Origin of the sequence: Castellaniella hirudinis, from assembly GCF_042651965.1 — a bacterium.
Lineage (GTDB): Bacteria > Pseudomonadota > Gammaproteobacteria > Burkholderiales > Burkholderiaceae_B > Castellaniella > Castellaniella hirudinis.
The window spans coordinates 283,081-340,751 of record NZ_JBHSDY010000007.1; the positions used below are offsets into that span (position 1 = coordinate 283,081).

The following is a 57,671-nucleotide window of genomic DNA, read 5'->3' on the forward strand; positions in this document are numbered from 1 at the left end:
CCTGGGCGCCCCTGCTGGCGGGAAAAGGCGTGGACATCATGCCGCTGCAGCCCGCCAACTGCGGGTTCCATGCGGACTGGAGCGCGCATTTCCAGGAACACCACGCGGGCGAGCCGCTGAAATCGATCGCCGCCCGTGTCCTCGACACCGCCGCACCGGACGCCGCTGCGCCGGACACCCACGCCCCCTGGCAGCGCGGCGAAATCATGCTGACCCGGGACGGCCTGGAAGGCGGGCTGGTCTACGCCCTGTCCGCAGGCTTGCGCCAGGCGCTGGACCGCACCGGCGAAGCCGTGCTGGCCCTCGATCTGCTGCCCGACCGCGAGGCCGCCTGGGTGGCCGGGCAAGTCCTGTATCCACGCGGCGCCAAGTCCTGGTCCAGCCATCTGCGCTCGCGCCTGAACCTGCACGGAGCCAAGGCCGGCTTGCTGCGGGAATGCCTGGGCAAGGAGGACTACGCGGATCCCGCCCGGCTGGCGGCGGCGATCAAGCAACTGCCCGTGCGGCTGAACGGCATGCGTCCCATGGACGAGGCCATCAGCACGGCAGGCGGCGTCCGCTCGCAGGCCATGGACGAACGGCTGATGCTGCGCGCCTTGCCAGGCGTCTTCTGCGCGGGCGAAATGCTGGACTGGGACGCCCCCACCGGCGGCTACCTGCTGACCGCCTGCTTTGCCGCAGGCCGCGCCGCAGCCCGGGGAGCGCTGGCTTGGCTGCATTGACGCCGCCCTTGACGACGCCCGCCATCCTGGTGATGGACGCCTGCGTCATGATGTCCGGCCTGCAACGCCGCCTGATGCTGGCGCTGGGCGCATGCGGCCTCTTTCAACCCGCCTGGAGCGAACGCATCGGCGATGAATGGATGCGCAATGCCCGACGCCTGTGGGACATCCCGGCGGAAAACCTGCAAGCCGACTGGGACGCCATGCAGTCCGCCTTTCCCGGCGCCATGGCGCACGAGGTCGATGAGTACAAGCAGGGGCTGCGCTACAGCGACCCCAAGGACTGGCACGTCATCGCCGTCGCCCGGGAAATGCGCGAACGGCATCCCGACAGCCCCGTGGAAATCCTGACGCTGAACCTGAAGGACTTCAACCGCTCCGAACTGCGCCGCCTGGGCTTGTCCGCGCTGACCCCGGATCGCAAACTGGCCGCCTGGTGGCCGATGCACGAAACCCAAATCCACCAGGCCATCGCCGACATCGATGCGGTCGCCCCGCCCCCGGGCCGCCCCCGCGTGCCCATGCGCGAACGCCTGGGCCGCGAACGCATGCTGCTGCTGCGCCGTTTGATGTCGGACTGATTGCCCGAGGCGCCCCGGGCGCGGCGGCTTATCCACGGGCACAGTCCGGACGAAAACAAGCATGCGGGGCTTTCGAATAATCCATTTTATAAAAACTCACAAAAACCAGCGACAAACACCCTGTTTGAATTCCAAATAATAATAAATGTTAATTCCAAAAAGACGTTCTCCAATGAAACGCCCGGAGAAATATTAAATTGTGTCAACAAACGTCAAAATGCCGTTTGAATGACTGATATTCTGGAAAACACAAATAAATTGTTGATATAGTCCCTTTGTTTTAAAAAATTACACTTGTCCAAATAAAGAAAAATGCTTGACTGGACAGTGACAGGGCAGACAAAGGGATTGCAGATGCCGGCCAACATTCTCGGTAAAAAATCGGGTCACACGGAAACCGTCGACGCCAATGTGATACACATTGCGGCGCCATCGATCATTCAACTGAAGATCGCACCGGAGCAGGTCCGGTCGTTCGTGCGCGAAGGGCAGGACCTGAAGATGACCCTGCTCGACGGCAAGGTCATCGTCATCCAGAATTTCTTCGTCAAGGACGCGGACAATACCCGCAGCGACCTGGTGCTGGAAGACGACGCCGGCGTGTTCTGGTGGGGGCAGTACCCCGAACACTGGGATGAGTTCCACTTCACCGAAATCGACAACGACGTCGTCGCTGCGATTCGCCCTGGCTGTGGGCGGGCCTGGGGCTGCTGGGCATCGGCGCCGCGGCAGGCGGCGGGGGTGGTGGGGGCGGCGGCGGTGATGGCGGCGGCCTTGGCCAGCCCGCACCGCCCGTCGCCGACCATGACGCCAAGATCGGCAAGGCCGGCGAAACCCTCACCGGCGATGTGCTGCTCAACGACCGCGACCCCGGCGGCAATCCGCTGCGCGTCACCGGCATCCGCGTCGATATCGACGGCGACGGCAAGCCCGAGAGCTTCACGCCGGGCAACACCCCGATCGTGATCGCGGGCATGGGCCGGCTTGTGCTGCGCCCCGACGGCAGCTATGAATTCACCCCAGACGCGGGCTGGAACGGCAAAGTGCCGCCCATCGACTACACGATCGACAACGGTAAGGGCGGCTCGGACGAGGCGACCCTGAATCTGACGGTCCAGCCCCTGGTGGAAACGAACGAGGACGCCACCGTCACGATCGATCCGAAGGACAACAAGCTGATCGAGGGCGGCAATCCGGTCATCACCGAAGTCGTCGACAAAGACGGCGTGTCCCAGCCGATCACCCCGGGCGACAGCGTCACCGTGCCGCACGGCACCGTCACGATGGAGCCGGACGGCACCCTGACCTTCACCCCCGACGGCGACTGGCACGGGGACACCACCATCGAATACACCGTCACGACCGTCGACGGCACCGAAACAGGCACGACCCACGTGACGGTCAAGCCGGTGGACGACGTCACGGACGATGCCACGACGACTCACGAGGACACGCCGGTCGACATCGACGTGCTGAACAACGACAGCTTCGAGGGCGACCACCCCAGGGTCACCCACGTCGAGGGCGTCCGCATCATCAACGAGGACGGCACCCCGGTCACTGAAGCCGACGGCATCACCCCCATCACCGTCACCGTGCCCAACGGCACCGTCACCCTGAACCCCGACGGCACCCTGAAGTTCACGCCCAACGAGAACTGGCACGGGGACACCAGCTTCGAATACACCGCCAAGACCGATACCGGCGTGCCGGAGACCGCCACCGTCACCGTCACGGTCAATTCCGTCAACGACGCGCCCTCCGGCGCGGACAAGACGCTGACACTGCCCGAGGACGGCAGCCACACCTTCACCGCAGCCGATTTCGGCTTCAGCGACCCGGTCGAGAACGACGCGCTGAAAACCATCATCATCGACACCCTGCCGGGAGCCGGATCGTTGACGCTGGGCGGCGTGCCGGTCGTAGCCGGGCAGCAGATCCCCGTCGCTGACATCGGATCGCTGGTCTACACCCCCGCCCCCGACGCGCACGGCGCAAACCACGCCAGCTTCGACTTCCAGGTGCAAGACGACGGCGGCACGGCCAACGGCGGCCTGGACACCTCGGCGACGAAAACCATCACCATCGACGTCACCTCCGTCGCGGACGTGACGGACGACACGGCGATCACCCCCGCCGGCATCCCCGTCGTCATCGATGCGCTGGCCAACGACAGCTTCGAGGGCGCCAACAAGACCATCACGCACATCAACGGCACGGCGATCAGCACCGGCGATACGATCACCGTCACGGGCGGCAGCGTCACGCTGAAGGCAGACGGCACACTGGAATTCACCCCGGACAGCGGCGTGGCCGGCGACGTCAATTTCACCTACACCGCCAAGACGGACACCGGCGTCGAGGAAACCGCCACCGTCACCGTCACGGTGATCGGCGTGGACATCGTCGACAACACAAGCCCCGGCGCCCCGGGCACCGGCGACAACGTCCTGGCCAGTATCGACGATCTGGAACACGTGAAGATCAATGGCCAGATTCCCCCAGGCGGCGAGTTGGTCAGCCTGACAGTGACGGACGGCACGACGACCGTCACCATCGACCCGGCCACTGTGACCCCCAATGCCGACGGCGGCTTCACCACGACCACGGACCTGAGCGGCCTGCAGGACGGCAATCTGACCGTCACGATGGAAGCCAAGAACAGCAGCGGCGACTCCGCCACGGTCACCGACACCATTCTGAAGGACACCGTCACACCGGTGGCCATCAACCCGATCACCGTGGTTGACGGCACGGTGCCCACCATCACCGGCACGGGCGAACCGGGCGCCAAGATCATCCTGACCATCGACGGCGTCGAGTCCGGCGAAATCGCGGTGGGCGGCGACGGCACATGGGTCCACATCCCATCCGATCCGCTGGACGCCTCCAAGGAAATCGTGATCTCGGCCGACGCCGAAGACCCCGTCGGCAACACGAACAGCACCGGCCGCAAGATCGCCGGCCTGGCGCCCGAAGACCTGGAGCCGGGCGACGACGCCCACGTGCTGGTGCACGAGTCGGGCCTGCCGAACGGCTCGGACAAGGACGCCGACACCGAGTCGGCCACGGCCACCCTGAAGATCGGCACGAGCGAAGGCGACATCGATCATCTCGTGATCGGCGGCAGCCTGTCGGGCAGCACGATCAGCGGCGGCGCCACCATCACTCTGGCGCAATTGCAGAACATCGGCACGACGCCGATCGCCCCCATCACCACGACCTATGGCACCCTGACCATCACGGGCTACGACGCGACCACCGGTACGGTCACCTACACTTACACGCTGGACGCCAACAAGACGCACACCACCGCCGGCCCGGACATCCTCCGCGAGGACATCCCGATCGCCGTCAAGGACAATAACGGCGACACGCGCATCAGCAAGATCGTGGCGGGCGTGGTGGATGACGTGCCGGAGGCGAACGATGACTCCGCCGTCACCCTGAGCGAAGGCGGCGCCACCGTCGGCCACGACGCGGGCACGGATACCTGGAGCGCGGGCTCCGCCAACCTGCTGGACAACGACACCCAGGGCGCGGACGGCGCGCGCGTCCACCAGATCACCTACGTCGGCCGCGACGGCACCGAAAAGACAGCCACGATCGCCGACGGCGGCAGCCAGACGGTGGACACCCAATACGGCCAGCTCACCGTCCACAGCGACGGCACCTGGAAATACACCTCGGTCGATTCGGCCAACCACGACAAGACCGGGGGGCACGACACCACGCTGGACGACAGCTTCAGCTACACCCTGATCGACGGCGACGGCGACATCAGCAACAAGGCCACCCAACCTATCACCGTGACGGATACGGTGCCGGAAGTCGGCACGCCCGCCACCAACACCGGGATCGACGAAGCCCACCTGGCTGCGGGCAGCGAGCCCGGCCTGGGTCCGCTGACGGTGAGCGGCAGCCTGGCCGTCACGCCGGGCGAGGACGCCATCGACACCACCTTCACGGACGGCGCCGCCGGGACCGACACAACGGTCGGCAAGCTGCTGGACAAGGCATGGACCTCGGGCGGCATCCCCCTGGAATACGAGTTGAGCAACGACGGCCACACGCTCATCGCTTACAAGGGCACAGGCCGTACCGAGGCCGACAAAATCTTCACGGCCAACATCACCGATCCCACGAACAGCAGCGCGGGCTACGAATTCACCCTGAACGGCCCCCTGGATCATAAGGGCGCGACCGATCTGGACCTGGAACTCGGCTTCACTGTCACCGACAGCGACGGCGATACCGACACCGGCGACTTCACCGTCAAAGTCACGGACGACGAACCGAAGACAGCGACCGCCGAAACTGTCGACGAAGACGGCGACAAGACCTTCACGACCTCCGCCGACGCCAACCCGGAAAACACCACAATCTCCCAGGATGGCACCGACCTGACCGGGACGGACAACGGCAAGGGCGGCAAGGACTACTCCACCGACCACGGTACCGTCACCGTCAACGCCGACGGCACCATCACCTACACGCCCGACACAAACTACAGCGGCGAGGAAAAGTTCACCTACCATACGGACGATGGCTCCGGCACGCCCAAGAGCACCGAGGTGACCATGACGGTCAACCCCGTGTCCGATGCGCCTGATCTGGGGGATGACACGAAGGACCTCGATACCTTGGAAGACACCTCGGTGGCGCTGGGGCTGAAAACACCGGTCATCCAAGACGACGGAACCGGCACGGGCAACAACCCGACCCCCGAACGCCTGAGCGAGATCACGCTGACGATCAGCGGCGATGGTGCGACCGGCGTCACGCTGAGTACCGGCGGGACCACGCTGACCCCAGCGGGCGGCAAGATCACCATCGTCCTGACCGACGACCCGAATTACCACGTCGTCGGCGTACCGGCCGCAGACACGGCTAACGGCATCTATCATCTGACCACAGCCGAATACGAAGCGCTGGTGGCGAACCCCGCCCCTGAAAGCGGCAAGAACTTCACCGTCACCGTCAGCGCGACCAGCCACGAGGTGGACGCCAGCGGCAATATTCTTCCAGGCGTACCCGGCGCCACTAGCATCCAGGCCATCGACGTCGATGTGCAGGCCGTGACCGACGGCGCAACGCTGCAAATCGACGGCGGAAACAGCTACGACGTGACGGTGGCCGAAGAAGGCACCACCATCGATCTGGGCGCTCTGCTGACTCCCACCTTGGGCGATTCGGACGGCAACACCGGCGCCGACACGGACGGCAGCGAAACGTACTGGTACACCATCTCCGGCCTGCCGGAGGGTACGGTCGTCACTATCGATGGCGTCGCCACCACCATCAGCGCGACGACGCTCACCGCAAGCTCCGCAGTCAAGACATCCGCCACACCGCCGTCCATCACCATCACGCCGCCCAAGGATTACAGCGGCGACCTCACAGGCATCAAGATCACGCTGAACGCGAAGGACACCGACGGCGATTCGACCGGCACGATCAACACCTCCAGCAGCGAGGTCACCCTGAACCTGTACGTCACCCCAGTCGCGGGCGACGTCAGCGCCACGGGCGTGACCACGCCGGAAGACACGGCCGTCGCCTTCCTGAAGAACGTCACCGTAACCGACGGCGGCGATGGCACGGAAGTCATCGATTCCATCTCGTTCGATCTTCCGAGCGGCTGGACGACAGACTTCCCCTCGGGAAATCTGAGCACCGATGGCTGGGAAGTCACGAATACAGGCTCCTCTTACACGATCACGTTCAACAATGACGGCAGCGGCGGCATAGTATTGACCGAAGCCCAGCGCGAAGCCGTTCTCGACGACTTCAAGGTCACACCGCCCGCGCACAGCAGCAAAGACGCGACGATCACGCTGTCGATCACAACGACTGACAGCGGCACAGTCAACGGCAGTACCATCAGCGACACAGCCACGGTCGAACGCGACGTCAAAATCACCGTCACGCCCGTCGCGGAAACCACGGACACCGACACTGCAGGCCCCGCCGGCAACGACGTGACCATGACAGGGGGCCATGACTACACGACCCCCGGCGAAGAAGACGCATGGTTCAAGCTGGGCCAGGAAGGCGGCTTCGACCTGAAGACCGGCTGGAGCAACGAAGACCCGGGGGAAAAGACCTACGCCAGCCTGACCCCGGTGCTGAAGGCCGGCGACGGCGACCTGCCAAATGCCATCGGCTCGCAATTCAAATGGACGGACACGGACGGGGAGCACATCGCCACCTACACGGGCGATCCCATCCTCGTCCCCGTCGATGCGCTCTCGACTCTTGAGTTCAAGGCCGCCCCCAATTTCTCGGGCATCTTCGAGATCGAGGTCAAGGCGCACACAGTCGATCCGGGCGACGATGCCGATGACGCCGAGGTCTCCCATACCTCGGACGAGGTCGCGTGGCTGAAGAACGTGCTCATCGCCCCCAAGGCCGACGAAGTGACCCTGGCCATGAGCCCCGCCAGCGGCAAGGAAGACAGCGAGATCCCGCTGTCGATCCGGCCCACCAGCTCGGACTCCGGAGAAACCTTCGACGTCACGATCTCCGGCATCCCGGACGGCGCGGTCATCACGTATGACGGCGCCGCGCTGACCGTGACCGGCGGCAAAGTGACGATCGTGAACTTCGACAGCGGCAAAGCGCTGACCATCCGGCCGCCCGAGAACAGCAACGACAACTTCACGCTGAAGGTCTCGGCGGAATCGGTCGATACCCTGATCGTGGATGGCGATCCCAATTCGCCCTACACCAGCAGGAACCCCACCACCGAACTCGACCTCGCCGTCACCGTCACCGGGGTGGCAGACGCGGCCACGGTGGACATCACATCGTCGATTCCCGACTACACCGAAGCCGGCGTCGATGGCGGCACGACCCCCGTCAAACTCGGTGATCTGGCCACCATCGAACTGACCGACAAGGACGACGGCTCGGAAACCCTGACCATCCGCGTCAGCGGTCTGCCCGAGGGTTTTTCGCCCGACATGGGCACATTGCTGGATCCCGCCGCCACCGGGGCGGCCCGCGTCTGGGTGCTGACGGAAGCGCAGTTCGCCGCCGCCACGCTGAAGGTGCCCGCCAACTACAGCGGCACGATCACGTTCAAGATCGCCGCCGTCACGACGGAAAACGACGGCAACTCGCTGACGGGCGAGCCCAAGGACGTGACGATCAAGATCACCCCGTCTCCCGAGGCGACGACCACCGCCAGCGCCACGCTGGAGGAGGACGTGCTCAGCAACATCGGGCTGGAGATCGTCCACCAGAACGGCGACACGGACGAGACGCTGACCAGTGTGCGGATCGCCGTGACTCAGGCCGAGGGCGGACCCTTCACCCTGTACCTGGGCGATGGCCCGGGCGCCAAGACGCTGGCCCAGGCGCTGGTTGACGGCGACATCTCAACGGTCACCGACAGCGGCGTGACGTATTACGTGCTGACCGGCGCGCAGGCGGGCCAACTGGCCGCCCAGGGCGACGCCCATCGCGACGGCAACCTGAGCGGCTTCGACTTCCAGTTCAAGATCACGGACGATCACTACGGCAACACCCCGTCCGGCGCATCGACCACCAGCGATTGGCAGGATGCCCATTTCGGCCTGACGGCCACGCCGGTCACCGATGCCCCCAAGGCCAGCATCACGGACATCACCGGAACGCTGGGCTCCACGACCGCAGCCGAGGAGGTCGCCGGCGACGACGCCACCAATGAAACCGTCACGCTGACGGCGGCCGACACCGTCACCGTCCACCTGCAAGTCACGTCCCCCGACACGGACGGCAGCGAACACCTGATCCGCGTCGTCATCGATGGCGTGCCCGACGGCGTGACCGTGAAGGGCGGCGAATTCATCGGCGGCGGCCAATGGCTGCTGGTGTATGACGGCGCCGACGCAAAACCCATCCCCGGGGGCGGTGTGCAAGTGCCGGTCGAATTCGTGGTCAACGGCTTCGCGGGCGGCCTCATCAACCATGAGATCACCCTGACCGCGCAGGTCCAGGATCGGGGCAATACGGCCACGACGACGGCTGTCGAAGAAGACTCCGTCACCTGGCGATTGACGACGGACTTTGGCAAGGGCGGATCCGACGATCCGGCGACGATCATCACCTGGGAATACAACGACGCCCCGGCGACGGAAGACGCGGCCTTCAGCCTGTCGGACATCATCACGGCGGGGGTCACCGTGAATGATCCATCCGCCAGCAACGTCTTCACCGTCACCCTGGAGAATCTGCCCGAGGGCACGCAGGTCGACGGCATGATCCGCACCACCATCACGGATGCCGGCGGCACCCGCGAGGTCTGGTCGAAATCGGTCATCGGCCCTGCCGGTGCCACGCAAGGCGACATTGATGCGCTGCTGAAAACCCTGATGGACGGCATCAAGATCACGCCGCCGGAAAACTCCAACGAGAATAATGCGGCGGGCGACTTCAAGTTCGACGCCAAGCTGACCACGTCGATCGCGGGCGGCAGCAACAGCAATGTGGAAAACATCACGGCCGACGGCGCCGACACCGGCACCGGCGACAAGCCGCTGGTGGTGCCCGTCGATCCGGTCACGGACAATGCCGTCATCGACATCCGGCTCGACACCAGCATCGAAACGGATGAGCTGAACGAATCCGACAGCAGCATCCCCATCACCCTGACCGTCAGCAACGCCGCCGACGGCGCGGCCGGCAGCATCGTGGACGGCACGCTGTACCTGCAGATTTCCGCGGACAAGGCTGATCTGCAAGGCGGCGCCTTGACCATCGGCGGCGTGACATACACGCTGGAAACCGTTTCAGGCGTCTCCGGCGTTCCCAACGGTCAGTACTACGTCGTCCATGGCGTGGCCATGGGCAGCACCTTGCAGGCGGTGTACACCCCGGGCGTCAAAATGACCGGCGGCACGGTCACGGTCGATGCCTGGGTGCGCAACGAGGAAACCGGCAGCACGCCCGTGACCTCCAAGGGCGCCGCCGACCTGGTCGTCAACATCAGCAACGATGGCGTGACTGTCACCCACAACGAGTCCTCCGGCAACGAAGTCGCCATCGGCGCGACGGGCGACAAGTCCGTCAAACTGGATATCGCCGCCGTCCTGAACGACAACGACGGTTCGGAAAAGATCATCTCCGTCCTGCTGTCGAACCTGCCCGACGGCTTCCTGGTGTTCACCGGCGCCGATCCCGGCTCGGCCGCCCAGGCGGCCAACGCGGGCGGCGACGGCACGCACAATACCTGGGTCATCCCCCTGAATCCGGACGGATCCCTGCCCGCCTATATCGGCATCCTGCCGCCGCCCCATTGGAGCGGTACGCTGGCTGACCTGAAACTCGTCGTGGAGTCGGGTGAAACAGCGCTTTCCGGCACCAAGATCGAAACGACCGATCTGGCCGATGTCACGATCATCCCGGTCGCCGACGGAGTGGACCTGGCGCCGACGAATTCCTTCGGCGCCGAGAACACCCTCATCAAGCTGAACCTGAACGCCACGATGCAGGACCCCAACGATGCCACGGTCAAGAACGCAGACGGCACTGTTGTCATCGCGGCAGATGGCAGCGCCGAAACCACGACGCTGAGGCTGACCGGCCTGGGCGAGCACGCCTCGTTCTACGTGGGTGACACGCTGCTGGACGCCAGCCAGATCACCTACGACGCCGGCACCGACACCTACACGCTGACCGGCCTGAGCCAGGCGGACCTGAACACGCTGGGCTTGATGCAGGCGGCGTCCGCCCTGACGGACCAGAATGCGGGCATGGCCGGCGTGCAGATCACGGCGGAAGCCTGGACGGTCGAAAGCGGCAACGCGGCGGAATCCACGCACGTCACCAAGGACATCACGCTCAACCTCTCGGAGCAATACAGCACCCCCGGCGACGATTCCCTGATCTGGACCGGGAACGCCATCGACGGCCGCTCCGGCACGGACACCGTCCACCTGCGCGCGGGCGAAGACCTGACGGGCGCAGATCTCGCCGCCAAGCTGAGCCACATCGAGATCCTCGACCTGGGCATCGGCGGCGCGAACGCGATCACCGGCCTGACCCCGGATCAAGTGAAGGCTATCCTGGGTTCTGGCGGCGAACTGACGATCAAGGGCACTTCGGACGATTCCGTCGCGCTGGATGGCGCCTGGATCAACAACGGCGGCATCTGGACAGGCACGCTGGCGGACGGCGCGACCACCATCACCGTGAAGGTCGAAGGCGGCATGACGGTCGACACAGCGTCCGTCAATGCGGGCTTCGCCCCCATGGCCCTGTCCCTCGACTTCCCCGACGCCCCGGCGGACGGCAGCGACGATCCCTCGGCCTTCCTGTTTGCGCCCGAGGGCGGCTTGCCGGCACTCGACGGGATGCTGACGGCAACGCCCGACGAAACGCCGGACCTGCTGGACGACTGGCTGCCGGGCCAGGCGCCCGGCAGCGACACTGCGCCTGCATCAGGCACGGACACGGCCGCCGACAGTGCTTCGACCTACACGGACTACGTACCCGAAGCGTCCCTTCCCGAAGACGAGCTGGAGCATAGCCTGGCCAACGCACACGCCTTGGCTTGACGATGGCGCGCACGCAGATCCTCCGCGCCGCCGCGGCTGCCGCCGCCTGCCTGACGGCGGGCGCGCATGCGCAGCCCCCGGCGGACACGCCACCGATGCTGGCGCCGCCGTCGATTCTGTCCGAATCGGCGGTCGGGGCGGCATACGCGACCCCGCCAAACCCCTCGGGGGCCTCCGGCTCCCCTCTGAGCATGCGGGCGGCCGTGGACCAGGCCGTCAACTGGCACCCGCTGCTGCGCAACGCGCGCGGTCAATTGCTGCAAGCCACCCAGGGCATTGAAACCGCCCGTTCCGGCTATTACCCCAATGTGTCGGCGGGCGTGAACGCCCGCAACAGCAACCACACCATCGGCGACACCGACAGCCGTCACGAACGGCGCGCCGAAATCCAGATCTCGCAGGTGCTGTACGACTTCGGCAAGGTCGGCAGTGAAGTCGATCAGGCCACGGCGGCCAGCGGCGCGGCGCGCGCCCAGGTGCTGCAGACCTTCGATCAGGTGATTCTCAACACCGCCGCCGCCTGGATCGAAGTCAGCCGCAACGAGGCGCTGCTCAAGGTGGCCCGGGAACAGGCCGAGGTGCTCGCCACCCTGTCCCAGCGCGTCCAGGAACGGGACGAAAAAGGCGCCGGCACGTCGTCGGACACGGCCCAGGCCCGGGCGCGCGTGGACGCGGCGCGGGCCGCCCTGCTGACGGCGCAGTCGCAGGTGCGGCTCTGGCGCACCACGCTGATGTACTGGACAGGCTCGGCCACGCCGCCCGGGATCACCGGGGCGCCTGCGCCCGCTCTGGCAGGCGCCTGTCGGGCAGGCGCCGCCGCCTTGACGGTGGGCGGCGCCGAAGCCACCCTGCAGTCCTCGGCGGCAGTTCAGCTCGCCCAGGCGCAACTGGAAGTGGCGCGCGCCGGCCTGGCGCTGGCCGACGCGCAGATGAAGCCGACACTGTCGCTCACCGGTTCGACGGGGCGGCGGTTGGGCGGCAGCGACGGCCGGGATGACGGGCGCAATCTGGACGCCTCGATCATGCTGAATTTCTCGGTGCCCCTGTACCAGGGCGGACGGCTGCAGTCGGGCCGCCAGGCGGCCGGCTACGGCGTGGGCGCGGCCCGGGCCGCACTGGACCAGGCCCGGCTCAACACGAGCCAGGGCTGGGAAAGCGCCACGCTGCAATGGCTGAAGTTTTCCGGGCGCCTGGACGTGCAGGCGGCGCGCCAGAAGAACATGGACATCACCCGCACCCTGTACCGCGACCAGTATCTGCAACTGGGCACCCGGTCTCTGCTGGATCTGCTCAACGCCGAGCAGGAATACTATGCCTCCCTGAACGACCAGATCGAAAGCGAGCACGAGATGGTCCGCCTGGACGCGGAATGCCTGTACTACACGGGCCGCCTGCGCGACGCCTTCGAGACGGGCGGCGCAGTGGCGCGGACCGTGGCCGCACCGGATACGCTGCAATGACCGGACCGCTGTCCTTGCCCCGTGCGACGCCGTCGCCCGCCGATCCCGGCTCCGACCGCCTGCCGCAGCCGCTGGCCGGCTGGCTCGATGCCGTGCTGGCCGTGGCAGGGCACTACCGCCTGGACGTCTCGCGCGAACGCCTGCGCGTCGCCCTCAGTTGGAACGATCCCCGCGCGCTGCAACGCGGCGTGCGCGAGGCCGCCCGCCAGGCGGGCCTGCGCCTGCGCTGGGTCGAACCGCGGCTCGACGGCCTGAGCGCCTGGCGCCTGCCGCTGGCCGTGCAATTGCGCGACGGCCAGGTGGCCGTGATCGTGGCGGTCGCGCCCGACGGCCTGCGCCTGAGCCTCAGCGGCGACCAGGGGCTTGAAAGCACGATCCCGGCGGACGAACTGCGCGCGGCCGTGACCGCCATGGCGGTGATGCGGCCGGTGGGCGCCACGCCGGATTCACGGGTCGACGACTATTTCAAGCCGGTCGAACAGCACTGGCTGCGCAGCATCGTGTTCGCCGACCTGCGGCCCTACGTGCACGTGATGATCGCCTCGCTGGTCGCCAATCTGATGGCGCTGGCGGGCATCCTCTTTTCGATGCAGGTGTACGACCGCGTCATCCCGGCGCAGTCTCAACCCACGCTGTACGTGCTGTTTTCCGGCGTGATGCTGGCCCTGGCCTTTGCCTGGTTCATGCAGAACGCCCGCCGCCACATCATCGACGTGGTCGGCAAACGGTCCGACCTGCGGGTGTCCGACCGCGTCTTCGGTCACGCCCTGCGCATCCGCAACACGGCCCGCCCCAAGGCGACGGGCACCTTCGTGGGACAGATCCGCGAACTGGAGCCGGTGCGCGACATGCTGACTTCGACGACGGTGGCGGCCATCGCCGACCTGCCGTTCTTCCTGGTGTTCTGCTTCATCTTCTGGACCATCGCCGGCAGCCTCGTCTGGATTCCCCTGGCGGCCTTCGCGCTGCTGATGCTGCCCAGCCTGCTGGCCCAGAAACGCCTGCGGGCGCTGGCCCAGGAAAGCATGCGCGAGTCGTCGCTGCGCAGTTCCATGCTGGTCGAGGCCGTGCAAGGCATCGAAGACATCAAGCTGCTGCAGGCCGAACCCAGCTTCCAGAACCGCTGGAACCATTACAACGCCGTCGACGCCGACTCGAATCTGCGCATGCGCGAACTGCTGCACCGGCTGGGCAACTGGATTCAGACCGTGCAGGGCGGCGCCTTCGCCGTCGTGGTGTTCTTCGGCGCCCCCATGGTCATGGCGGGCGAGATCAGCACCGGCGTGCTGGTCGCCGCGTCGATCCTGTCCTCGCGCATGCTGGCGCCCCTGGCGGGCGTGGCCCAGGTGCTGAACCGCTGGCAGCAGGCCCGTGTCGCCACCGAGGCGCTCGATGGGCTCATGCAACTGCCGGTGGATCACGCCGGCGCCGGCACGCGGGTGCAGCGCCCCGTGCTGGAAGGCCGCTACGCACTGCGCCAGGCGCTGTTCAGCTACGACGGCACCGTGCCGGCGCTGCGGGTGGGCGCGCTGTCCATCCAGCCGGGCGAGCGCATCGCCGTGCTGGGGCGCAACGGTTCGGGGAAATCGACCCTGCTGCAGGCCCTGTCGGGTCTGCTCGAACCGCAGATGGGGGCGATCCTGCTGGACGGCGTGGCGCTGGGCCACATCGACCCCGCCGACGTCCGCCGCGACGTGTCCCTGCTGACGCAGCACGCGCGCCTGTTCCACGGCACGCTGCGGGACAATCTGCGCCTGGGCGCGCCCCACGCCGCCGACGCGGACCTGGCCGCCGCGCTGCAGCAGGCCGGCGCCTGGTCCTTCGTGCAGCGCCTGCCGATGGGGCTGGATTACCCCGTGCAGGAAGGCGGGCTGGGCCTGTCCGGCGGACAGCGCCAGAGCCTGCTGCTGGCGCGGCTGCTGCTGCGCGACCCCCGCGTCCTGCTGCTGGACGAACCCACGGCTTCGCTCGATGACGCCACCGAACGCGAGGTCATCGGGCAATTGCGCGACCTGTCCCAGGGCCGCACCCTGGTGGTCGCCACCCACCGGCCGGCGCTGCTGGACATCGTGGACCGGATCATCGTCCTGAGCAGCGGCGCCGTCGCGCTGGACGGCCCGCGCGACGAAGTGCTGGCGACCCTGCGCCGCAAGCCGGACGCCGCCGCAGCGCCGCCCATGGACGCGCAGGCGAGCGCAACGGCGGTCCAGGAGTCGAGGTCATGACGGCGCCCGCCCCCCACACCGGCGGCCAGGCCGCCCTGCCGCCCCTGATCGTGCAGCCCGGCGCCGAACTGGCGCGGCTCGACGAGATCGACGACTTTCACGCCAGCGGCGCGATCCGGGTGACCTGGATCGTGGCCGCGTTCCTGGCAATTGTCTTCGCCTGGGCCTGGACCTTCTCCATCGACGAGGTCTCGACCGGCACCGGCAAGGTCATCCCCAGTTCCCGCGAGCAGGAAATCAAGTCGCTGGAAGGCGGCATCCTGTCGCAATTGAACGTGCAGGTGGGCGATCTCGTCGAAAAGGAGCAGGAACTGGCCCGGCTCGATCCCACGCGGGGCGAATCGCTGGTCGGCGAAACAGCAGCCCAGTATCGGGCGGCATTGGCCAGCCAGGCGCGCCTGCGCGCCGAGGTCGATGACCTGGAAACCATCGTGTTCCCGCCCGAACTGGATGAATATCTGCAATTGCGTGAAGAGCAGCTCGCGCTGTTCCGTTCGCGCCGGGACGGGCTGAAGAAGACGCTGAAGGGGCTGGACGACGCCCTGGGCCTGGTGCGCCGGGAAGTCGGCATCACCAGTTCCCTGGTGAAAACGGGCGCAGCCAGCACGGTGGAGTTGATCCGCCTGCAGCGCCAGCAGGCCGACCTGGAACTGAAGATCACCGAGACCCGCTCCCACTACATCGTGCAAAGCCGCCAGGAACTGGCCCAGGTCGGCGCGCAGGTCAAGTCCCTGTCCTCGGTCGTGCGCGGGCGCGAAGACACGCTCAACCGCACGCTGCTGCGCTCGCCGGTGCGGGGCATCGTCAAGCGCGTGGACGTCACCACCCTGGGCGGCGTGGTGCCGCCCAACGGCGCGGTCATGACCATCGTGCCGCTGGATTCCCAGTTGCTGGTCGAGGCGCGCATCTCACCCCGGGACATCGCCTTCATCCACCCTGACCAGGAGGCGCTGGTGAAGGTGACGGCCTACGACTACGCCATCTACGGCGGGCTGCCGGGCCGCGTCGTGACGATCTCCCCCGACACGGTGCGCGACGAAGTCCGGCCCGAGATCGTGTACTACCCGGTCTACGTGCGCACGGAATCGAACGCGCTGGTCAACCAGGCGGGACGGGAATTCCCCATCGTGCCGGGGATGATCACCACGGCGGACATCCGTACGGGCGACAAGACCGTCTGGGATTATTTGACGAAACCGTTCAACAAGGCGCGCGAGGCGCTGCGTGAACGCTGACACAGGAAATCTTATGAAGACCACAGACCGAGCCCTTTTCGCCGTCACGCGCGCCATCGCCGCGGCCGCCGCCCTGTCGGCCGCCGCCTGGGCGCACGCCGCCCCGCACGACCCGGCCAGCAACCCCGAGAAGCTGAATTACTCGAACATCAAAATGGACACCCCCGACTACGACGTGCCCTTCCAGCGCGAAGGCAGGTTTTCCGACCCGTCGGTGCTGCGGCAAATCGCCCCCGGCCTGCCCGTCGCCGACGTCACCCGCATCCTGGGCCAGCCGCTGGACCGCACCTCCGGGTCCAAGGGCGAGGAGTGGGACTACCACCTGAGATTGCGCATGCCGGAATCTGAAAACTACCTAGTGTGCCAGTACAAAGTGGTGATCGACAGCGCGCAAAAGGTCAAGGAAAGCGTGTGGCGCCGCCACCAGTGCCTGGACATCGTCGAGGGCACGGCGCCCCGGTGAACCGGGGCTTCCGTGGCCTGGAAGGACCATTTCGAGGATAACCTCGAAATGGTTCTCCGCCCGTCATCAAACGTGTGTGGCGGAGCAGACTACCCGCGCACCTGGACCAGCAGATCGTCCAGCCAGGACAGCATGGTGTCGATTTCTTCGGTCGTGACGTTCAGGGCCGGCATGAAGCGCAGCAGGTTGCCGCGCGGGGCATTCAGCAGCAGACCTTCCGGCGCGCGGTCGCGTGCAGCCTGGACCAGCGCCGGGCCGTCGTCTCGGTCCATCACCAGCGCGCGCAGCAGGCCCTGGCCGCGTTCGCCGTGCATGCCCCACTTGTCCGACAGCGCCGTCAGGCCGGCCGACAGGTGCTGCCCCCGGGCGTTGACTTCGTCCAGGAAGCCCGGCGCCGTCATCACGTCGAAGATCGCCGCGCCCACCGCCGTCATCAGCGGGTTGCCGTTGTACGTGCCGCCCTGGTCGCCGTGCTCGAAGCAGCAGACGGCCTCGCGCGCGCACAGCGCCGACAGCGGCACGCCGCCGCCGATGCCCTTGCCCAGCGTCATGATGTCGGGCTCGATGCCGGCGTGCTGGTAAGCGTACAGCCGGCCGGTGCGGCCCATGCCGGTCTGCACCTCGTCCACGATCAGCAGCAGGCCTTTTTCACGGGTCAGCGCGCGCAGCGCCTGCAGGAATTCGCGGGTGGCGGGGATGACGCCGGCCTCGCCCTGGACCGGCTCCAGCATCACGGCGACCGTCTGATCGTCGATCAGGGCGCGCACCGAATCCAGGTCGTTCAGGTCCGCCTTGGGAAAGCCGTCGACCTGCGGCGCAAACTTCTTGTCCCAGCCGGGCTTGCCCGAGGCCGACATGGTGGCCAGGGTGCGGCCGTGGAAGCTGTGATCGAACGTGATGATCTTGTAGGCGCCCTGGCGGTGCAGCTGGCCCCACTTGCGGGCGAGCTTGATCGCGCCCTCGTTGGCCTCGGCCCCGCTGTTGGCAAAGAACACGCGATCGAAGCAGGATGATTCCACGAGGCGGCGGGCCAGGTCGATGGACGGCTGGTTGTAGAAGGCCGGCGACGGATTGATCAGCCACTGCGACTGGCGGGCCAGCGCATCGATCATGGCGGGGTGATTGTGGCCCAGGCAGTTCACCGCCCAGCCCTGAATGAAGTCCAGATAGCGTTTGCCATTGTGGTCTTCCAGCCAGGAACCCTGGCCTCGGACGAACACCAGCTCCGGACGCGAGGTGATTTCCATCAGGGCGTTCAGCCCGGCGCGATCGATCGACATGAGTGCGTTTTCCTGAAAAATAGGTTCCCTGCAGTATGCATACCGCAAACCGCTATTCTAAGACGGACGCAGGGTTTCCCGGACCCTGGCGGCCCACCGCCCCCCAAACAGATTCACCACCAGTCCGATCAGCACCACACCGCCGCCCAGCCACTGCCAAAAACCCAGTTTTTCGCCCAGGAACCAGTCGGCGCACAGCAGCCCCACCACCGGCACCAGCAGGCTGAGCGGCGCGACCCGGGCGACCGGGTGACGGGCCAGCAGCCGCCCCCACAAGACATAGCCGATCAGGGTCGCCACCCCGGACAGGTAGGCCACCGCCGCGGCCGCGCGCCAACTCATGTGGGCCAGGCTGTCCACCATCCGATCCGGCCCCTCGAACAGGGCCGACAGCAACAGGAACGGAATGGGCGGCAACAGAGCGCCCCACACCACCATCGACAGCATGCGCACCGAGCCCGCGCCTTTCAGCACCACATTGCCTGCGGCCCAACTGACGGCCGCCGCCAAAGTCAGCAGAAAACCGATCATCGGCACCGTCGTCTCGCCGCCCGCGCCCAGATCCAGCAAGGCCAGCCCGGCGGCGGCCAGGCCGATGCCCAGCACGTGGTGCGGACGGATGGCCTCGTGCAGCACCAGGGCGGCAATCAGCACCGTGAAAAAAGCCTGCGCCTGCAGCACCAGGGACGCCAGGCCGGCCGGCATGCCCAGGGAGATCGCCAGGAACAGGAAGACGAACTGCCCCAGGCAGATGGTCACCCCGTAACCGACGACATAACGCCAGTGCACTTTCGGCCGGGGCACGAAGAACACCGCGGGAAAGGCCACGAACAGAAAGCGCAGACCGCCCAGCAGCAGCGGCGGGATCTCGTCCACGCCGACCTTGATGACCACGAAATTGGCGCCCCACACCACGATGACGACCAGCGCGGCCAGAATGTCTTTCAAGGGCATGGGATCTCCTGCGGGATGCGGCGGGATACGCGCACGCATGCGCGCGGGCTCCCGTGAATCCTGCATGCTACGGCATTTCAAGCCCGCACGAACGGGGCAAAGCAGCGGGCACACGTCGCCTGAACAGCGCCGCGCCGCCGGTGATCCGGCATTCCCGTTTTAGAATGTCCCTCTTTCCCCGTCATCGGCAGATTTTCATGCGCCCGGCCATCCACAGCCTGTACAGCTACCCCATCAAATCCTGCGCCGGCATCGCCCACCAGCGCGTCCGCGTCACCGGATCCGGTCTGGATTTCGACCGGCACTGGGTCATCGTCAATGCCCAAGGCATCTTCATGACCCAGCGCCAGCACCCTCGCATGGTGCTGATCCGCCCCGAACCCGCCGTGGACGGCCTGTGGCTGCGCGCGCCCGGCCAGGCCGACTGCTTCGTGCCGCCCCCGCCCGCGCAGTCCGAGGCTGTTTCGGTCGCCATCTGGGGCACGGACACCCTGGGCGCCGACCAGGGCGACGAGGCCGCCGCATGGCTGAGCGCCTTCATCGGCGAGCCCTGCCGCCTGCTGCACCTGCATCCCCAGGCGCACCGCCTGGCCAGCCTGCCGCACGTCACCCGCTGGATCCAGACCCACCCCGACTGGCCCGATTCGTTCCTGCCGGTCGAGCGGCACGCCTTCGCCTTTGCCGACGGCTTTCCTTTCCTGATCACCAACCAGCGCTCATTGGAAGAACTGAACGGCCAACTGGCCGGGCAGGACGTCGCGCCGGTGGACATGATCCGCTTTCGCCCCAACATCGTGCTCCAGGGCCTGGAGCCTTACGACGAGGACCACCTGGCCGGGTTCCGCACGGGCGACGCCGGCTTCGCCTTCGTCAAGGCCTGCGCCCGTTGCCCCATCCCCAACGTCGATCCGCAGACCGGCGGCACGGCGGCCGAACCAGGCCGGACCCTGGCGCGGCACCGGCAGTTCGAGCAAGGCGTGCTGTTCGGCATGAACGCCGTCGCCGCCCTGCCGGCGGGCGAAACCTGGCTTCAGGTGGGCGACGCCATCGAGCCGGAATACGATTTTTGATTTTTTGCCGCCGAGCCGCGAGGCGGGCTTCAGTACAAATCCAGTTGCACCGGCTGCGGCCGCTCGTCCGCGACCGCCGGCTCCAGCTTGCTAACGCGCACGCCCAGCAGCCGCAGGCGCCGCTCCAAAGGCACCCGCTTCAGACACTGCCCGGCGGCCCGGTGAATGGCCTCGGCGTCCCCGACCGCCGCGTCCAGCGTCAGGTCGCGGGTCACCACCTGGAAATCGTCGAAGCGCAGCTTGATGCCCACGGTCGCCCCGCGCACCCCCTTGCGCGCCAGGTCTTGCGCCAGGCGCTCGCATAGATCGCGGAATATCTGCGACAGCAGCGGCCGATCCCGGCGTACGTGCAGATCCCGCTCGAACGTCGTTTCCCGGCTGATCGACTTGGGTTCGGACTGCGTCACCACCGGCCGGTCGTCGATGCCGTGCGCCACGTCCAGCAGCCATTGCGCCGTGCCCAGCCCGAAATGCCGCTGCAACAAGGCCGGCGCGGTCTGCGCCAGCTGGCCGACGGTCTCGATGCCCAGTTCCTGCAGCTTGCGCGTGGCCTTGGGGCCGATGCCGTTGACTTTGGAGGCCGGCAGCGGCCAGATGCGCCGCTCCAGATCGCCCGGTCCGATCAAGGTGATGCCGTCGGGCTTGTCCAGGTCGGACGCGATCTTGGACAACAGCTTGTTCGGAGAGATGCCGATGGAACAACTCAACCCGGTGGCCCCGCGCACTGCCTGCTTCAAGGCGCGGGCCAGCTCGGCGGAGTCCTGTGGCAGATCCGTCAGATCGATGTAGATCTCGTCGATGCCGCGATCCTCGATGCAGGGCGCGATCGACGCCACGGCGGCCTTGAACAGCCGGGAATAGTGGCGATACGCCGGGAAATCCACCGGCAGCAGCACCGCGTCGGGCGCCAGGCGCGCGGCCTTCATCATACCCATGGCCGAATGCACGCCCAACGCGCGCGCCTCGTAGGTGGCCGTCGTGATCACCCCGCGCCCGACATAGTCCCGCAAGTGGAGATATTCCCCATCCTCGGGCCGTGAACCGCCCCCGCCGATCACCACCGGCAGGCCGCGCAATTCCGGATGGCGCAGCAATTCCACGGACGCGTAGAACGCGTCCATGTCCAGATGCGCGATACGGCGGACGGAGGGTTCGGCGGACATGAGCTTGGCGTGAGTCTGGGTCAATCTGTCTGGAGCGAAGTCACCCTGCTATACTAGCCGTCCTAAAAGATATATTTTAAATGAATCTATAACCATGCCCTTACTAAGGGCATTCCCCGCACGCGAGGATCCCATGGAAGCCGCAACCCTGAAACGTTCTTCCCAGAAAACCGCCACCCTGCGCCTGGTCGGCCTGCGCAGCCCATCCTGCGCCGACACGGTGGACCGCGCCCTGGCCGCAGTCCCCGGCGTCTCCCAGGTCACGGTGTCCCTGGCCGACGAAAAGGCCACCATCACCTTCGACACCGCCCAGGTCTCCGTCCAGCGCCTGCAAGTCGCCGTCCAGGACGCCGGCTACGAGGCCCTGAAACCAGCCCACGGCGAAGACGGCAACTGCTGCGGAGGGTGTGGGGGATGATTCCGGACGGCGGACAGCCCCTGCGGGCTGTCTGCCGCCGGAATCATCCGAGCCACCTGCAAGCGGCAATCACACCTCGCCCGCCAACTCCGTCCCCGCACGGGGCGCGCGCCGGTACGAGTAGTGCATGAACACCAGCGACACGCAGACCGTGCCGTAAAGCAGCATGAAGGCACTGGAATAGATCCCCGTCATGTCCAGCAGCGCGCCGAACAGGATCGGCAGGATGAACCCGCCCAGGCCGCCGGCCAGTCCCACCACCCCGGACACCGCGCCGATGTTGTCCGAATAATCGTCGCTGATGAACTTGAAGACCGAGGCCTTGCCGATCGCCATCGCCACCCCGACCACGAACAGCAGGATCGTGAACGCGGTCGAATTCAAACCGATGTTCAGCGACACCGGTCCCTGCAGCGTCTGAATCGTCATCTGCGTCTGCGGGTAGGACAACAAAAAGAAGCACACCCAGCAGACCCACATCACCCACCACGTCACCGCGTAGGCGCCGAACCGGTCGGAAAACCAGCCGCCCAACGCGCGCAACACACCACCTGGCAGCGAGAACACCATCGCCAGGAACGCCGCCAGCGTCAGGTCAAAGCCATATTCGGCCACATAGTATTTGGTGATCCACAGCGCCAGCGCCACATAGCCGCCGAAGACCACCGAGTAATACTGGCAGTAGCGCCACACGCGCGGGTCCTTCAGCACGCTCATCTGCTCGCGCAGGCCGGTCGCGGAGGACACGCGGTGCGCCGGGTCCGAATGGCTGAACAGCCAGAACAGCACGGCGGTGCCCAGCATCAGGGCCGCGTAGGCCCGGGGCAGCATCGTCCAGCCGAATGCGCCGATGACGAGCGGCGCCACGAACATGTTCAAGGCAGACCCGGAATTGCCGGCGCCAAACACCCCCATGGCGAAACCTCGGCGCTCCGGCGCGAACCAGCGCGCCACGTAAGGCGTGCCCACCGAAAACGTCCCGCCCGCCAGGCCGACGAACAGCGCCAGGATCAGGAACTGGGCATAGGTGGTCGCATACGACATCAGATACAGCGGCGGCACGCAGACCAGCAGCACCAGCGCAAACACCGGCCGGCCGCCGAAGCGATCCGTCAGCATGCCCAGCGGCACGCGCACCAGGGAGCCGGTCAGCACCGGTGTCGCGATCAGCAGGCCAAACTGTGTCTCGCTCAGGCTCAACTCGGTCTTGAGCGGCACGCCCAGGACGGAAAACATCGTCCACACGGCAAAACAGACGGTAAAGGCGAACGTGCTGGAAAACAGCACGGACAGGGCCCGGCGCGAAGCGGGCGCAGACACGGTATTCGATGACATGGATGATCTCCCGTTGCAGGGCGCAGAGCCCTTGAGATCATCATACCCACACACGCCGCAAGGCCATATGACCCAGGTCAGACCCATGTGCAAACAAAACGCCCCGGTGCGGCAGCCCGTTCAGGGCCGCCGCACCGGGGCGCATTCGTCAGACGGAGCCAGGCAGGCTTAGGCCACCGTCAGCGTCACGTCCACATTGTTGCGCGTGGCATTGGAGTACGGGCACACCCCGTGGGCCTTTTGCACCAGGCCTTCCAGCGTGGCGCGATCCACGCCGGGGGCGGAAATCTTCAGTTCCACCGCAATGCCGAAACCAGCGGGGATGAGGCCGATGCCCACGGCGCCGGACACTTCGGTCGTGTCGGGCAAAGCCACGCCGTCCTTGCCGGCGACCAGCTTCAGCGCGCCCAGGAAGCAGGCCGAATAACCCGCCGCGAACAGTTGCTCGGGGTTGGTGCCGTCGCCGCCGCCGCCGCCCAATTCCTTCGGCGTGGACAGCTTGATGGCCAGGCGGCCGTCGGACGACTTGGCGCTGCCTTCGCGACCGCCCGTGGCCGAGGCATGGGCCGTGTAGAGAACGTTTTCGACTGTCATGCTTGGACTCCTTGTGGTGCGATTCCAGGGAGGCTGCCGGCACCACGATCGGCGGCATCCCGTAAACGGGCCGGTCAGTCCGGCGCCGCGCGGTTTTCAGGGCTTGCGGACGCGGCCAGCAAATGCGCCCGCAATTCTTCCAATTCGGCCTTGAGCACCCGGGCGTGACCGGGCGAACAGCCTGTCGCGCACAGCACGCTCTTGGGGACATCGCCGGCGCGGCGCCACAGATCGCGTCCGGCCTGGGTCAGCGTCACCCGCACCTGGCGCTGGTCATCCGCCGCGCGATCGCGGCGCAACAAGCCCATGGCCTGCAAGCGCTTGAGCAAAGGCGTCAGCGTGGCCGAATCCAGATAAAGGCGTTCGCCCAGCGCCGTGACCGTCTGGCCGTCGGCTTCCCACAGCACCAGCATCACCAGATATTGCGGATAGGTCAGACCCAGATCCGCCAGATGCCGCCGATAGATCTTGCCCATGGCCAGTTGCGCCGAATACAACGCGAAACAGAGCTGCGCATCCAGCGTCAGGCTGGAGGGCAGTGTTTCAGCGGCAGGGGCGGCAGAGCGATTCATGGATTCATTTTATATAGCGCGCTATTTAATAGCAAGCGATATTTTTATCCGGCAATTCCAGAAGAACCCGGCACGGCAGCGAGCGCCGGCGCAATGGCCCGCCGCCCGCTGCGCGGCTGTGCCGCCGCGTCAGGCGGTCTCGGCCTGAAACACCGGATAGTCCGTGTAGCCCTGCGCCCCACCGCCATAGAACGTCGCGGGGTCCGGCTCGTTCAGCGCCAGGTTTTCGCGGATGCGCATCGGCAGGTCCGGATTGGCCAGCGCGATCCGGCCCACCGACACCATATCGGCCAGCCCCGCATCCAGGTCGGACGACAGGGTCCCCCGATCGCGGCCCGGCCGGTTGACGATCAGCACGGACGACCACGTGCGGCGGATGTCCCGCAGCAAGGCCTCGTCCGGCCCCTGGACCACGTGCAGATAGGCCAGGCCCAGCGGCGCCAGGCGCGCCACCAGATGCCGATACAGGTCCGCGCTCTCCGGGCCCTCATCGATGCCGCCCAGCGTCCCGCCGGGCGACAGGCGCATCCCCGTATGGCCGGCGCCGATCCGGTCCGCCACCGCCGCCGCGACCTCCACGGCGAAACGCGCGCGGTTCTCGATGGAGCCGCCATACGCGTCCGTGCGCGCATTGGCATTGGGCGCCAGGAACTGCTGGATCAGATAACCATTGGCGCCATGGATCTCGACCCCGTCCGCCCCGGCGTCCATCGCCCGTGCGGCAGCGGCGGCATAGTCCTCGATCGTCTGTTCGATATCAGACAAGGCCATGGCGCGCGGCGCCGGCACGTCGTGCATGCCCGACGGCGTGTACATGCGGGCGTCCGCCGCGATCGCCGAAGGCGCCAGCGCCTGCCGGTGGTGCGGCGTGTTGTCCGGGTGGGACATCCGCCCGGCATGCATCAACTGGATGAACAGATGCCCGCCTGCCTCGCGCACCGCCCGGGTCACCCGGCGCCAGCCCTCGACATGGGCGTCTTCATGCAGCCCCGGGGAATTCAGATAACCCTGGCCGTCGGCGCTGGGCTGCGTGCCTTCCGCGATCAGCAGACCCATGGCCGCTCGCTGGGCGTAATACTCGGGCGCCAGATCGCCCGGCGTGCCATCGTCGCCCGCGCGGCTGCGCGTCATCGGCGCCTGCGCCAGGCGATTGCGCAGGGTCAGATCGCCCAGCCGGATTGGATTCCATAATGTCGTCATTTCAAATGCTCCTGATTGAATGAAAGCGAACGGACGGACTCGCCGCACCGGTGAACTCGCTCTGTCATCACATTAAGTCGTTTCATAAAGAGCCGATAGACCATAAAATACCGACAGATCGTCTTGAAAATGGAACGGACATGGATCTTTCCTCGCTGAGCGACTTCGACCTTGTCGCCACGCACGGCGGCTTTGGCAAGGCCAGCCGCAGCAGCGGCCGCGCAAAAGCCACGCTGTCACGGCGCATCATGGATCTGGAGCAGAGTCTCGGGGTCCGCCTGATCGAGCGCGGCGCGCGCGCCCTGCGACTCACCGAAGAAGGCGCCGTCCTGTACGAACGCACGCACACGCTGCTGGCCGACCTGGCCGAGGCAGGCGCCTCCGTGTCCGGCGGGCACACCGCGCCGCGCGGCACGCTGCGCATCAGTGCGCCCGTACTGTTCTCCCACACATTGATGGGCACGCTGTCCACCGAATACGCCGGACGCTATCCCGACGTGCGGCTCGACATCCGCGCAGAAGACCGCCGCGTCGATCTGGTCGAAGACGGCTACGACATCGCCATCCGCGTCAACCCGCACCCCGACTCGACCCTGGTCGGACGCTGCTTCGCCCGCGACCGGATGCTCCTCGTCGCACCCGCCGGGCTGCGGCGTCCGCGCCGGACACGCGGCGCGGCGGACATCCCCGACATCCCCGCCGTCACCCTGAACAACACGTCAGACCAAGGCCCCTGGGTCTTCCTGGACGGCAAGACCTCACGCACGGTCAACCCCGTGCCACGCCTGGTCCTGTCCTCGCTGATCATGGTCAGGGACGCCGTGCGCGCCGGCGCCGGCGCGGCCCTGATCCCTCAGTCCATGGTCCGTCCCGGCCCCGCCTCCGAGGGCCTGGCAATCTGGGGCCCGCTGCCCGACCGTCAGGTCGAACTCTGGGCCCTGCACCGCTCACGCCGCCTGGTCAACGCCAAGGTCTCGACCTTCATCGACTTTCTCTGCGCCCGGTTCCCCGACCGCTGGCTCTGAACCCAGAAAATCCAGCACATCGCGCGTGACCCGCGCCGCCTTGTCCACAATCAGGAAATGCCCCGCCTGCGGATATTCGAGGTAGCGGGCCCCCGGAATCATGCGCGCGGATGCCCGACCGGCCAGCGCCGGCGGGACGCTCGTGTCCTCCGCGCCATGGATCACCAGCGTGGGGATCGTGAAGGCTCGCATATCCTGGCGAAAATCGGTTCCGGCCCAGGATCTTGCCGTCTCGACGACCGCCCTGGGACTGGCGCGCAAGGCCATGTCCAGATACCAATGGCGGCGCGCCTCGTTCACCGTTTCGTCTTCATCCGGCCGAAACACCGTCTTGGAATAAGCGCCCAGAAAACCGATCCGATCCTGCTCCAGCGCCTGGAACAAGCCGTCGAACACCTCGCCCGGCACGCCCTCGGGACGATCCGGCGCCTGGGCCAGACCCGGCGTCACCGCCGCCAGCAGCACGACCCGGGACACCCGCGCCGCACCATACGTCGACAGGTAGCGCGCCACCTCGCCGCCGCCCATCGAAAACCCCACCAGCGCGGCCTCGTGCAGATCAAGCGCTCTTATCAGGGCGTCCAGGTCGGCGGCCAGCGTGTCATAGTCATATCCGCCCCAGGGACGGTCCGAGCGGCCGAATCCCCGCCGGTCATAGGTGATGACCCGATAGCCGGCGGCAGCCAGATGCAGCGCCTGATATTCCCAGCTCGCCGCGTCCAGAGGCCATCCATGCAGCAGCACCACAGGGCGCCCCGTCCCCCAGTCCTCGTAATGCAGCCGCACTTGGTCTTTCGTCGTGATGAATGCCATGCCTGTTCTCCTGTTCAGCAATCCGGGCCATGCTAGGACCCCGGACGCACGCCGCATAGCCACGAAACCGGGACAGCCTGATCCGTCCCTGCGCCGTGGGACACGCGGGTGGCATCATCCTTACAATCAGGAAAATCCTCAGGAAACCACTATGACCGATTGCATCGACTGCGTCGTCATCGGCGCCGGTGTCGTCGGGCTGGCGGTCGCGCGCGCTTGCGCCCAGGCCGGGCTGGAGACCCTGGTGCTCGAAGCCGAATCCGCCATCGGCACCGGCACCAGCGCGCGCAACAGCGAAGTCATCCACGCCGGCCTTTACTACCCGCGCGGCTCGCTCAAGGCCCGGCTGTGCGTCCAGGGCCGCCGGATGCTGTACGACTATTGCGCATCCCACGGCATCCATCACCGACGCTGCGGCAAACTCATCGTCGCCACCCACGAAGCGCAATTCGGCGCCCTGGAACGCATCAGCACGGCGGCCGCCGCCAATGGCGTGCACGACCTGCGCCGACTGGATGCCGGCCAAGCGCAAGCACGCGAGCCCGCACTGCGCTGCATTGCCGCGCTGGAATCGCCGTCCACCGGCATCATCGACAGCCACGGCCTGATGCTCGCCCTGCAAGGCGACCTGGAATCCGCCGGCGGCCTGCTGGCCTTGCGATCCCCCGTCCTGTCAGGCCGGGTCCTGCCGTCCGACGAAGGCATCCTGCTGCGCGTCGGCGGCGACGAACCCATGGAACTCATCGCCCGCCGCGTCATCAACTGCGCCGGCCTGTACGCCCAAGCCGTCGCCGCCGCCCTCGACGGCCTGCCGCCCGACAGCATCCCCGCCGGCCGCTACGCCAAAGGCAACTACTACGCCCTGTCGGGCAAGGCCCCGTTTTCCCGCCTGATCTATCCCGTCCCCGAACCCGGCGGCCTGGGCGTGCACCTGACCCTGGACCTGGGCGGACAGGCCCGCTTCGGCCCCGACGTCGAATGGATCGACGCCATCGACTACACCGTCGACCCCGCCCGCGCCGACGGCTTCTACGCCGCCATCCGCCGCTACTGGCCCGACCTGCGCGACGACGCCCTGCATCCCGACTACGCCGGCATCCGCCCTAAACTGATCGTACCCGCCGGCCAGGACGCCGATTTCCTGATCCAGGACACGCGCGCGCACGGCGTCCCCGGCCTGGTCAACCTGTACGGCATCGAATCCCCAGGCCTGACCGCCAGCCTGGCCCTTGCCGACGAAGTGATGACGCGGCTGGAGAATCCCTGACCCGATGCGCGCGGATCGACTGGTCCGCCGGCACAGCGCACAACACGATGCATAATCATGGCATCGCCTTCAACCCTTGTTCACAGGAATCCGACATGATCCGCGAAATGGCCCACATCACCGTGAAACCCGGCACCCAGACCGACTTCGAAGCCGGCGTCCGCCAGGCGCTGCCGCTCTTTCACCGCGCCCGCGGCTGCACCCGCGTCGAACTGCACCACATCGTCGAAAAACCCGAGCAATACGTGCTGATGGTGTACTGGGAGACCCTGGACGACCACATGGTGCATTTCCGCCAGTCCGAGGATTTCCAGGCCTGGCGCGGACTGGTGGGCGGATTCTTCGAGAAAGCGCCGGAGGTGGTGCATTCGGAGGTGGTGGTGGAGGAATAAGGGACGCCGGCCGCAACGGGCCGGACGGCCGGTGTGTTGAGCCAGCTACTTCCCGATACAAAACCTAGAAAAAATCTCCCCCAGCAAATCATCGCTGGTGAACTGCCCCGTGATCCCGCACAGCGCCTCGTGCGCCAGGCGCAGTTCCTCGGCGAACAGGTCCAGGACCTGATCGCTATGCGCGGCATGCCCTGCAGCCGCTTGCAGATGCGCCCGCGCCGCTTCCAGCGCATGCACGTGGCGCTCGCGCGCCAGCCAGGGAGATTCGGTCCCCGGGGTCCAGCCGGCGATGGCCAGCAGCCGGGCGCGCAAGGCGTCCAGGCCTGCGCCGGTGTGGGCGGAGATGTGTAGCGGAGCATCATCGGCCGTTGCCGCAACAACATCCGACGATGATGGCGGCGACGGCAGAAGATCAACCTTGTTCCACACCCTCAACACCGGCACCCCATCGGGCAAGCGCTGCACGATCTCCGCGTCCAGCGGATCGTCCGGGTGCCGCGCATCCTGCAGGTGCAGAATCACCTGGGCGCGGGCGATCTCGGCCCAGCTGCGCTCGATGCCGATGCGCTCGACGGTGTCCTCGGTTTCGCGCAGGCCGGCCGTGTCGACGATGTGCAGGGGGATGCCGTCGATGTGGATCTGCTGCACGACGCGATCGCGCGTGGTGCCGGCAATCGGCGTGACGATGGCGACGTCCTCGCCCGCCAGGGCGTTCAGCAGACTGGATTTACCGACGTTGGGCTGGCCCGCCAGCACCACGTGCAGCCCTTCGCGCAGCACCAGTCCCTGGCGGGCGGTGCGCAGCACGCCGGCCAGCGCGGCGGTCACCGCGCCAAGGCGATCAGCCGCCTGATACTTTTCCAGGAAGTCGATTTCTTCCTCGGGGAAATCCAGGGTCGCCTCGACCAGCATGCGCAACTGCACGATGCGCTCGCTCAAGGCATCGACCTCGGCGGAAAACGCGCCCGACAGGGACGCCATGGCGCTGCGCGCCGCAGCGGTGGAACTGGCCTCGATCAGGTCGGCCACGGCCTCGGCCTGGGCCAGGTCCAGGCGGTCGTTCAGGAAGGCGCGCTGGGTGAATTCACCCGGCTGCGCCAGGCGCAGGCCGATGGCTGCGCCCCGCGCCAGGCAATCCTCCAGCACGCGCCGCAGCACGGCGGGACCGCCGTGGCCTTGCAGTTCCAGCACGTCCTCGCCGGTGTAGGAATGCGGGCCGGGAAAGAACAGCGCCAGTCCTTCGTCCAGGGTCTCGCCGCGCCGATCGCGAAACGGCAGGTAGTGGGCATGACGAGGCTGCAGGGGTTGCGCGCACAACGCTTCAGCCCAGGCCCTCAGATCCGGACCGGACACGCGAATGACGCCGATCCCGCCCCGGCCGGGCGCCGTGGCAATGGCGATGATGGGGTCGGCGGAAAAAGCGCTCATGCGTCACCGGAAACAGGGGTTGGGCTCAACGGCACAAAACAAAAACGGCGCCCCGAGGAGCACCGTTTCGAAGGCAAAAACAGTCTAGCATCAGCTCGATGCCGCAGCCGCCTTCTCCCGATCCAGCCGCAGCATGATGATGCGCTGCTGGATGATGGAAATGATGTTGTTCACGCACCAGTACAGCACCAGGCCGGCCGGGAACATGAACATCATCCCGCCGAACACCAGCGGCATGATCATCATGATCTTCGCCTGGGTCGGATCGGGCGGCGTCGGGTTCAGCTTGATCTGCAGGAACATCGTCGCCATCATGATCGCCGGCAGGATGAACCAGGGGTCGCGCACCGACAGGTCGTGGACCCACAGAATCCAGGGCGCGCCGCGCATTTCCACGCTGCCCAGCAGCACCCAGTACAGCGCGATGAACACCGGGATCTGCACCAGCATCGGCAGGCAGCCGCCCAGCGGGTTGATCTTTTCGGTGCGGTACATCTCCATCATGGCGGCGTTCAGCTTGGCCTTGTCGTCGCCGAACTTTTCCTTCAGGTGCTGCATGCGCGGAGCAACCAGCTTCATCTTCGCCATCGAGCGGTAGCTGGCGGCCGACAGCGGGTAGAAGACGGCCTTGATCAGCAGCGTCAGCACCACGATGGTCCAGCCCCAGTTGCCCAGCAGCCCGTGCAGCCAGGTCATGAAATGGAACATGGGTTTGGCGATGATGGTCACCCAGCCATAGTCCACCACGACGTCCAGGCCCGGCGCCACGGCATTCATGGCCTTCTGATCCTGCGGGCCAACCCACAGATTGGCCTCGACCGTCTGTTGAGCGCCCGGGGCGATCGTGCCGACCTGCTCGATGGTACGGATGGCGTACAGATTGTCGGCCAGGCGCAGCGCCTGGTTGGTGCGCACCGTGCCCTGGGGCGGCACCCAGGCGCTGGCGAAATAATGCTGCACGATGCCGATCCAGCCGTTGTCGGCCTGCTGGATGTAGCTGCCCTTGCCCTTGGCGATCTCGTCGAACTTCACCTTCTGGAACTTGTCTTCCGACGAGTACACCGCCGCGCCCGTGAAGGTGCTGTAGAAGCCCGAAGTATTCGGGGGATCGTTGCCGTCGCGCGTCAATTGCAGATACAGCGAGGGATCGATCGGCTGGTCGCCCAGGTTGCTGATGTCATGGCGCACGCGGATATCGTAGCCATCGCGCGGCACGATGAAGGTCTTGACCACCTTCACCTGATCGGCCGTGGCCTCGAAGGCGATTTCCACGGTGTTGCCCTTGACGACGGGTTCCGGCGTCACCAGCGAGAACGGCGTCAGGTGCGTCGGATAACTGCTGCCCTGCGGGCCGACCACGCCGGTCTGGGCGACGTACATGTCGCCCGGCTGGTCGTTCAGCAGGAACATCGGGCCGCCCTCGCCATCCAGCGCCTTGTACTTCAACAACTCGGCCTGCACCAGTTGGGCGCCGGTGGTGTCGAAGGTCAGGTCATAGGCCTCGGTCTTGAGATGGACCTTCTGCCCCACGGGTTCCGCAGCCGAACCCGGCACCGTCGCGGGCGCCCCGGGCTGAGCCGTGGCGGCGGCAGCCGGCACGCCGGCGGGCTGTCCGTCTCCGGACTGGGCGGTCTTGGACTGCTCGGCGGCGGGCGGCGTCAGGGAAAACAGCGACGGCTGGCCCTGGTAGACCTGCCAGTTGTTCCACAGCAGCAGCAGCGAAAAAGAAAAGATCATCCAGAGGATGGTGCGTCGAATGTCCATTGGCGCCTGTTTTTTCGTATGGGTACGGGGCAAAAGCCCACCAGTTTAACGTAGCAATCCTGACTGCGGCCCTAACAGCCCCCGGCCGGCCTCACGGGCGGCCTGCGCCGCGCGCGGGCGGCACCGGATCGTGGCCGCCCTGGCACCAGGGATGACAGCGGCCGATGCGCCGCGTGCCCAGCCACAGCCCCCGTGCCACCCCATGGGTTTCGATGGCCTCGATGGCGTAGGCCGAGCACGTCGGGGTAAAGCGGCACTGCTGCCCCACCCAGGGACTCAGGAAATACCGGTAGAAGCGGATCGGGGCGATGAACAGGGCGCGCATCATGACGCAATCCGCGCCAGCAGGGCGTCGGCCTCGGTCCGGACTTGGCGTTTCAGGGCGGTCAGGCTGAGCGCAGGGGGACGGTTCACCAGACGGAACACCAGGTCGCCATCGGGCAGCGCGCCCCGGTGCAGGCGAAAGGCTTCGCGCAGCACGCGTTTGATGGCGTTGCGGGTCACCGCCAGGGGGGCGTAGCGCTTGGGCACCACCAGACCCAGCCGGGCAGGGCCTTCGGCCGCACCGCGCGGGCCGGACACCACGAACAAAGCCCCTCGGGCGATACGCCGCCCTTTCAGGGCAGCCGCGTATTCCGAGGGGCGATGCAGCCGGGCCGCCGGAGGAAAAGCGGTAGGCATGGCGATCATTCCGGGGTCATGCCGGAAGCATGACCCCGGAAGGAAAATCAGACGGCCAGACGCTTGCGGCCCTTGGCGCGGCGGGCGCTCAGGACGGCGCGGCCGGCACGGGTCTTCATGCGCACGCGAAACCCATGGGTGCGCTTGCGACGGGTAACGGAGGGCTGAAAAGTGCGTTTCATGATGGATCCAAAAGAGCTCGGGGCAAAGGGTCCGGGGCAGTCCCCGGGACGGATCCCGGAACTCAGTCCGGGACAAAGCCGACAGGCACAATTTGCCCACGGCATCGAAAAGCCCAGTATTTCATCAAATTTTTGAAGTTGTGTCAATCACTTGGGCGTATCCGCCCCCCTGCCCGATCGCCGCCGCCCGACAGGCCTGTGGATAACTTTGGGCGGGAAAGGGTAGAATCGAGGTTTGGCAAGATGACCGTTATGAATGAATTCTGGCAGGCCTGCGTCCAGAGACTGGAACAGGAACTTCCCCCGCAACAGATCAACGCCTGGATCCGGCCCCTGGTACTCCTCGACTACGACGAGGAACTCGCGGTCCTGAGAATCGGTGCGCCCAACCGCTTCAAGCTCGACTGGGTTCGCAAGAACTTCTCCACCCGCCTGGAATCCATGGCCTCCGACTGGTATTCCCAGGCGGTGCAGGTCCAGTTCGAACTGTCTGCGCCGGCAGGCCGTACCGTTGCGCCGCCGGCGGCCCAGCCCGCGCCGTCCGCCCCGATCCGGGCCGCGGAAGCCGTTGCGGCGGCCCCCGTCGTGGCCGCGCCCGCCGTGCACACAGCCGCGCCCCAGCCCGCCCCCGTGCAGGTCGCCACGGACGAATCCATCCAGGACCATTCCCGCCTGAACCGGGACCTGACCTTTGACAACTTCGTCATCGGCAAGGCCAACCAGCTGGCTCGCGCGGCGGCCATGCAGGTCGCCGAAAACCCCGGCGTGTCCTACAACCCGCTGTTCCTGTACGGCGGCGTCGGCCTGGGCAAGACCCACCTGATCCACGCCATCGGCAACGCCCTGCTGTCTAGCGGCGCCAGCACGCGGGTGCGCTACGTCCACGCGGACCAGTACATTTCCGACGTGGTCAAGGCCTACCACCGCCGCGCCTTCGATGACTTCAAGCGCTACTACCATTCGCTGGACCTGCTGCTGATCGACGACATCCAGTTCTTCGCCGGCAAGAACCGCACCCAGGAAGAATTCTTCTACGCCTTCGAGGCAATGGTGGCCCAGCGCAAGCAGATCATCATCACCTCGGACACCTACCCCAAGGAACTGTCGAACATCGACAACCGCCTGATTTCGCGCTTCGACTGGGGCCTGACGGTGGCGATCGAGCCGCCCGAACTGGAAATGCGCGTGGCCATCCTGCTGCGCAAGGCCCAGGCCGAGCGCATCGTCATGCCCGAAGAGGTCGCCTTCTTCATCGCCAAGCACTTGCGCAGCAATGTGCGCGAACTCGAAGGCGCCCTGCGCAAAGTGTCGGCCTACGCCAATTTCCACGGCCGCGACGTGCTCACCGTCGAAGTCTGCAAGGAAGCCCTGAAAGATCTGCTGTCGGTGTCCAACAGCCAGATCACGGTGGAGAACATCCAGAAGACCGTGGCTGATTTCTATAAAATCAAGGTCGCCGACATGTATTCCAAGCGTCGGCCCGCGAATATCGCCCTGCCGCGTCAGATCGCCATGTACCTGGCCAAGGAACTCACCCAGAAGAGCCTGCCGGAAATCGGCGACCTGTTCGGCGGACGCGATCACACCACCGTGCTGCACGCGGTGCGCAAGATCACCGATCTGCGCGCCAAGCAGACCGAGCTGAACCACGCACTCCACGTACTCGAGCAAACCCTCAAAGGATAAGAAGATGCAACTCATTCAAGCGACCCGCGATGCCGTGCTCAAGCCCCTGACGATGGTGGTGGGGATCGTCGAACGGCGCAACACGCTGCCCATCCTCGCCAACGTGCTGATCCGCAAACAAGGCAATCAGCTCGAGTTCCTGGCCAACGACCTGGAAGTCCAGATCACCACCCGGGCGGACTTCGGCGTGGGCGACGAGGTCCAGTCCACCACCGTGGCGGCCCGCAAGCTGCTCGACATCCTGCGCGCCCTGCCCGAGTCGGGCGACGTCCGGCTGTCCCTGGACGAGGCCAAGCTCACCGTCCAGGCCGGCCGCAGCCGCTTTGCCCTGCAGACCCTGGACGCGGCCGACTACCCCACGGTCACCCAGGCCGAACAATGGTCGGCGTCCTTCTCCATGTCCCAGAAGGCCCTGAAAAACCTGTTCAACCAGGTGCACTTCGCCATGGCGCAGCAGGACATCCGCTACTACCTGAACGGCCTGCTGCTGGTGCTGGAACCCGGCCGCGTGCGCGCCGTGGCCACCGACGGCCACCGGCTGGCCCACAGCGGCATCGCCGTCGAAGGCCAGGAATCCGCGCTGGACGTGATCATCCCGCGCAAGACCATCCACGAAATGCAGCGCCTGCTGTCCGACGACGAACAGGCCGCCGTGCAGATCGACGTCACGACCGGCCAGATCCGCTTCCGCTTCGACGACATCGAGGTCGTCTCCAAGCTGGTCGAGGGCAAGTTCCCCGACTACCGCCGCGTCATTCCCTCCGGCTACACCCGGCACTTCGACATCGCCCGCGACGTCCTCCAGTCGGCCCTGCAGCGCACCGCCATCCTGACCACGGACAAGCTCAAGGGCGTGCGCCTGCAACTGGGCGACAATCTGCTGCGCCTGTCCTCGTCCAATGCCGAACAGGAAGAAGCGCGCGAAGAACTCGAAGTCGATTACGCCCAGGAATCGCTGGACGTGGCCTTCAACGTCAGCTACCTGCTCGACGTGCTGTCCAACATCAAGACCGATTCCGTGCGCTGGTCCGTCCAGCCCGACGCCAACGCCTCCGTGCTGATCACGCTGGCCAACGACGAGGAATTCAAGTACGTCGTCATGCCGATGCGCATCTAGGGCCGCCCGCACACGCCCGCCCCGCCGACGGACTCAACTACAGGATTTTCATGTCAGACCTCACCCCCCAGAACGCCGCAGCCGCCGGCTACAGCGCCGACTCGATCAAGATGCTCAAGGGCCTGGAAGCCGTACGCAAGCGCCCAGGCATGTACATCGGCGATACGTCCGACGGCACCGGCCTGCACCACATGGTCTTTGAGGTCGTAGACAACGCCATCGACGAAGCGCTGGCGGGCTATTGCGACGACATCGTCGTCACCATCCACGCCGACAACAGCATCTCGGTCACGGACAACGGCCGCGGCATTCCCACCGCCATCCACAAGGACGACGAACACCACCGCAGCGCGGCGGAAATCGTCATGACCGAGCTGCACGCCGGCGGCAAGTTCGACCAGAACTCCTACAAGGTCTCCGGCGGCCTGCACGGCGTGGGCGTGTCCTGCGTCAACGCCCTGTCCGAATGGCTGCGCCTGACCATCTGGCGCAACGGCGAAGAACACAATATGGAATTCCGGCGCGGCGAACGAGTCGCCCCGCTGGCCGTCACCGGCCAGGCCGAGCGCACCGGCACCCGGGTCCACTACCTGGCCGATGCCGAAATCTTCGCCAACATCGACTACACCTATGAAGTCCTGGCGCGCCGCCTGCGCGAACTGTCCTTCCTGAACAACGGGGTGAAGATCCGCCTGGTGGACGAGCGCACCGGCCAGGACGAGAACCTGGCCTTCCTGGGCGGGGTCAAGGGCTTCGTCCAGTACATCAACCGCGCCAAGACCGTCCTGCACGACAATATCTTTGCCGTGACGACCGAATCCGAGGCCGGCGGCACGCGCGTGGGCGTCGAAGTCGCCATGCAATGGAACGACAGCTACGCCGAAACCGTGCTGTGCTTCACCAACAACATCCCGCAACGCGACGGCGGCACCCACCTGACCGGCCTGCGCGCCGCCATGACCCGGGTGCTGAACAAGTACATCACCGACAACGAACTGGCCAAGAAAGCCAAGGTCGACACCACCGGCGACGACATGCGCGAAGGCCTGGCCTGCGTGCTGTCCGTCAAGGTGCCCGAGCCCAAGTTCAGCAGCCAGACCAAGGACAAGCTCGTCTCCAGCGAAGTCCGCCCCGCGGTCGAAGAAGCCGTCAGCCGCACCCTGGAAACCTGGCTGCTCGAAAACCCCAACGACGCGCGCGCGCTGTGCTCCAAGATCGTCGAAGCCGCCCGCGCCCGCGAGGCCGCCCGCAAGGCCCGCGAGATGACCCGCCGCAAGAGCGTCCTGGAAGGCGCCGGCCTGCCCGGCAAGCTGGCCGACTGCCAGGAAAAGGACCCCGCCCTGTGCGAAATCTACATTGTGGAGGGCGACTCGGCCGGCGGTTCCGCCAAACAGGGCCGCGACCGTAAATTCCAGGCCATCCTGCCGCTGCGCGGCAAAGTCCTGAACGTCGAAAAGGCGCGCTTCGACCGGCTGCTGTCCAGCGAGCAGATCACCACCCTGATCACCGCCCTGGGCACCAGCATCGGGCCGGATTTCAACATCGACAAGCTGCGCTACCACCGCATCATCATCATGACCGACGCGGACGTGGACGGCGCCCACATCCGCACCCTGCTGCTGACCCTGCTCTATCGCCAGATGCCGGCGCTGATCGAGCGCGGCTACGTCTACATCGCCCAGCCGCCGCTCTACAAGGTCAAGGTCGGCCGCGACGAACGCTATCTGAAGGACGACGCCGAAGAAGCCCAGTTCATGCTGCATCTGGCGCTCAAGGACACGGAACTCACGCCCAGCGCCGGCGCCACGCCGATCGCCGGCGACGCCCTGCTGGACCTGGCCCGCCAATACGTCACCGCCGATTCGGTCATTGCCCGCCTGTCGCGCATCCTGGACGCCGAGGCCCTGTCGGCCATGGCCGAAGGCGTGCAGCTCAGCCTGGTGGACGAAGCCGCCGCGCGCGCCAGCGCCGCCGCCCTGGAACAGGCCCTGCATGACCCGGCCGACCCGCACGGCGTGCATGTGGAAGCCCAGTACGACGAGATCGAAGAAGCCTGGCGCCTGGCGGTCATCCGCCCGCACTTCGGCAATCTGCGCGTCAGCGTGTTCGACCGCCATTTCGTGCGCGGCGGCGACTACGCGGTCCTGGCCCGCACGGCCAAGACCTTCCTGGGCCTGATGGGCGAAGGCGCCGTCGTGCGCCGGGGCACCGGCGACAAGATGAAGGAAAAACCCGTCGCCGACTTCCGCGAAGTCATGCAATGGCTGCGCGCCGAAGCCGAACGCGGCATCAGCAAGCAGCGCTACAAGGGCCTGGGCGAAATGAACCCGGAACAGCTCTGGGAAACCACCATGGACCCGACCGTGCGCCGCCTGCTGCGCGTGCAGATCGAAGACGCCATCGCCGCCGACGAGATCTTCGTCACCCTGATGGGCGACAACGTCGAACCGCGCCGCGCGTTCATTGAAACGCATGCGCTGCAGGCGGGGAATATTGACGTGTAATCCTGTAGGATCTCGCGAAAGCTTAGATCCGTCTCATGTAAGTTAGATTTACTCTTACTCGTTTGAGCATAGATCTTGGGGTCACCAGTAGGTGGCCCTTTTTCTTCGGGTCAAAGTCACGTGACAACTGATCGCTTTACGCCGCCTCGCCAATCATCCGTTGCGGCTGAGGGTTTCGCACATGACAGCTTTCGACCCTGAAGGGACTGATCCTGTTTATGCGCGGTCGCCAGCGGCCCGCTGCGACAGTCGCCCCGACGAGATAGTCAAAATAGTGCGCCGCCGCGCTCAAAGCCCGAAAATCGTTGCGTAGCGCTCGGGCTTGAAACCGACTTCAATGCCGTGCGGCATCGTCAGCACCGGGCGCTTGATCATCGTCGGCTCTGCGACCATCAGGTCGATCGCTCTGGCTTCATCCAGACCGTCGCGTACCGCTTCAGGCAGGACACGGAACGTCTTGCTCGCCTTGTTCAGCACCTTGTCGAGCCCTGCTTCGGCAACCCACGCCGCGACTTCGGCGCGGGTGATGCCCGCGACGCGATAATCGTGAAATGTGAAATCAATGCCATGCACACCAAGCCAGGTGAAGGCCTTCTTCATCGTGTCGCAGTTCTTGATTCCGTAGATGGTAACCGTCATGTCGGACTGCTCATTTTTGGGGTGTGGACCTTTTCTTAGACAGTGTACATAGACAGCAAGTCTAGTGCATGACGATACTCGATGGGACTGCAATGGCCGTAAGCGGTCCACAACCTGCGTTGCGCCAGCGCTATAGTTGGGCCAATCATTCACGAATTTTGCGGCCAATATCACCTCCCAAACTAGGGTGGCCAGTAGCTCAGATAGGGTACTGATCATGTAGCGTTGTGCTATAAAGAAACATGGTTGGTTACACCCAGTCTCTAACTATTCGCGCGGCGTCCATGACGTCCCCGACTTCATACACATCGGCCACGCCAGTACTTGATTCGCTCGAGTTTGCCCGTGGCGCGATTTGTGCCGCGACGTTCGTGGCCGCTGATACAGCGAGCGAAACGCACGTCACGAAGCTTCGCCTTTTATTCGAGCGAGCCGGCTTGGCGTCGTCAATGAAAGAAGCCCTCAAAACCATGCAACTCCTACGCGAGGCTGAGCCGCTGGGCGGCGGATATTGGACTGCTGCGCCCCTCCGTGTTGTTGAGTTGGGCCCTGATTGCCTCCTCTTGGTAGGCCCGCACCCGACATCGGAACTGCAACGGCACTTTGCTGGCGTGCTTCGGCCCGGAAAGGGACGGATGATGAGTCATGTCGGCACAACTGCACTGCCCAAGCAATCACAGGCGGCTTGGCGAGGAAGCGACGGAAACGACGCACGCTCGTGGACCCAGATCACTATCAATTCGGCAATGGAGACACTCGCCCCATCCTTTGTCGCTGATAACCTGCAAGTGTTCGCTGTCCGACAATCTGGCGAGCGGTGTCACGAAGCGGTTTGGCTTCCAGCAGGGAGCAATCTCGCATGCGATTGGCGCGGAGTCGGGCTATTTCGTGCACGGCGCAGTACGGCGCACTACCGCTATTTCCTTGGAAAGTACGAAGCAGGAAGAGAGTTTCTAGAGGGGCCTCAGGTCTTCGATGCGGCCCGATTTCAATTCGGACTTGCGGCTCTGCAGAATAAGCCGTTGGCGACCACCATCACAACCATTTCCGGTACGACTTCGATTTCTCTGGCCGTGGCGCCTCCTCCATCAATAAGGCGCTTACTCGTGGCGCTTTGTACAGAACATCCAAGATCGTTTGGACGCGTCTGGACGTGTTGTGCCCCGACCTGTCTGCCTGTGCTACTAGAATCGCTTCAAGAACTCAGTTGCGAGATAAAACACCATGAGTGACTCCAAGACCTACTCTGCCCGCACTGTCTTTGATGGGATGAAGGGGACCCTGCATCGATATCTGGAAGCCCAATACCATATCTGGGATGAAAGCCTGATCGAAGGACGCAAACGGCTGTTGGAGTCCGAAGGCATAACATTTCAAGAGCCCCGTATCGAGGGGACGCCGTTCTATGTCGCAGGGAACACGTATGCCCAGATGAAAATTCCATCGGCAGCTAAGGCCGTGCTTGAGCTTGCTGCTGAGCAAGCTGGAACCGGAATTCCCAAGCGACCCTACAAACACCAGGCGGATGCGCTTGAGTCATTCCTTGGTCGTGGTGAGGAGGTCATCGTCGCCACCGGCACCGGCTCCGGCAAGACAGAGTGTTTCCTTATGCCGATCCTCGGATCGCTCGCCATCGAGTCCTCCGAGCGGCCGGATTCTTGGCTAAACCCCGGCTGCCGGGCACTGCTGCTGTACCCGATGAATGCGCTGGTCAACGATCAGCTTTCACGGCTACGGCGCCTGATGGGCCAGCAAAATGTTGCTGAACACATCCGCGGCAGGCGACCTGGCCGCGCAACATTTGGGATGTACACAAGCCGAACGCCGTATCCCGGAGTGGCCAGCAAAGCACGTGATCAATCCCGTCTGCAACCATTAGTGCAACATGCCTATCTCGACCTTCCCGAAGAAGCCAGGGAGCGGCTCGATCGAGAAGGTAAGTGGCCGGCCAAGGATCTTGAGGCCTTCGTAGACTCCTCCTTCGTAACCGGCCCCAACGACTCTGAGCTGCTGTCACGCAGCGAGATGCAGGCACGTTGCCCTGACTTGCTCGTCACTAACTATTCGATGCTGGAATACATGCTGCTGCGGCCGATCGAACGAAGCATCTTCGATCAAACGGCGGCCTGGTTGGCTGCCGACCAATCAAACTATTTCACTGTCGTGCTTGATGAGGCCCACATGTATCGCGGCTCGGGGGGCGCCGAAGTTGCATACCTCCTCCGAAGGCTTCATGCACGCCTGGGGGTCAGCCGGGATCGAGTGCGGTACATTTTGACCAGTGCAAGCCTTGGCAAGACAGCCGAAGCTACTACACGTATGCAGGCTTTCGCTGCAGATCTAAGTGGCCTTACCAAGGGTCAACGCGAATTCACGCTCATCCGAGGCGAGCAACTGAAGAAGTCAGGGGAGAGACCCGCGACAAAGTCAGAGGCAGCAGCATTAGCTCGTTTCGACATCTCAGCACTGCACGAGTCTGCACTCGACCCGGACAAGGCCACAACCGAATTTAGTACGCTGCTAAAAGCGCTAGGCCAAAAATCAGACCGGAGTGCCGGATGTGATCAGGCTGCACTTCAACAGGCAGTCTATCAATGGCTTCAATCATTTGGTCCCGCAGCGCTCGTTGCGAACCTGGTGACGGAACATCCGCAAAAACTCCGTGCCATCGCAACTTTGGCCTTCCCTGGATCAGGCGATGCTGAGGCAGCAATGGAGGCAACCCTGGCGCTCATGTCGTTCGCTAAGGAGCAGCATAGCGGACGCGTGTACGCACCAGTACGCTCGCATTTGTTCTTCCGCGGCATTACAGGCATCTATGCCTGCACCAATGCTAGTTGCAGTGCCAAAGACCCTTCAGTCCCTTCGGGGAGGCTTGGAAAGCTCTACTCGGAGCCGATGCTTCGATGCAAGTGCGGCGCACGCGTGTACGAAGTGCTGACGCATCGCGATTGCGGAACTGCATTCATACGAGGATACGTTGAGGATCAATTCGGAACGTTCCTCTGGCACCAGCCATCCAACGGCCTGTGGGGATCGGGCGGCCTGATGGAGGCGCATTTCCTGGTAGAGCTCGACCGTCGTGCGACCGAGGCCCATGGGCGGATGGAAGGCTCTCACGTTTGGCTCCACACAACCACAGGAAGACTTGTTGTTCAGGCACCGCCCGCTGCAGAGGAACTGGACCAATACCTCGCGCTTATCCGACCTGATAGTCCTGTGGCGATTTCAGGACAGCAGACGCTGTCCTTCAAACAAGAGTGCCCCGTGTGCACACGGCGGTGGCAGGCCGGTTCGACCAAGATCATGGATTTGGCCACAAAGGGTGAAGCACCATTCGCCCAGTTAATCCGGACACAGGTCGAACTGCAACCCATTACGCAACAAAAAACAGACCGTTCACCGAATGGCGGCCGTAAATCGCTACTCTTCTCCGACGGTCGCCAGAAAGCGGCACGTCTAGCAAGAGACATTCCGCGCGAGATTGAGAACGATGTCTTCCGACAATTATTACTCCTGGCTTCGAGAGAACTGCACGAACTCCAGCGCGAGGCCACACTCGGTGATCATATGTACGTTGCTTTGCTGCATGTGCTAGCAAAGAACGCCCTATTGCTGTTTGACGGCGCTGACCGGGAACGACTACAGCGAGATGTACTCGACCATCGCCGCCACTACCTGGGCGAATTGCGCGATGCGCTTGAAGAGTCGCCCCCAGCCAAACCGCCACGGTTCTCCTCGCTCCTCCTCCGGCATCTAGGGTCGCCGTTTTACTCATTGAGCGCACTGACGCTGGCACACATTGAGCCTATACGGCGAGTGCGTCGACAAATTCTCGCGGAGTTGCCAGGCATCAACGAAACACATCTCCATGCTGTGTGGGTAGCATGGATTCAAAGCTTTGCCAGCAACTTTGCCGTAGATGCGGATTTGCCCCCTGGCGTCAGATTGCAAGCCGCCGGCTATCCCATCGGGGGAGGCCTGGACCGAAATGGCGGCTTCTCGGCAAGACAACAGGCGTTTTTGCGTGCTCGACTACCAGAACTGGAGCAGGTCTTCGAGACGCTGACTTCAGCCTTGTGCCAAAAACATCCAGGACGCTCTGGCTCTTTTATCGTCCCGGGCAGGCTCGCCCTAAAACTCGCATCAGATCAGCACGATTGGTACCAATGCGGGCAGTGCGCCACCGTGTCGCCGGTCGAATGGTGGGGACATTGTCCAAACTGCCTAGCTGACGGAGTGACTGCCGTTCGCCCTGGAGCGACACAGTACCTACGTGCCCGCAAGGCGTTCTTCCGAGATCCAGTCAACGACATACTGGAGGGAAAGACAAGCCCATTCAACCTATCGGTGGAAGAGCATACGGCCCAACTCACCTATCGAGACGTGGACGACTCTACAACAACGACCGAGGAATTCGAGCGCCGCTTCCGGGACATTCTGGTCGAACGAAACGACACATCGATTGATGTCCTCAGCAGCACGACAACAATGGAAGTCGGTATTGACATCGGCTCCCTAGTCGCCGTGGGGCTACGCAACGTACCACCGCTACGGCAAAACTACCAGCAGCGAGCCGGACGGGCCGGGCGACGAGGATCGGCCGTATCTACGGTCGTCACCTATGCTCAGAACAGTCCTCATGATAATCACTATTTCGAAAACCCAGAGCCAATAATTTCTGGTGAACCGACTCTACCCGGGGTTGATACGACGAATCCAAAGATCGTTGAACGACATATCCGTGCACAACTCATACAGGCGTACTTTCACTCTCAGCAGTTCAACGCAACGAGCGATGACATGTTCTCGGTACTGGGTGAGACGATGGACTTCTATGGTGGTACCGGCCCATTTAGTTTACCTGGATTTATCGAGTGGCTTTCCGGCTCTCAGGCCGCACAAGCCTGCTACACCACCATGGGTAGCTGGTTGCCCACGTCGTTCAGCAAATCACCTGCCGAGGTAGCTAATGAGTTCGTTGCTGAGCTGGAACGCAAACGGCCAAAGAGCGTATCTGAGTTGGATCCTGCTGAAGAAAAGCTTATCGAGTTTCTCTTCGCCAAGGGATTCCTGCCTTCCTACGCCTTTCCACGCGACCTGTGTGTACTACAGATTGAACAGCTAGAGAGACGCGGAAATTTCACGCGGCCAAAGATACTGCAGCGTCCTCAGCAGGGGTTAAACGTCGCACTATCTGAGTACGCACCGGGCCGACTCGTCGTAGTCGATAAAAAGACCTATCGTGTTGGAACGGTTGCTGCCAACGGTTCGACCGCCATTGTTAATCGAGCTGAGCGTCTTTTCGACGATCGCCGTTACTACATACATTGTCCAGAATGCGAATACACATCCGGATTCAGACGCGAAGCACCGGAAAATGAGCAGTGTCCACTTTGTCGTACAACCGTTCTGGAAGCTGCATCGGTTATCGAGCCGCAGGTTGTCTTTCCCGAGGGATGCGGGGAAGTCGATGAGTTCGACGATGAGCAGACCTTTACGAACGCAACAAGTGCACAACTGTCCGTACCTGCTGGAAGTCTCGCGTTCGACTTCCGGAGCCTGGGCGTTCACTGCGACATCGGATTCGCAAGAGATCAGCAGCTTGTGATGGTCAACAAGGGAGAGGCTGACTCTGGACAATATTCGGGCTTTCTAATCTGTAATCGCTGCGGGAAGGCAGCATCTAATCCACAACACGTTGGCCCCCACGACCGAGATTACTATCTATCCACGCGCGGGACGGGACGCTGCAATGGTGAGTTCGAACAGGTATATCTGGGCTATAGCTTCTCATCCGACGTTCTCATTGTGCGACTTCCGTTGTCGATGCCTCTACGCTTCGACCCTTTGAAGACAACCGAACGAGAGCCTATTTCAAACGCGCTGCAATCGCTCGCAGAAGCATTCGTCTTGGGTTTAAGCCGAGAACTGGACATTGACATCCGTGAAATCAACGCAGGCTTCCGCTTCGTGCGCGTCGGTGAAGAACACTTCGCTGACATCTTCGTATATGACACGCTTTCTGGCGGTGCCGGCTATGCGACGCAAGCAGGAGAATACTTTGAGGCAGTCCTCGCACAGGCTGAGGTTCTACTGAGTCGATGCTCGTGCTCGACCTCGTGCGACAAATGCCTGCGTCATTATGGAAATCGCTTCCATCACTCCATACTGGACCGTCACTTAGCGCTTGACCTGCTCCGCTATGCACGCGACGGTTACATACCAGCAGCGCCATCCTTCGATGAGCAGAGATCCACGCTGCAGCCGCTGAAAGACATGATGCTGCTCGCAGGCTGGTCAGAGGAACCGTCCGCCACAGCCCCCTACGTAGTCACGCATCAGGGAAGGCACGTGCAGTTCTTCTCCTTTCCATCGTTGGTCGATCCGACACACTATGGATTCACATCGGAGACAAATCGCCGTGCATTCTCCCCGTTTGAAATTGCGCGCGATTTGCCTGGTGCTTATAGAGAAATCGAATGAAGACAGGCCTAGTCATAGCGCTACCGGGTGACGAAGCGCGCCTCAAGCGGAAAGTACGTACCCATTTTAAGCGACTCGGGTTCGTGAAGGCTCCTGACGGTACATTAATACCGCCTAACCTCGACAAGCAAAGTTACCGCGACATGCATGCGCATCAGCGAGACTCACGCCTCGCAGACAACCGTGCCTGGATTGCAGCGCGATCTAATCGCTTGATCCAGCACTTCGCATCTGGGGCCGAACTTGACGTCGAACGCATTTGTCCTCGCATAGAGCTCGTTCGCTCCGGCACTTGGCAAGGTGATCTTTTTAGATTTGCAAGCTACTACTGGAGAATACCAATCTCAGAAGGTTACGGCCGCCGCTTGCGATTCCTTGTGTGGGATGACTACCACGGCAAGCTCATGGGTCTGTTCGCTTTAGGAGACGCCGTATTCAACCTCCGAGCCCGAGATGATTTCATCGGATGGGACCATCATCGTCGAATGGACGCAATGGTTAACCTCATGGATGCCTACGCTCTTGGAGCTGTACCGCCATATAACATGTTGCTCGGAGGCAAGTTGATCGCGTCACTCATCCGTAGCCAGGATGTTGTTGACATCTTCCAGGCAAAGTATCACGACTCTGTTGGTGTGATCTCAGGCAAGTCAAAGCATGCCAAGCTCGTCGCGGTCACGACTACATCAGCGCTCGGGCGCTCGTCCTTGTACAACCGACTGAAGCTTAACGGTCAGCCGATCTTCCACCCAATCGGCTCGACATCGGGCTGGGGGCATTTCCACGTTTCTGACGAGTTGTTCAATGAATTACGGGAATATCTCCGGTCAGTCGGTCATCACTACGCCGACTCACATGGCTACGGTCAGGGGCCTAACTATCGGCTTCGACTGATACGTAAGGCGTTTGGTCTGCTGGGCCTGGACCCAGACATGGCAAAACATGGGCTCGTACGAGAGGTGTTCTTTTGCTCACTCGCAACCAACTCCCTCCAGTTTCTCCGGGGGGATCACAAGCACGTCAAGTACGATAACTTACCTACAGCGGCGCAGATGGGGGAAGCGGCCAAAGTGCGTTGGGTCATTCCACGAGCAAAACGAATGCCTGAGTTCCAGACTTGGCGTAGTGAGGAGTTTCTTCGAGAGCTTGACGGTACCAATGTACATATAAAACGCAAACACGGTGAACGGGTCGCATAATGGACTGGGCACGCGATTACCTGGGCAATGATGTGCCGGCCTGGCAGGGCGGCATATCCGGATTCGGTTTGACGTGCCCATGCTGTGGCGAACGAGTGCTTCGGCGCGCAGGGGGAGAGCGACGGCCGCACTTTGCGCACTACAGCCGCCGTGCCAAGCCTGATTGCGAAAACTACTTCCCTTCTCAAGACAATGCCACCATGTCAGCACTGGGCACAGGCGTCAGGGGAGTGCCAGGTGGACGGCAAAGAGAATCGCTAAGCTGCGGACTTTTTTTGGCCGCAGCAGTGGGGCAGTCATCGCTAACGCTGTGGCTACGAATTCCGCCGTGCGATCTTGAAGCATCTGCCACAGGTCGTCTAGAAATCCAGACGGGATTTGGGCTCCGTACCTACCAACTTGCCGAACTCTCCGCCACTCGCCTCGTGTCTATGGCGCCGCAATTCCCGTTGGCAACTATCGCTGGGTTTGGAGGCCTTCTACCCTTGGCTGCTGAGCTAGCCGAACAAGTCAGCGCATTTTCCGCCGATAGGAACCTTTTCTACGCAGATGAGAAGGGTGGACGCTTCATCTTTAGCAACGAACCGTTGGAATGGGGAACACGGTATCGGCTTCTCTCGGCACAAGAGATTGCCCCACCACAGGATCTCGACTCAGTACTACGTTGGAAACCAGAAGGAAGGTTTGGTGGCTGGTACAGCTACGAACTTGAGCTGCCCACCGCCTTTGCTGGATCGAAACCAAACCTTCCTCAAAAAATTTCCGATTTTTTGGAGCATCGCATTCGTAGCCCCCGACCGCGGCTCTATGTAGTTGACCCACTTCCACACCACATTGATTCCGATGGTACGTATGTATACCCCGAGCCACCTGAGTCATTGCTTCTTCGCAGAAGCGGTAGCGGTGAGATCTCAGTGACGACATCAGTTGACACCATAGGATCAGACATCCACGTATATGACGATGAATGGGTCCGAGTGAGTGGGCCGTGGGCGAGCGGATACGAGTACGTCCTCGCGGTTGCCAGCGACGAGCAAGTAATCTTCCGCATACAAACCTGCGAACTATTTTCCCCCGATGGAATCACTGTTAATAGCACCGATCTATCGTGGGACCTATGCACCGATGCACCGCTTGATGCACAAGCCCTTGTGGCAACCACTATCGACATAGACTGTAGAAGTGTACGGATTGCAGCGCATCTAGCGCGCCGAAACAATGGCTGGTTTCTTAAGGAAACACGGCTTTCGTTACCTAGTGGATTAGCAAAAGAACTGCACGCTAGCAGCTTCGGGGAGCTTCGCAGCGATACCCCTACTTCGCTGCACTCATCTGAAGACAGCCGCGACGCTAGGCCTGGAGCACAGCAATCGCAAGCAATAGGCGTAAATCGCTGGATCGATTGGTTAGTGATCCGCGACTATGGTGTAGAAGGAGCCGGTAACGTCAAGCGCTACCTCTCTAACCCCAACACCGAAAACTTGTATCGGCTCGGCCCCATTATGACAAGCCGCCTGCTGCCATACATCCAGGCCGTGCAGCATCAACAACGTAATCGGACGGAGGGAGGCAAAAACTTATGACTTATTCGGGGATTGAAAAGAAGCGATTCGCTCAGTTACTCGAATGGGGTACTGATGATGACGAGATTCGGCGTTTTTTTGCAGAGACCCGGATACAACTGATCCAGAAGGGAGCCAAAGTACAAAATCCCCCGCATGGCAGGCCCGCACGTATACGAATGCTGGTGCAGGGGATGCCTCAAGCGACCGACCAAGTGGTTCAAAAATGGTTCGGTGAACATCTGAAAATGCTCGACCCAACACCGGTCGACGATCTGCTGGAAGAACTACGACTGTACGAGGAAGCCGGTCAAAGCCCTCCAGCGGACGATGCGAAACGGCTCGCCCGTTCCTGCCTTGTACACCTTTTTTCCAGCGATCCCTCTGCCGATCTTTTATCATTTCTCCGCCCCATAAAAGCAGAAGAATCGGTCGAACTTCCTGAAACAAGGGAGGTATCACAGCCCACACCGAACGAGCAGAATTTCGACACTCTCCCGGAGGCTCTTGGCCGGACGATTATCGCGCTGGCCGAAGGACGGGATCCGGATGAATTTCTGTCGTCTTTACCCCCACCCATAGCCGCATTCGTAGCAGGCGTTCAGGCAATTTTCAATAGTCGCGATGACGACGCTCAGGTAGCGATGGAAGCTCTTGACCATCAGCAAGCAGCACGAACCTTACTTACCGAATACTCCACCTGGAAGGCCTCCGCACGATCCAGTGGAGTAGTGAGAGGTCTGCAGATGCTGAGCTTTTCACACCCTGATGATGTCCCTGCCTTCGATTTTGATCGAGATGAGGTTCTCGCGGTCTGCACGCGAGACTCCCCAGAGACGACTGTATTCTTGCATCCTTTCGCCATTCGGACGACAGACGGGTCATGGATCGATCTGTCAAACGACGAACATAGCAAAAAGCTCTTCTATTCTTCCGGCGACCTGATCGCCTTTCCTGGCGGGCGGGATACGCCACGACAACCTAATCGAGGAGAGATCGGCATCTGGCGGGTCGCCGAAAACGAGGGATCGAATACAGGACACCGCACAAACTTTCACATTACATCTGACAAGACCTTAGTCTATGAGGTACGTGATGTGCCGTTCGACTCCACCAATCACGACGCCGTTCGAGAGTACATAAAACACGCAATTGGAGAGCGTAGGACAAACGTCATGCCGCTACTATTCTTGCTACGTGACCAATTAATCGTTGGTTCTCCCCCAGGCAAGGATTTGTCCCGGAACGAAGGGTTTGACGCCGGATTACCAGCATGGCACATGCTAACAGCATTTCGGCGCGAGGGCCGATCATTTGTTCCAGGACCGCTACCACCACCACCTGAGATATATGAATGCGAAACACTTGCCTCAAGTCTACGGAAGCTATTTTCTGGTGAGTATTGGGATACCGAAAAGCCCATAAAGGCGTTAACGAGAAAGCTGCAGGATTTGATAGCATCGGGCGAGTCCAAGCTTAGTGCCAAGCGCGCGGCACGATTGCAAGCAGAACTCAAAACTATCGATGAACATGAAGAGGCGATGTCCGCATTACTGGACGAAGTTATGCGCACCCCTCAGATCAGCGTACGGATTGACAACCTCGTAGAAGAGAAGGCGAGTCTACTAGCAGAGCAGAAGGAGCAACTCCGCAAAAGCATTCAGGAGTTGGAGCAAAAGCAGACCGAGTTTCTGGAAACCCAGCGGCAAGCAGAAAAGGAACAGAAAGCCGTTGCCCCAGCGATTGCTAAAGCGATTCGCGGGGCTTTCGATCAGGCAAAAGCTGACGCACTAGGAACGCTCGGCGAAGTAGCTGTATTCAAGACACTCATAGACGAACTGATCGAGCGGCCAGGACCAGTGGTCGGAACGTACGCACATCAGCTAGGATCGATGGACTCCCGAGGGGGAACATCCAACATTCGTTCGTCAGTTGTAGCCGGCCAACCAATTGTGAATACGTTACGAGCATTAGGGGTAACGCCGAAGGCCGCATCCGCGATTGAAGCCGTTAGCACAATGGCGCGTAAGTGTGGGCTCATGTTGATCGTCGACGGTCTTGCAGGAAGAGTTGCCGCCGAGGCATGGCTGCACGAAGGAGATACGTCTGGCATAGTGTTTGAGTGCGGCTTTGGAGAAACCGATGACCATGTAATTCGGGCCGCCCTTGGTGATGCACCGGCTGCCCTCGCAATTCTGGATGCAAATCTTTCCCCGTTCGATCTTTATGCGAGACCTCTCATCGATGCCATGCTGCGACGTTTGGCGGGAATTCAGGATCCATTATTCGAAACCAGGGTGTTGCTGTCGACAGTAGAAGGTTCAGCAGCGCTGCCGCTTCCTACCGTGGCTGAATCGTTGTCGTTACGGGTTTACCTCGACCACATCCCCGTTTTTCTTCAAGAGGGTGAAGCCGAAGCCTGGCTCGAGGAGATTGAGGATATGGAGGAACCAACGGAATGGTTTGCTAAGCTCTGGAAACCTGCAAAAAACAAGGTACTCAACTACTTAAGGTCGTTGCCAGTGGAAGAAGCGGCAACCATCTTGGCTGCGCTGGAAGTAGGAAAATCTAACTAGGTCGAGACCCATTTTTTAATGTTTCTCATACAATGTATGTAACCTATTGATATCTCACTTACCCATGAGGGGTAGAAGCGAGATCCTACAGATTGTTGCTGGATTTTGGAAAAGATGACCGGGTTTCACGAGAAATTTGGCCGTCTGTAGTGCTTAGAAAAATGACCGCCTGTGAACTGACCGGCGGTCATTTTTTTGACCGGTGCAGAACCTGCTCGACGTGCTTTCACCCCTCTTTACGGCCTGATTCAGTGCTTCTTTTGTCTTTAATTCAATGATTGTTGTATCATTGAACAATGAACGAAACCCAAACCGTCTCCACCCTCGGCGCCCTGGCCCATGCCCAGCGCCTACGTGTGTTCCGCGCGCTGGTCGTCGTCGGCCTCGAAGGGCTGACACCCAGCGTGCTGGCTGAGCAACTCGACGTGCCCCGCAATGCCTTGTCCTTCCATCTGAAGGAACTGGCCCATGCCGGACTCGTCACAATCGAACAGCAAGGCCGCAACCTGATCTACCGCGCCGATTTCGCCCAGATGAACGGACTGATCAGCTACCTGACTGAGCACTGCTGCCAAGGCGGTTCCTGCGAAATCACGGAATCCCTCGATTCCTCCCGCTCCTGCTGCTGACGCGAACTGCCCATGACACAAGCCGCCACGGCCGGCTGCACGCCGGCCCCATCCACCATGAATGCCTTCGAGCGCTTCCTGACGCTATGGGTTTTTCTGTGCATCATGCTGGGCATCGCCCTGGGCCGGTTCGCACCCGGCGTGTTCCAGGCCATCGGACGCCTGGAAGTCGCACAGGTCAATCTTCCGGTCGGCATCCTGATCTGGGTGATGATCATCCCCATGCTGCTCAAGGTAGACTTCGGCGCATTGGGCCAGGTCCGGCAGCACTGGCGCGGCATCGGTGTGACACTGTTCATCAACTGGGCGGTCAAGCCGTTCTCCATGGCTCTGCTGGGCTGGCTGTTCATCCGCCACGTCTTCGCCGCCTGGCTGCCCGCCGATCAACTGGACAGCTACATCGCCGGTCTGATCCTGCTGGCTGCTGCGCCCTGTACGGCCATGGTTTTCGTCTGGAGCCGCCTGACCGGAGGCGATCCGGCGTTCACTCTGTCGCAGGTCGCGCTGAACGACACCATCATGGTGTTCGCCTTCGCGCCCATCGTCGGCCTGCTGCTGGGCCTGTCATCCATCACCGTACCCTGGGATACGCTGCTGGTGTCCGTCGGACTGTACATCGTGATTCCAGTCATCCTGGCCCAACTCTGGCGCCGCGCGCTGCTAGGCAAGGGCCAGACCACCTTCGATGCCGCGCTGGCCCGCATCGGGCCGCTGTCGATGGCAGCGCTGCTGCTGACGTTGGTGCTGCTGTTCGCCTTCCAGGGCGAGGCCATCCTGAAGCAGCCGCTGGTGATCGCCATGCTGGCCGTCCCCATCCTGATCCAGGTGTTCTTCAATTCCGGCCTGGCCTATTGGCTCAATCGCCGCGCAGGTGAACGGCACAACATTGCCTGCCCCTCGGCGCTGATCGGTGCGAGCAACTTCTTCGAGCTGGCCGTAGCCGCCGCCATCAGCCTGTTCGGCTTCCAGTCCGGTGCAGCGCTGGCCACGGTGGTCGGGGTGCTGATCGAGGTGCCGGTGATGTTGCTGGTTGTGCGGATCGTCAACCAAAGCAAGGGCTGGTACGAAGCCGGTGTCCGCCAGGGCTGATTGAATTTTTAATTTGTCTCTGGAGGCTTCATGAGCGCCGTCACGATCTACCACAATCCCGCCTGCGGCACGTCGCGCAACGTGCTCGCCATGATTCGCAACAGCGGCGAAGAGCCCACGGTCGTCGAGTACCTGAAGACGCCGCCTGACCGGGCTGCGCTGACAGCGCTGATCTCTACGATGGGTGTGCCGGTGCGTGCCGTGCTGCGTGAGAAAGGAACGCCCTACGCGGAACTCGGCCTGGATGACCCAAAGTGGAGCGACGAGCAACTGATCGACTTCATGCTCCAACACCCCATCCTCATCAACCGGCCCATCGTGGTCACGCCGATGGGCGCACGCCTGTGCAGGCCATCAGAAGCCGTGCTGGACATCCTGCCGCAACCGCAGCGCGGCGCGTTCAGCAAGGAAGACGGCGAGGCCGTCGTGGATGCCAAGGGCTGCAGGGTCTGATTGCACCTGTATTTCATCGCCGATACGGCCAGGCACGATCGAGAACTGTCCATGAAGGGTAACGCTTCGACCCTGCCAAGCGGGGTGATCCCATTCACAAATCGCAACCTATCTCCTTGAATTCTTGGTATTTATCTCACACTCCGTCACTAAACTGGATTCGGATGTAGAACCATCGGGAACTCAGCGAGGTCGGATCATGAAGGCCATTCAGAACACATCGAAAAATCGCATGGCGGCCCGCCTGCGCGCCATGTCGTTCGCCCTGGCCGGCGGCCTGACGGCCGTCCCGCTGCTGACGCTGCCGCTGCCCGCGACGGCAGCCGTCAATGTCGGCGTGGCGATCACTCTGGCTCCGCCACCCCTGCCGCAGGCGGTCCAGCCGGTCGCTCCCGCCCCCGGCTACATCTGGACGCCGGGCTACTGGGCCTGGGGGCCGAACGGCTACTACTGGGTCGACGGCGTCTGGCTCCTCCCGCCCGCCGTCGGGCTGCTGTGGACTCCCGGCTGGTGGGGCTGGTCCGACGGCTACTACCGTTGGCACGGCGGCTACTGGGGGCCGCAGGTCGGCTTCTATGGCGGTATCAACTACGGATTCGGCTACTTCGGCATCGGTTATGTCGGCGGCGCCTGGCGCGGCAGGGATTTTTACTACAACCAGGCCGTCACCCATGTGAACATCACTAACGTCCGCAACGTCTACGTGGACAAGACCGTGATCCACAACGCGCCGCCGGATCGGCGCCGCATCAGCTACAACGGCGGCCATGGAGGATTGACGTCCCGGCCGACGACCGAGCAGCGCGACTATGCGCGGCAGCCGCACCCGGGCGGCAATCCCCGCGCTGAAAGACCGCAGCGGCCCACCTCCCCGGACCGCCAGGAAACGCGTCCGTCCCGTTCGGGATCGGCATCCTGGCAAACCAACCCAGGCCGAAATGAGCAGCCGGACCGGCCCCGGGAAGCATCCCGTGAACGGCCGCAAGGTCAGACCTGGCAAGCCGGCCGGCCTGACATGGGTCGTCCTCAAATGAATCGCCCTGAGATGAATCGTCCCGACACGAGGCGTGCCGAGATGGGGCGCCCTGAATCACACAGTCCGAACGCCAATCCCGGCCAGTGGCGCGGCAATCGCGAGGAACGCCCCCGCGCCGAAGCCCCCCGGCGCGAAGGCGGCAGTCGTCATGAACAAGGCGGACCGCAGCGGGAAGAACGCCGCCGCTGATATCATCCCAAAACCATGCTCCACCGCACACTGAACCCCGCCGACCTGCCCGACCTGGACCTCATCCAGACCCATTGCTACAGCGCATCCATGCTCGAATCGGCCGACGTCTTCGCCGGCCGCCTGGAGGCTGCCCCGGACTGGATCTGGGGCATCCAGGACGACGAAGGCCTGTGCGCCTATCTGTTCACCTATCCCGTGCATCGGGGGCATCTGTCGCCCCTGAACAGCGGCTTCCACCCGGCTCCCGACGGCGACACACTGTATCTGCATGATCTGGCGATTCACCCTCGGGCACGCGGTCACGGCCTGGCGCATCGACTGATCCGGCATGCCTGGGACTCCGCCCAGACAGCCGGACTGCGGCATTCCGCGCTGATTTCGGTCCAGGACTCCGAACGCTTCTGGACCGCGCAGGGCTATCGCACCTGTACGGACTTGAACGATCATCAGCACGCCTGCCTGGCCAGTTATGAACAGCCGGCCCGGTACATGACGCGCGCGCTGGCCTGAGCCGGCCTCAAGCGCCCGTCGAACGACGCGCTACCAAAGCCGGCGTCGGCACATCCACCGGCGCATCCTGGCCTTCACGACCCAGCATGCGCAAGAGCCGCTGCACCGCGACGTGCGACACGGCATCCAGATGCAGGTCCACAGCCGTCAAAGGCGGCTGGCAGGTCCGGGCGCGCACGCCGTCATGGCGTGTCGCCAGCAACATATCATCAGGCACACGTCGCCCGGCATCATGGATGGCGCGCAGGGCGCCACTGGCAAAGGTATCGATCGGAATGCACAGCGCATCCAGTTCCGGATGCTCGGCCAGCAGCCGCGCGGCGGCCTGGCGACCGGCTTCTGCGCCTATTTCCTCGGCGGCAAAAGCCACCACGGGCGGGAATCCCCGGGCCTCGGCCGTGGCCAGGTAACGCTCGTGAAAATTGCGCTGAGACGCCCGGCCGCTGCCCCCCAGAATCAGGCCCGGCCGCCGGGCGCCCGATTGAAGCAGATGCTGCAGCAACAGGTCCGCTGCCGCCGCATGCTGCAGATCGACGTTGTCCGGCCCGGGTTCGCCGCCTACGGTCACGTAGGGGACGGCCCGCTCGTCCAGTTCCTGGGCGATCGGATCATCCGGCGCAGGCTCCAGCAGGATGGCGCCGTCGATGTCCATCAGCGCCAGAGGATTGCACTGGTCCATGGGCGGCGCCAGCATCAGCACATAGCCGCTCAACAGGGCTTTGCCGGCCATCCCCATGGCCAGCTCGGTAAAGAACCCAAGCCGGGACTCTCCGGTCGAGACGGCCGCCGGCATGGAAGACAGCAGGGCGATGGCATTGGACCGGCCGGTGCGCAAGCGCTGGGCACGCACGCTGGGACGATATTTCAGGCGGGCCGCCACGTCTTTGACGTGTTGACGAGTGCGCGGATCCACCTGGCCGATCCCATTCAAGGAATGGGAAACAGTCGTGGGCGACAGGCCCGCCTCGCGGGCGACATCGGCGATGGTGACTCGTTTGTGCGTACGTTTATTCTGGGTCACGACGAAAATCGGGTTCAGGCCTGCAGGATCACCACGATGCCGGAAATGCTGGAAAAGCCCAGGACCAGGTAGCGCAGCAAGGGTCCATCCAGGCGGTGATGTACGAATTTGCTTGCGTACGATCCTAGCACCAAAAACGGCAGCATCTGCATCGTCACGATCAAGGTGTCAGTATCCACCTTGCCGCCGATGGCCAGCACGATCAGGGAAATCACCTCGCCCACCAGAAAGCACAGGGCGACCGTCGAACGCAGCACGGCGCCGCTCTTGTGCTGATAGGCCAGCGCCAGCGGCGGCCCACCCACCCCGGTCGAGGTCTCGGTCACCCCGGTGATCAGCCCGACCAGGCCCAGACCTTTTTTGCCCAACTCGAAAGAAGGCGACAACATCGCTACCACGGCAGCGATCAGGGTGGACCAGCCGATCAACAGGGAGAGCTGATGCAGATTGACCACCAGCAGTATCCACAAGCCTAGGAAAGTGCCGGCAAAGCGGCCGACGCTGATCAGCTTCACGCCGCGCCAATCGATTGCAGCGCGCTCGCGCCAGCCGATGTAGGCATTCAAGGGAATCATCAGCACCAGCAGCATGACCGGGATCAGGCCGGGTGCAAACAGGGTCACGATCGGCGCCGACAACATGGCGAATCCCATGCCGCTGCAGCCCTGGGCAAAGGCCGAAATGAAGACGGCCAGTCCGATCAGAAGAAAAGCAGTGGTAGTCAGTGTCATGGGCGCTGCAACCTCCATTGGGCGCGATGTTCACCGGCAAAAGGATCCACGCGGCGGATCGGCGCATTCGCCACGATGTGTTCAGAAACCGTCCGGGCGCGCTCCATCAGCGCCTCGCCGTCCCAGTCTACAGGCTTGCCCCGGTCGAGCCGCAGGCGGCCCTGCACGATCACGGATTCGATCTGATCCCGGTTCGCCAAACGCACCAGTTCCCACTCCAGATCCCAGGAAGGCACGAACTCAGGCACGTCCAGCTTCACGACCAGCATGTCCGCGTAAGCCCCCGGAGCAATCTCACCAACCTTGCCCGACAGGCCGACGGCATCCGCCCCGCCGCGCAAGCCCATGTCCAGCCAGCGCCAGCCGCCGCCCGAGGACGAATCCCCGACCGACATGGTCATCGCCAGCCGCTGCGCAGTTTCTGCCGCATCCAGCAGGCGGAAAGCGTCGCTGCGCGTGCCATCGGTCCCCAGGCCCAGGCGCACGCCCAGTTCGCTCAACAGCAGGGCCGGTGCGACGGCGTTGCCCTTCCAGCTGCTGGCCACCGGGTTGTAGCTGACGGCGGCGCCGCTGTCGCGCAACAAGGTGATTTCGTCCGGCGTCAGCAAAGTGGCATGTGCGGCCAACAGTTCCGGGCCGATGGCGCCCAGGCGCCCCAGGCGTTGCAAAGGGCGCAGCCCCGAAGCGACCAGCGAGCGCTCGACGGCGGCCAGATGTTCGTTCAGGTGCGTCTGGAAGGGCACGCGGGCTTCACGCGACAATTGAGTGACCGCGACCAGCACTTCGTCAGACGCCGCTTCGGGAATGGAAATCGCCAGGGACGGATGAATCAAATCATGTTCATTCCAGCGGTTCAGGTGATGCTGCGCCAGATCC

The 57,671-nt window shown here is 63.6% G+C and carries 41 protein-coding genes and 2 pseudogenes (2 of these 43 only partly in view); 26 read left to right on the forward strand and 17 right to left on the reverse strand.

Annotated elements, in window-relative coordinates; genetic code table 11:
- The 8 genes and pseudogenes from ACFO0J_RS12875 to ACFO0J_RS12910 all read left to right on the forward strand — a co-directional run.
- Window positions 1-722, forward strand: partial view of a TIGR03862 family flavoprotein gene (locus ACFO0J_RS12875; RefSeq protein WP_376813487.1) — the 3' portion only. Its footprint begins 526 nt before the window's first position; the window shows 722 of its 1,248 coding nt (coding positions 527-1,248); the start codon falls outside the window, past its left edge; its stop codon occupies window positions 720-722.
- On the forward strand, window positions 710-1,303 hold the full coding sequence (locus tag ACFO0J_RS12880) for a PIN domain-containing protein (protein ID WP_376813488.1): 594 nt from the start codon (window positions 710-712) through the stop codon (window positions 1,301-1,303). Before ACFO0J_RS12875 ends, ACFO0J_RS12880 begins: the two co-directional genes overlap by 13 nt.
- A gap of 354 nt (window positions 1,304-1,657) precedes the next feature.
- Window positions 1,658-1,954, forward strand: a pseudogene (locus ACFO0J_RS12885) (BapA/Bap/LapF family prefix-like domain-containing protein); the annotation flags it as partial.
- Window positions 1,955-2,118: 164 nt separating this feature from the next.
- Complete coding sequence (locus ACFO0J_RS12890) at window positions 2,119-11,844, forward strand: Ig-like domain-containing protein (RefSeq protein WP_376813548.1); 9,726 nt, start codon at window positions 2,119-2,121, stop codon at window positions 11,842-11,844.
- 2 nt (window positions 11,845-11,846) lie between these two features.
- Window positions 11,847-13,304, forward strand: a complete 1,458-nt coding sequence (locus tag ACFO0J_RS12895; RefSeq protein WP_376813489.1) for a TolC family outer membrane protein — start codon at window positions 11,847-11,849, stop codon at window positions 13,302-13,304.
- Complete coding sequence (locus ACFO0J_RS12900; RefSeq protein ID WP_376813490.1) at window positions 13,301-15,529, forward strand: type I secretion system permease/ATPase; 2,229 nt, start codon at window positions 13,301-13,303, stop codon at window positions 15,527-15,529. Before ACFO0J_RS12895 ends, ACFO0J_RS12900 begins: the two co-directional genes overlap by 4 nt.
- On the forward strand, window positions 15,526-16,764 hold the full coding sequence (locus ACFO0J_RS12905) for an HlyD family efflux transporter periplasmic adaptor subunit (RefSeq protein ID WP_376813491.1): 1,239 nt from the start codon (window positions 15,526-15,528) through the stop codon (window positions 16,762-16,764). The genes ACFO0J_RS12900 and ACFO0J_RS12905 overlap by 4 nt, the downstream gene beginning before the upstream one ends.
- A 13-nt stretch (window positions 16,765-16,777) precedes the next feature.
- On the forward strand, window positions 16,778-17,227 hold the full coding sequence (locus ACFO0J_RS12910) for a hypothetical protein (protein ID WP_376813492.1): 450 nt from the start codon (window positions 16,778-16,780) through the stop codon (window positions 17,225-17,227).
- 89 nt (window positions 17,228-17,316) lie between these two features.
- Here the strand turns inward: ACFO0J_RS12910 and ACFO0J_RS12915 are convergent, their stop codons facing one another.
- A complete protein-coding gene (locus tag ACFO0J_RS12915) occupies window positions 17,317-18,507 on the reverse strand; it encodes an acetylornithine transaminase (RefSeq protein ID WP_376813493.1) in 1,191 nt (396 codons plus the stop codon).
- A gap of 57 nt (window positions 18,508-18,564) precedes the next feature.
- Complete coding sequence (locus ACFO0J_RS12920) at window positions 18,565-19,461, reverse strand: EamA family transporter (protein ID WP_376813494.1); 897 nt, start codon at window positions 19,459-19,461, stop codon at window positions 18,565-18,567.
- Between the two features lie 197 nt (window positions 19,462-19,658).
- Between ACFO0J_RS12920 and ACFO0J_RS12925 the strand changes: the two genes are divergently transcribed.
- A complete protein-coding gene (locus ACFO0J_RS12925) occupies window positions 19,659-20,531 on the forward strand; it encodes an MOSC domain-containing protein (RefSeq protein ID WP_376813495.1) in 873 nt (290 codons plus the stop codon).
- A 29-nt stretch (window positions 20,532-20,560) separates the two neighbouring features.
- On the opposite strand, the gene dinB is transcribed toward ACFO0J_RS12925, so the two are convergent.
- On the reverse strand, window positions 20,561-21,694 hold the full coding sequence (gene dinB, locus ACFO0J_RS12930) for a DNA polymerase IV (RefSeq protein ID WP_376813496.1): 1,134 nt from the start codon (window positions 21,692-21,694) through the stop codon (window positions 20,561-20,563).
- A gap of 133 nt (window positions 21,695-21,827) precedes the next feature.
- Here dinB and ACFO0J_RS12935 point away from each other — a divergent pair, with 133 nt between their 5' ends.
- Complete coding sequence (locus tag ACFO0J_RS12935; protein ID WP_376813497.1) at window positions 21,828-22,112, forward strand: heavy-metal-associated domain-containing protein; 285 nt, start codon at window positions 21,828-21,830, stop codon at window positions 22,110-22,112.
- Between the two features lie 69 nt (window positions 22,113-22,181).
- Here the strand turns inward: ACFO0J_RS12935 and ACFO0J_RS12940 are convergent, their stop codons facing one another.
- The 4 genes from ACFO0J_RS12940 to ACFO0J_RS12955 form a co-directional block, all read right to left on the reverse strand.
- Window positions 22,182-23,447, reverse strand: coding sequence for an MFS transporter (locus ACFO0J_RS12940; protein ID WP_376813498.1), 1,266 nt, complete (start codon window positions 23,445-23,447; stop codon window positions 22,182-22,184).
- A 168-nt stretch (window positions 23,448-23,615) separates the two neighbouring features.
- Window positions 23,616-24,041 carry an organic hydroperoxide resistance protein gene (locus ACFO0J_RS12945; protein WP_376813499.1) on the reverse strand — a complete coding sequence of 142 codons (426 nt, stop codon included), beginning with the start codon at window positions 24,039-24,041 and terminating at the stop codon, window positions 23,616-23,618.
- 74 nt (window positions 24,042-24,115) lie between these two features.
- A complete protein-coding gene (locus tag ACFO0J_RS12950; RefSeq protein ID WP_376813500.1) occupies window positions 24,116-24,613 on the reverse strand; it encodes a MarR family winged helix-turn-helix transcriptional regulator in 498 nt (165 codons plus the stop codon).
- 129 nt (window positions 24,614-24,742) lie between these two features.
- Entirely contained in the window at window positions 24,743-25,813 is a 1,071-nt protein-coding gene (locus ACFO0J_RS12955; RefSeq protein ID WP_376813501.1) for an alkene reductase, read from the reverse strand.
- Between the two features lie 140 nt (window positions 25,814-25,953).
- On the opposite strand from ACFO0J_RS12955, the gene ACFO0J_RS12960 reads away from it, so the two are divergent.
- Window positions 25,954-26,838, forward strand: a complete 885-nt coding sequence (locus ACFO0J_RS12960) for a LysR family transcriptional regulator (protein WP_376813502.1) — start codon at window positions 25,954-25,956, stop codon at window positions 26,836-26,838.
- Here ACFO0J_RS12960 and ACFO0J_RS12965 read toward each other — a convergent pair.
- The gene (locus ACFO0J_RS12965) at window positions 26,761-27,651 is read right to left on the reverse strand and encodes an alpha/beta fold hydrolase (RefSeq protein ID WP_376813503.1); all 891 of its coding nucleotides are present in this window, start codon (window positions 27,649-27,651) and stop codon (window positions 26,761-26,763) included. The two genes, ACFO0J_RS12960 and ACFO0J_RS12965, sit on opposite strands and share 78 nt — an antisense overlap.
- Before the next feature lie 151 nt (window positions 27,652-27,802).
- Here ACFO0J_RS12965 and ACFO0J_RS12970 point away from each other — a divergent pair, with 151 nt between their 5' ends.
- Together ACFO0J_RS12970 and ACFO0J_RS12975 are read left to right on the forward strand one after the other, a co-directional pair.
- The gene (locus tag ACFO0J_RS12970; RefSeq protein ID WP_376813504.1) at window positions 27,803-28,918 is read left to right on the forward strand and encodes an NAD(P)/FAD-dependent oxidoreductase; all 1,116 of its coding nucleotides are present in this window, start codon (window positions 27,803-27,805) and stop codon (window positions 28,916-28,918) included.
- A 95-nt stretch (window positions 28,919-29,013) separates the two neighbouring features.
- Complete coding sequence (locus tag ACFO0J_RS12975) at window positions 29,014-29,310, forward strand: antibiotic biosynthesis monooxygenase family protein (RefSeq protein WP_376813505.1); 297 nt, start codon at window positions 29,014-29,016, stop codon at window positions 29,308-29,310.
- Between the two features lie 45 nt (window positions 29,311-29,355).
- Here the strand turns inward: ACFO0J_RS12975 and mnmE are convergent, their stop codons facing one another.
- The 5 genes from mnmE to rpmH form a co-directional block, all read right to left on the reverse strand.
- A complete protein-coding gene (mnmE, locus tag ACFO0J_RS12980) occupies window positions 29,356-30,738 on the reverse strand; it encodes a tRNA uridine-5-carboxymethylaminomethyl(34) synthesis GTPase MnmE (RefSeq protein ID WP_376813506.1) in 1,383 nt (460 codons plus the stop codon).
- Between the two features lie 90 nt (window positions 30,739-30,828).
- A complete protein-coding gene (gene yidC, locus ACFO0J_RS12985) occupies window positions 30,829-32,502 on the reverse strand; it encodes a membrane protein insertase YidC (protein ID WP_376813507.1) in 1,674 nt (557 codons plus the stop codon).
- Between the two features lie 91 nt (window positions 32,503-32,593).
- The gene (yidD, locus tag ACFO0J_RS12990; protein ID WP_376813508.1) at window positions 32,594-32,830 is read right to left on the reverse strand and encodes a membrane protein insertion efficiency factor YidD; all 237 of its coding nucleotides are present in this window, start codon (window positions 32,828-32,830) and stop codon (window positions 32,594-32,596) included.
- The gene (locus tag ACFO0J_RS12995; RefSeq protein ID WP_376813509.1) at window positions 32,827-33,183 is read right to left on the reverse strand and encodes a ribonuclease P protein component; all 357 of its coding nucleotides are present in this window, start codon (window positions 33,181-33,183) and stop codon (window positions 32,827-32,829) included. Before ACFO0J_RS12995 ends, yidD begins: the two co-directional genes overlap by 4 nt.
- A gap of 47 nt (window positions 33,184-33,230) precedes the next feature.
- On the reverse strand, window positions 33,231-33,365 hold the full coding sequence (rpmH, locus tag ACFO0J_RS13000; protein WP_043679136.1) for a 50S ribosomal protein L34: 135 nt from the start codon (window positions 33,363-33,365) through the stop codon (window positions 33,231-33,233).
- Between the two features lie 252 nt (window positions 33,366-33,617).
- Here rpmH and dnaA point away from each other — a divergent pair, with 252 nt between their 5' ends.
- Genes dnaA through gyrB form a run of 3 tightly spaced genes read left to right on the forward strand, consistent with a single transcriptional unit; the run spans window position 33,618 to window position 38,672 of the window.
- On the forward strand, window positions 33,618-35,051 hold the full coding sequence (gene dnaA, locus ACFO0J_RS13005; RefSeq protein ID WP_376813549.1) for a chromosomal replication initiator protein DnaA: 1,434 nt from the start codon (window positions 33,618-33,620) through the stop codon (window positions 35,049-35,051).
- Between the two features lie 4 nt (window positions 35,052-35,055).
- Window positions 35,056-36,168: a DNA polymerase III subunit beta gene (gene dnaN / locus ACFO0J_RS13010; protein ID WP_376813510.1), complete on the forward strand. Its 1,113-nt coding sequence runs from the start codon at window positions 35,056-35,058 to the stop codon at window positions 36,166-36,168.
- 50 nt (window positions 36,169-36,218) lie between these two features.
- Window positions 36,219-38,672 carry a DNA topoisomerase (ATP-hydrolyzing) subunit B gene (gyrB, locus tag ACFO0J_RS13015; RefSeq protein WP_376813511.1) on the forward strand — a complete coding sequence of 818 codons (2,454 nt, stop codon included), beginning with the start codon at window positions 36,219-36,221 and terminating at the stop codon, window positions 38,670-38,672.
- A gap of 288 nt (window positions 38,673-38,960) precedes the next feature.
- Here the strand turns inward: gyrB and ACFO0J_RS13020 are convergent, their stop codons facing one another.
- Window positions 38,961-39,311: a Spx/MgsR family RNA polymerase-binding regulatory protein gene (locus tag ACFO0J_RS13020; RefSeq protein WP_376813512.1), complete on the reverse strand. Its 351-nt coding sequence runs from the start codon at window positions 39,309-39,311 to the stop codon at window positions 38,961-38,963.
- A gap of 1,224 nt (window positions 39,312-40,535) precedes the next feature.
- Between ACFO0J_RS13020 and ACFO0J_RS13025 the strand changes: the two genes are divergently transcribed.
- The 10 genes and pseudogenes from ACFO0J_RS13025 (at window position 40,536) to ACFO0J_RS13065 (ending at window position 55,043) form a co-directional block, all read left to right on the forward strand.
- Window positions 40,536-45,797, forward strand: coding sequence for a DEAD/DEAH box helicase (locus ACFO0J_RS13025; RefSeq protein ID WP_376813513.1), 5,262 nt, complete (start codon window positions 40,536-40,538; stop codon window positions 45,795-45,797).
- Window positions 45,794-46,996 carry a Druantia anti-phage system protein DruA gene (locus tag ACFO0J_RS13030; RefSeq protein ID WP_376813514.1) on the forward strand — a complete coding sequence of 401 codons (1,203 nt, stop codon included), beginning with the start codon at window positions 45,794-45,796 and terminating at the stop codon, window positions 46,994-46,996. Before ACFO0J_RS13025 ends, ACFO0J_RS13030 begins: the two co-directional genes overlap by 4 nt.
- Window positions 46,996-47,136: pseudogene (locus ACFO0J_RS17970) on the forward strand (competence protein CoiA family protein); the annotation flags it as partial. The gene ACFO0J_RS13030 and the pseudogene ACFO0J_RS17970, both read left to right, overlap by 1 nt.
- Before the next feature lie 345 nt (window positions 47,137-47,481).
- A complete protein-coding gene (locus tag ACFO0J_RS13035; protein ID WP_376813515.1) occupies window positions 47,482-48,579 on the forward strand; it encodes a hypothetical protein in 1,098 nt (365 codons plus the stop codon).
- A complete protein-coding gene (locus ACFO0J_RS13040) occupies window positions 48,576-51,134 on the forward strand; it encodes a hypothetical protein (protein WP_376813516.1) in 2,559 nt (852 codons plus the stop codon). The genes ACFO0J_RS13035 and ACFO0J_RS13040 overlap by 4 nt, the downstream gene beginning before the upstream one ends.
- A gap of 296 nt (window positions 51,135-51,430) precedes the next feature.
- Window positions 51,431-51,763: an ArsR/SmtB family transcription factor gene (locus ACFO0J_RS13045; protein ID WP_376813517.1), complete on the forward strand. Its 333-nt coding sequence runs from the start codon at window positions 51,431-51,433 to the stop codon at window positions 51,761-51,763.
- A 12-nt stretch (window positions 51,764-51,775) separates the two neighbouring features.
- Complete coding sequence (gene arsB, locus ACFO0J_RS13050; RefSeq protein WP_376813518.1) at window positions 51,776-52,852, forward strand: ACR3 family arsenite efflux transporter; 1,077 nt, start codon at window positions 51,776-51,778, stop codon at window positions 52,850-52,852.
- Window positions 52,853-52,882: 30 nt separating this feature from the next.
- On the forward strand, window positions 52,883-53,305 hold the full coding sequence (gene arsC / locus ACFO0J_RS13055) for an arsenate reductase (glutaredoxin) (protein WP_376813519.1): 423 nt from the start codon (window positions 52,883-52,885) through the stop codon (window positions 53,303-53,305).
- A 232-nt stretch (window positions 53,306-53,537) separates the two neighbouring features.
- Window positions 53,538-54,530, forward strand: a complete 993-nt coding sequence (locus ACFO0J_RS13060) for a hypothetical protein (protein WP_376813520.1) — start codon at window positions 53,538-53,540, stop codon at window positions 54,528-54,530.
- Between the two features lie 15 nt (window positions 54,531-54,545).
- Window positions 54,546-55,043 (forward strand): GNAT family N-acetyltransferase, encoded by a 498-nt coding sequence (locus ACFO0J_RS13065; RefSeq protein ID WP_376813521.1) that lies wholly within the window; start codon window positions 54,546-54,548, stop codon window positions 55,041-55,043.
- Window positions 55,044-55,050: 7 nt separating this feature from the next.
- On the opposite strand, the gene ACFO0J_RS13070 is transcribed toward ACFO0J_RS13065, so the two are convergent.
- The 3 genes in view from ACFO0J_RS13070 to ACFO0J_RS13080 are tightly spaced (at most 14 nt apart) and all read right to left on the reverse strand, a layout consistent with a single transcriptional unit that may run on beyond the window.
- Window positions 55,051-56,064, reverse strand: coding sequence for a substrate-binding domain-containing protein (locus ACFO0J_RS13070; protein WP_376813522.1), 1,014 nt, complete (start codon window positions 56,062-56,064; stop codon window positions 55,051-55,053).
- A 14-nt stretch (window positions 56,065-56,078) separates the two neighbouring features.
- Window positions 56,079-56,795: a sulfite exporter TauE/SafE family protein gene (locus ACFO0J_RS13075; RefSeq protein WP_376813523.1), complete on the reverse strand. Its 717-nt coding sequence runs from the start codon at window positions 56,793-56,795 to the stop codon at window positions 56,079-56,081.
- Window positions 56,792-57,671 carry the 3' portion of an amidohydrolase family protein gene (locus ACFO0J_RS13080; protein ID WP_376813524.1) on the reverse strand. 515 nt of this gene lie beyond the right edge of the window, so the window shows 880 of its 1,395 coding nt (coding positions 516-1,395); the start codon falls outside the window, past its right edge; it ends in the stop codon at window positions 56,792-56,794. Before ACFO0J_RS13080 ends, ACFO0J_RS13075 begins: the two co-directional genes overlap by 4 nt.

What these genes read in the sequence shown, in the direction of transcription:
- ACFO0J_RS12895 (WP_376813489.1), top strand. Translation starts at nt 11,847, where the DNA reads ATGGCGCGCACGCAGATCCTCCGCGCCGCCGCGGCTGCCGCCGCCTGC.
- ACFO0J_RS12900 (WP_376813490.1), top strand. Translation starts at nt 13,301, where the DNA reads ATGACCGGACCGCTGTCCTTGCCCCGTGCGACGCCGTCGCCCGCCGAT.
- ACFO0J_RS12905 (WP_376813491.1), top strand. Translation starts at nt 15,526, where the DNA reads ATGACGGCGCCCGCCCCCCACACCGGCGGCCAGGCCGCCCTGCCGCCC.
- ACFO0J_RS12910 (WP_376813492.1), top strand. Translation starts at nt 16,778, where the DNA reads ATGAAGACCACAGACCGAGCCCTTTTCGCCGTCACGCGCGCCATCGCC.
- ACFO0J_RS12915 (WP_376813493.1), bottom strand. Translation starts at nt 18,507, where the DNA reads ATGTCGATCGATCGCGCCGGGCTGAACGCCCTGATGGAAATCACCTCG.
- ACFO0J_RS12920 (WP_376813494.1), bottom strand. Translation starts at nt 19,461, where the DNA reads ATGCCCTTGAAAGACATTCTGGCCGCGCTGGTCGTCATCGTGGTGTGG.
- ACFO0J_RS12925 (WP_376813495.1), top strand. Translation starts at nt 19,659, where the DNA reads ATGCGCCCGGCCATCCACAGCCTGTACAGCTACCCCATCAAATCCTGC.
- dinB (WP_376813496.1), bottom strand. Translation starts at nt 21,694, where the DNA reads ATGTCCGCCGAACCCTCCGTCCGCCGTATCGCGCATCTGGACATGGAC.
- ACFO0J_RS12935 (WP_376813497.1), top strand. Translation starts at nt 21,828, where the DNA reads ATGGAAGCCGCAACCCTGAAACGTTCTTCCCAGAAAACCGCCACCCTG.
- ACFO0J_RS12940 (WP_376813498.1), bottom strand. Translation starts at nt 23,447, where the DNA reads ATGTCATCGAATACCGTGTCTGCGCCCGCTTCGCGCCGGGCCCTGTCC.
- ACFO0J_RS12945 (WP_376813499.1), bottom strand. Translation starts at nt 24,041, where the DNA reads ATGACAGTCGAAAACGTTCTCTACACGGCCCATGCCTCGGCCACGGGC.
- ACFO0J_RS12950 (WP_376813500.1), bottom strand. Translation starts at nt 24,613, where the DNA reads ATGAATCGCTCTGCCGCCCCTGCCGCTGAAACACTGCCCTCCAGCCTG.
- ACFO0J_RS12955 (WP_376813501.1), bottom strand. Translation starts at nt 25,813, where the DNA reads ATGACGACATTATGGAATCCAATCCGGCTGGGCGATCTGACCCTGCGC.
- ACFO0J_RS12960 (WP_376813502.1), top strand. Translation starts at nt 25,954, where the DNA reads ATGGATCTTTCCTCGCTGAGCGACTTCGACCTTGTCGCCACGCACGGC.
- ACFO0J_RS12965 (WP_376813503.1), bottom strand. Translation starts at nt 27,651, where the DNA reads ATGGCATTCATCACGACGAAAGACCAAGTGCGGCTGCATTACGAGGAC.
- ACFO0J_RS12970 (WP_376813504.1), top strand. Translation starts at nt 27,803, where the DNA reads ATGACCGATTGCATCGACTGCGTCGTCATCGGCGCCGGTGTCGTCGGG.
- ACFO0J_RS12975 (WP_376813505.1), top strand. Translation starts at nt 29,014, where the DNA reads ATGATCCGCGAAATGGCCCACATCACCGTGAAACCCGGCACCCAGACC.
- mnmE (WP_376813506.1), bottom strand. Translation starts at nt 30,738, where the DNA reads ATGAGCGCTTTTTCCGCCGACCCCATCATCGCCATTGCCACGGCGCCC.
- yidC (WP_376813507.1), bottom strand. Translation starts at nt 32,502, where the DNA reads ATGGACATTCGACGCACCATCCTCTGGATGATCTTTTCTTTTTCGCTG.
- yidD (WP_376813508.1), bottom strand. Translation starts at nt 32,830, where the DNA reads ATGATGCGCGCCCTGTTCATCGCCCCGATCCGCTTCTACCGGTATTTC.
- ACFO0J_RS12995 (WP_376813509.1), bottom strand. Translation starts at nt 33,183, where the DNA reads ATGCCTACCGCTTTTCCTCCGGCGGCCCGGCTGCATCGCCCCTCGGAA.
- rpmH (WP_043679136.1), bottom strand. Translation starts at nt 33,365, where the DNA reads ATGAAACGCACTTTTCAGCCCTCCGTTACCCGTCGCAAGCGCACCCAT.
- dnaA (WP_376813549.1), top strand. Translation starts at nt 33,618, where the DNA reads ATGAATGAATTCTGGCAGGCCTGCGTCCAGAGACTGGAACAGGAACTT.
- dnaN (WP_376813510.1), top strand. Translation starts at nt 35,056, where the DNA reads ATGCAACTCATTCAAGCGACCCGCGATGCCGTGCTCAAGCCCCTGACG.
- gyrB (WP_376813511.1), top strand. Translation starts at nt 36,219, where the DNA reads ATGTCAGACCTCACCCCCCAGAACGCCGCAGCCGCCGGCTACAGCGCC.
- ACFO0J_RS13020 (WP_376813512.1), bottom strand. Translation starts at nt 39,311, where the DNA reads ATGACGGTTACCATCTACGGAATCAAGAACTGCGACACGATGAAGAAG.
- ACFO0J_RS13025 (WP_376813513.1), top strand. Translation starts at nt 40,536, where the DNA reads ATGAGTGACTCCAAGACCTACTCTGCCCGCACTGTCTTTGATGGGATG.
- ACFO0J_RS13030 (WP_376813514.1), top strand. Translation starts at nt 45,794, where the DNA reads ATGAAGACAGGCCTAGTCATAGCGCTACCGGGTGACGAAGCGCGCCTC.
- ACFO0J_RS13040 (WP_376813516.1), top strand. Translation starts at nt 48,576, where the DNA reads ATGACTTATTCGGGGATTGAAAAGAAGCGATTCGCTCAGTTACTCGAA.
- ACFO0J_RS13045 (WP_376813517.1), top strand. Translation starts at nt 51,431, where the DNA reads ATGAACGAAACCCAAACCGTCTCCACCCTCGGCGCCCTGGCCCATGCC.
- arsB (WP_376813518.1), top strand. Translation starts at nt 51,776, where the DNA reads ATGACACAAGCCGCCACGGCCGGCTGCACGCCGGCCCCATCCACCATG.
- arsC (WP_376813519.1), top strand. Translation starts at nt 52,883, where the DNA reads ATGAGCGCCGTCACGATCTACCACAATCCCGCCTGCGGCACGTCGCGC.
- ACFO0J_RS13060 (WP_376813520.1), top strand. Translation starts at nt 53,538, where the DNA reads ATGGCGGCCCGCCTGCGCGCCATGTCGTTCGCCCTGGCCGGCGGCCTG.
- ACFO0J_RS13065 (WP_376813521.1), top strand. Translation starts at nt 54,546, where the DNA reads ATGCTCCACCGCACACTGAACCCCGCCGACCTGCCCGACCTGGACCTC.
- ACFO0J_RS13075 (WP_376813523.1), bottom strand. Translation starts at nt 56,795, where the DNA reads ATGACACTGACTACCACTGCTTTTCTTCTGATCGGACTGGCCGTCTTC.